This window comes from Psychrobacter sp. NPDC078501 (assembly GCF_044900935.1).
Classification (GTDB): domain Bacteria; phylum Pseudomonadota; class Gammaproteobacteria; order Pseudomonadales; family Moraxellaceae; genus Psychrobacter.
This window is the reverse complement of record NZ_JBJDOS010000003.1, coordinates 519,043-576,713: the sequence shown is the minus strand read 5'-3', so window position 1 is coordinate 576,713 and position 57,671 is coordinate 519,043. Positions and strand designations below refer to the sequence as shown.

The following is a 57,671-nucleotide window of genomic DNA, read 5'->3' as shown; positions in this document are numbered from 1 at the left end:
ATACTAGTGTGCAATAAGGTTTAATTCACCCACTTTTAATAAAGATAAGCTTATTTGAACCTCATAACTGGGCTTATTCATCCTGTCATTCTTGAGTGTTTTTCCTAAGCAGACTACTTCTCATATTTTTGAATGTTGATATTCATATAATTAACACTATATACAAGCTAAGTTATTCGGGGTTATATGATGCTTTCAATATATCGTCCTATATAGTGCAGTATTTGATACTACCTGTATCATAAGATATGGCTCTTATATCAGTTATGGCTTAATCCCTTGATATCTAGTGTTGAGAGACGGTTTTTGCTATAATAGGTATTTTGCTGCATTACTTATATATGTTGGCTGTTGTATTATTCATATAGCGAAATGCATTTTGCTGTAATGCTATTGATTAACTGGCTTTAAGCCTTACATTGGTCCTAGCATATATAGTCATAGTAAGACTCTAGGTAATGCGTCCCTTTCACAACATATCACGATGATTAGATATAATTGATGTGGTCTCACGGTTATATGATTGATGGTTGCAGTCATCACTGCCAACGGACCCAATAATAGGCGAATAGATTATGGTAGCGATTACTTTACCCGATGGTAGTGTAAAAGACTTTGAAGGTCATACAACAGTCATGGAAGTGGCGCAAAGTATTGGGACAGGACTCGCTAAAGCGACAGTTGCTGGACGTGTAAATGGTCATCTAGTAGATGCACATGATCCTATCGTCGCTGATGCCAATGTTGAAATCGTAACGCCAAAAGACGACGACGGTGTCGATATTATCCGTCACTCATGTGCTCACCTATTAGGTCATGCGGTTAAGCAGCTCTACCCTGATGTAAAGATGGTCATTGGTCCTGTTATTGATGATGGTTTTTATTACGATATCTTTAGTGAAACGCCATTTACGCCTGAGCATATGGAAGCGATTGAAAAACGCATGATGGAGCTGATCAAGCAAGATTATGACGTTATCAAAAAAATGACGCCACGCGCCGAAGCGATTGAAATATTTGAATCACGTAATGAAGACTATAAGCTAAAACTTATTAATGATATGCCAGGTGAAGAAGCGTTTGGCTTGTATCATCATCAAGAATACGTCGATATGTGCCGTGGCCCGCATGTGCCAAACACGCGCTTTTTGAAAGTATTCAAACTGACCAAAATGTCAGGTGCTTATTGGCGCGGCGATGCGAAAAATGAGCAGTTACAGCGTATCTATGGTACTGCGTGGGCTGATAAGAAACAGTTAAAAGCTTATATTCAGCGTATTGAAGAAGCAGAAAAACGTGATCATCGTAAAATTGGCAAAGCGCTGAACCTATTTCATATGCAAGAGCAGGCGCCAGGTATGGTGTTCTGGCATGCTAATGGTTGGACGATTTATCAAGTACTTGAACAGTATATGCGTAAAGTACAATATGATAATGGCTACGAAGAGATCAAGACACCTCAAATCGTTGATCGCAGCTTGTGGGAGCGTTCAGGACATTGGGGCAACTATGCAACCAATATGTTCACAACCTCTAGTGAAAACCGTGATTACGCGGTAAAACCGATGAACTGCCCTTGTCATGTGCAAGTATTTAACCAAGGCCTAAAGTCTTACCGTGATTTGCCACTACGTATGGCTGAATTTGGTTCTTGTCATCGTAATGAGCCGTCAGGTTCATTGCATGGTTTGATGCGTGTACGTGGTTTTACTCAAGATGATGCGCATATCTTCTGTACGCAGGCACAGATTCAACAAGAAGTCGCTGACTTTATTAAGCTAACGCTTGCGGTCTATGAAGATTTTGGCTTTGATAATATTATTATGAAGCTTTCTACCCGCCCTGAAAAACGCGTTGGTAGTGATGAGTCTTGGGACTTTGCAGAAAAAGCGCTAGCAGATGCGCTTGATAGCTCAGGGCTAGACTGGGATTACTTACCTGGCGAAGGTGCATTCTACGGTCCAAAGATTGAGTTTAGTCTAAAGGATTCATTAGGACGTATTTGGCAGTGCGGTACTATTCAGGTTGATCCAAACATGCCTGAGCGTCTCGATGCAGAGTTCGTCAATGAGCAAAACGATCGTGAAGTACCTATTATGTTGCACCGTGCAATCTTAGGTTCGTTTGAGCGTTTCATCGGTATTTTGATCGAAAACTATGCCGGTTGGATGCCAGTATGGCTAGCACCGCAGCAAGTTGTGGTCATGAACATCACTGACAAACAAGCTGATGCATGTGAAAACGTGGTTAGCGAGCTCAAAAATGCAGGTTTGCGTGCTATTAGCGACTTGCGTAACGAAAAGATTGGATTTAAGATACGAGAGAAAACATTAGAACGTATTCCCTATATGCTAGTATTAGGGGATAAAGAAGTCGAATCGGGCAGTGTTAACGTCCGAACTCGCGAAGGTGAGAACCTTGGCGTGATGAGTGTTTCTGAATTTATTACATTAGTACAGACCGCTGTCAGTAAAAAAGGCCGACAGACCCCAAAAACAGATGAGGAGTAATACCTATTAAACAGTCCAACCGTTTGAACATCAACGAAGATATCAATGTCAAAGAAGTCCGTCTCGTTAAAGAAGATGGCGAGCAAATGGGCGTGGTTGATATCGCAACCGCGATGAAAGCGGCACGTGATGAAAATCTAGATTTGGTTGAATTAGTTCCTGAAGCTAAGCCGCCAGTATGTAAGATCATGGATTATAAGCACTTCCTCTATGATCAAAAGCAAAAGGCTAAAGAAGCTAAGAAAAACCAAAAGCAGACTCAGCTTAAAGAGATGAAGCTACGTCCTAGTACCGAAGAGGCCGATTATCAGGTTAAACTGAGAAAAATCGTGAGCTTCTTGGAAGATCAAGACAAAGTTAAAATTAGCATCCGTTTCCGCGGACGTGAAATGGCGCACCAAGATATCGGTCGCAAACAACTTGATCGTATCATTGAAGATACTGCTGATATCTCAAACGTCGAACAGTACCCTAAGATGGAAGGTCGTCAGATGGGTATGCTGCTTGGACCCACTAAGAAAAAGTAATCTGTCTATTGGATTGCTTTGAGTGGTGGCTGTTAGTCTATATAGCTATTTATAACTCTAACCATCAATATGCTGCGGGATATTGATGGTTTTCTATTATGTGGACTCAAAAACTGCTGTAATAAACATAGCTATATTGAACATAAATAGCCTAGCATCATTGACTGATGCTATTTTACAAAACCTACCTTCTCAACTTTCTGATTACACGGTAATCTAAAGGTCTAGTTATATTTACTAGTTAGTATTTAGCAGTCACTAGTGATCATTTGATAAAAATTAGTATGAGCTGAAGACAATTTATAAGTGTAAAAAAGCTAAGTGTATAAATAAAAACAACGTATATCACGACTGCCAGAGTCGTTGACAAAAAACACTCCCTTCTCCGATATCAGAGGATATTTCATGCAAGAATTGACGCCACCAGAAAACGCTACAACTCCCAGTATCTCTCTAACAGCGCCTGAACCTGTCAAAGAAATACAGAAAAGTGAAGCAGATCAGATGGTCAAATTGGATGAAAGCCAAATTCCTGAGCTCGATGCCAAGGTTGATGCTTTTGTTGATCATGTGCTTACCAACTCTGTGCATAGTGATGAATTTCGACAGAATGTGCAGTCTATTCATAATCTAGGTACAAAAGAGATTCGTGAATCTGCGCAAGTCTCTAATCGAATGTTAGATTTGCCCGCAAAAAGTCTCAATGACAGTTTATTCGACAACTCTCCTATCGCCAAATCATTGACGGAACTACGCGGGATTGTCGAAGACTTAGATCCGAGCAAAAAAGAACTGACCAGCTCGCGCAAGTTGTTCGGTCTCATTCCGTTCGGTAATAAAGTACAAGATTATTTTCGTCAGTATGAGTCAGCCCAGTCGCACATCAATGCCGTTGTGACTAGTCTCTATAATGGTAAAGACGAATTGCTCAAAGACAATGCGATGATTGAGCAAGAAAAAGTCAATATGTGGGAGCTGATGCAGTCTATTCGCCAATATGTCTACGTTGGCAAAAAGATTGATGAGCAACTTGAGCAAAAGGTCTATGCGATAGAAGCAACAGATCCAGAAAAAGCGCGCATCATTAAAGAAGAAATGCTGTTTTATGTCCGTCAAAAAAACACTGATTTTTTAACTCAGTTAGCAGTGAATGTACAAGGCTATTTGGCGCTTGATACTATTCGCCGTAATAACTTAGAGCTGATTAAAGGGGTCGATCGTGCAACCACAACTACCGTGTCTGCATTACGCACGGCTGTGGTCGTTGCTCAAGCAATGACCAATCAAAAACTGGTATTAGATCAAATCACTGCATTGAATAAAACCACCAGTAGTTTGATTGAATCAACTTCAGCGATGCTCAAGCGTCAGTCAGGTGAGATTCACGAACAGGCGACTAGCAGTAGTATTGAGCTTGATAAACTGCAAAATGCCTTCAATAATGTCTATGACACTATGGATATGATTAGCAATTATAAAATTGAAGCGCTAGAGAATATGAAGCAAACGGTCAATACACTGACCACGGAAGTAGATAAAGCACAAAAATACTTGAATAAATCAAATCAGACTACGGTATTAGAAGTCTCAAAAGAGTTGGATAGTAAAAAAATCACTAACCAATCGAGCAATGTCGATATCGATATTTGATTTATTCCTATAGCGGTCGTTAGAAAACTGACCGCTTCCTGCTACCGAATACACATAAGACAATTGACGCAAGATATTGCAGCGTCGTTCGTGTTAAGATAGCCACTATTAATAATTTTAAAAATAGATACGGTAATTTATGAGTTGGAATGATCCAAACGCCTCAAGTGAGGCAAAAAAATATGACAACCCGATTCCTAGTCGTGAGCTGATACTCAGCACGATTAATGAGCATGGGGAAGTCACGCATCAACAATTGGCAAAGGCCTTTAACATTGATGACCCTGATCAGTTTGATGCTTTGGGCAATCGCCTAAAAGCAATGGCACGTGACGGCCAAGTAAACCGTGATGGTCGTCCTTATCGCTATCGCACGGTGACTAAGCAAGATATCGTCTCAGGTACAGTTTCTGCACATCCAAAAGGTTTTGGTTTTGTGGTGCTAAGTGATATGCCAGATTTGTTTTTACATGAAAAACAAATGCGCTGGGTATTCAATGGCGACACGGTAGCAGCCGTCGGCACTTCGACAGACAATCGTGGACGTACCGAAGGGCGTATCGTCGATGTTGTCGAACGTCGCCAAAACAACTTTATTGGTACACTTGCTCGTGATGAAGACGGCTATTGTGTTGAGCTTGGTAGCCCGAACAATCATCAACCGATTACGGTTACTGATGACAATGTTCAGGCGCTAAATATTAAGCAAGGCGCTCCTGTTAAAGTCGATATCATTGACTGGCCAAACCAGCATGAATTTGCCACTGGCAAAATCACTGAAGTGCTGTCTGATGACAACGATCGTGAATTGATTATTGAGACTACCCTGCTCAACTATGATATTCCATCAGATTTTAGCGAAGCTGCGCTTAAGCAAGCTGATGACTATCAAGAGCCAACTGAGAAAGACATAAAAGGCCGTACAGATATACGTCATCTACCGCTTGTCACTATCGATGGCGAAGATGCTCGTGACTTTGATGATGCTGTATTTGCTGAAAAGCGTTCTGGTGGTAACTACCGTGTCGTGGTTGCGATTGCGGATGTCAGCTATTATGTGACACCGAATTCACCACTTGACCAAGATGCCTATGAGCGTGGTACTTCAGTATACTTCCCGCATCGCGTGATTCCGATGCTGCCTGAAGTGTTATCTAACGGTCTATGCTCATTGAACCCTAATCTAGATCGCTTATGTATGGTTGCTGATATCAAGATATCGCGCGCTGGTAAAGTGACTGGATATGAGTTTTATCCGTCAGTGATGCACTCACAAGCACGTCTCACTTATAATCAAGTAAATGATTATCTTGTGAACCCGAATGATAAGAGATTACCTAAATCACTAACAGGTAATAAAGACGTTAAAAAGTCTGTTGATACCTTACATCAATTGTATGAGCTACTGCTTAAAAAGCGTGAAGAACGTCATGCAATGGAATTTGAAACGGTTGAAACGTATATCAAGTTCAATGAGAAAGGCGGAATCGAAGCGATTTTACCACGTACTCGTGGCGACTCTCAGAAGCTAATCGAAGAGTGTATGCTCCTTGCCAATACTTGTGCTGCAAACTTCGCGCTTAAGCATGAGTTACCAGTTTTGTATCGTAACCATGATAAGCCTGATAATGAGAAGTCGATGCGTATTCATGAATATGCGAAAAACTTTGGCTTACCATTCCCAGAAGAAAATCCAACGCAAGCGGATTATCAGCGCATTATCGAAGCGACTAAAGATAGACCAGATGCCATCAGTATTCATAGCATGCTGCTGCGTTCAATGATGCAAGCAAACTATGCACCTGACAATATTGGTCACTTTGGCTTAGCATATGACGAATATAGCCACTTTACCTCGCCAATTCGCCGTTATCCAGATTTGATGCTGCATCGCGCGATTAAAGCGAAAGTCACTAATAGCCCACAGCCTGTTATGGACTTTTCTCTTGAAGGTGCTGGTACACAAACGTCAGATACAGAACGCCGTGCAGAAAAAGCATCACGTTATGTAGAATCTTGGCTCAAGTGTCACTATATGACCGATCATGTCGGTGAAGAGTTCGAAGGTGTTGTGACTACGGTTACTAGCTTTGGTCTATTCGTCACACTGACTGACTTATATATCGATGGTTTGGTTCATATTTCAAACGTTGGCGATGACTTCTTTGTCTACGATGAGCAGCAACAGCAGCTTATCGGTAAAGATAAAGGTACGCTATTTGGACTGGGCGATTCAGTTAAAGTGAAGGTTGCGGGTGTCAACATGGATCTGCTACAAATTGACTTTGATTTGAAGGCTAAATTGCAATCTAGCGCAATGAACCAAAGCAAAAAAGGTCAACCGAAGAAAGCGCAGCCTAAGAAAGCTCCGGCGAAAAGAAGCAGTAACCGCAGAGGTGCTGCCAAAAAAAGCTAAGTTTAGACTGATACTTAGATACTGGTGTTGTAATACAATAAAAAAGGCTAACGTAATCGTTAGCCTTTTTTATGCGTTGTACTTTTCAGTTATAGATGATATAGCTATTTATTGTGCCTATTGCGCATCGTCCAATTGCTCTACACGGTCTTGCTCGGCTTGCTGCGCTTGATCAATTTTGCTAGTAGCACTATCTACGATCGCTTTCGGCTGTTGACTAAGTGGTTGGCTAGTAATATCTGTATCAGAGGTAGCTACTGTAGAATCAGGCTGTTCAGCCGCTACACTACTGGTTGCAATCTCTCTATTTAGTTCGCGACTATTGCCATTGATAATGTTAAAGCCAAGCAATGCCACAATACCAATTATTGCAAAGATAATAACGTGTTTCATTTCCATAAAAAGCCCCGTATTTGAATAACCACCAAATATAGATTCTGTTGCACTTTTTATGCCTAAACCTTATTTAACATCTAATACCTATTCTTGCGGGCTATTATTATTCAATAAATCAGTCTTATCTGAGCTTTGAGCAATCTCTTGCTCAACCTTTTCCATCAGCTTATCGTCAGGACGGGCATCGAGAACATCATTAGCACTGCGACCTTGTAAAATGGTTTTGGCTCGAGCTTTGGCTTGTTTTTTATCTTGGTCATCTATGTGACTCCCGCTGACCTGATTTGTTTCAGCAGGTTTAGGAATCGTCGGCGTAATCGTTATATCAGATTGAACATTATTAGCATTGTTGGCACTGCTTTGCATGTGCTCAAAGGCTTTTTCTAACTTATTGTTGAAGCGCAGACGATAGATAGGCTCAGGTAAGCTAAAGCCTTTATCTTCTAGTGCATGCTTGGTCTCACGAATGGCGATACTGCGTGCTTTGGCAAAGTCAGTCTCTGATTGATCTACCCAAATCTGAAATTCCAAAACAATATTAGAATCACCCACATTGGTAATGACCGCAATCGCCTTTGGTTCATCCAAAACAAATACCAGTGTATGTATCGCATCCAATCCGACTTTGATTGCTGCTAATGGATCATCATTAGCATCAACGCCCAATTCAAAAGTAAATCGGCGCTCAGGGTTCTTGGTATAGTTTAGAATGGTACCTTTAAAAACTTCAGCATTAGGAATGCGTAGCTGATTACCATCTAATGTCATCAGTATCGTCGCGCGCGAGGTCAAACGAACCACGATGCCCTCTTGCCCATTAATTACGATATGGTCACGAGCACGAAAAGGTTGGCGAATACTCAGCATTAGTGAAGCGATATAATTCTCAATGGTGTCTTTGACTGCGAAACCAACCGCAATACCAATGACACCTGCACCACCAAGCAATGTACCTAAAATAGTCTCTGCACCTATCAGACTTAGCCCTAGAATCAGACCAAAGATAATAAAGATGACTTTGACCGTTTGTGACAGCAGCTCAGCGACAAAAGGATTGGGAGTCAGACGTTGCCACATCTTTTTGCGATTAGATAACCAACTGCCAAACCATGCTACCAAGGCAAATATAACGATGCCGACCAATAGTAGTGGTAGCGCCTTCACTAGATTGGTCACCTGCGCTTTTAAACCTTGATAGACCGTTGAGACATTCTCTTGAACATCTAGCGTGCGGTTAATTCTGTCTTCTACAGTGACGACATCTGTTAGTCGGTTGGTTAAGTTAATCGCTTGCTGTGCTTTTTTTTCGTTGGCTGTTTCTCCCGTTAGGGTAACGACCCCTTGGGTGACACTAACATTGACGGCTTGTAAGCCTTCGATTTCAGAGAAAATACCGCTGATGCGTTGACGAATATCGTTGTCTTTTTGCGGAGTGGGTGTGGTCTCGATTTGAGCATTATTAGTGCTTTCGCCACTGATTACTGGCGGAGGAGCAGGCGTTGGCAATGAGCTGGCAGGTTCTGTAGTTTCACCTGTTGATGTCTCATTTTCTGATGTGGCAGAATTATCGTTAGATACGCTTTCCTCTGCCGTCTCTACACCTTCAGTTGTCTCTATACCTAGTGCTGCTGAGATACCAGAAATTTCTTCACTGGCAGCATGCGCTGAAAACGCAAAAAGGATGCTTAGTAGCAACACTATTTGACCCCACGCTTTTATAGAACTGCGTATTATTGGACGGTCAATGTAAGTGGCCATAAGCATCCTTTATTTTTACGGATTTTTCTCGCTTAGCTGATTGCTGATAATTAGCTGCCTGATTTTAGCCAACTAATTTTGGCAGTCTTTAGCTATCTAAGTAAAGCTGTGCTTCGCTTAAGTTCAACGTGCCTTCATAGATAGCACGACCAGTGATGATACCTTCGATACAATCACCATACGGCTTCAACAGCTCGATATCTTTCATATCGGTAACACCACCTGATGCAATCACAGGTAATCCGCCTTCGCGCGCCAGATTAACAGTTTGTTCAACGTTGACGCCTTGCATCATGCCATCGCGGGCGATGTCAGTATAAACGATTGATGACACACCGACGTCTGCAAAGCGCTTAGCAAGCTCGGTCGCCTTGGTGTCTGTCACGTTTGCCCAGCCATGAGTGGCTACCATACCGTCTTTGGCATCGATACCGACGATGATGTGCCCTGCAAATTCGCGACAAGCCTCTGCAACAAAATCAGGATCTTCAACAGCTTTTGTACCGATAATGATATACGTCAAACCTGCGGTAATATACTGCTCGATAGTGTTCATGTTACGTACACCGCCGCCCAGCTGAATAGGCAGGTTCGGATAGGCTTTGGTGATATCATTGACCACTTGTCTATGTACTGGCACGCCATCAAAGGCACCATTCAAATCGACCAAATGTAAGCGACGCGCGCCTTCATCTACCCAACGCGCTGCCATAGCAACCGGATCATCAGAGAACACCGTATCATCTTCCATACGGCCTTGTTTTAAACGTACACACTTACCATCTTTTAAATCAATAGCCGGGATAATGACAGGCACAGCACACATATAGCATTCCTTATAAAGCACAAGATTGGCAATAAATTTAGTAAATTAAAATTTTGAGAATAAAACGTTATTGAAGAATCAAATAACGAGAGAAAACGCTGCTTAAAAGTAGCATAAATTATGTACAGATCGAAAACCAAGACATCGCTAAGTTAGCAATCTGTTTGAATATAAATAAGAAAGACAGAAACTAGACAATCATAACCATAAGTTTTAGTACGTAGAATCACTACCAACAATCGTTAAATTCTATTACTGACTGGCAATTTTAGGTCAATTTAGCGTATAATCCTAGGTAAATTTTTATTTGTTTCTATGTGATAGTAACCATGTGTTACGCTTTTTGTTGAGTTGTTACAACTCATTAATACAGCATGGTGATCAGGATGGATCGAGCAATCGTTCAATACGTCAATAAAATATTGGCCAAGAAATTGCTAAAAAAGGCTATCTGAAAAATCTCAACCAATAGTCTCTAAACCATCGATTCTGCGGTATTTAACCTTAATTAGATGTCTTGCAAGTCCCTATCACTAGCTAACTATATTAAAACCGTTACGATTAAAACTATAGCAGCTTATAATAAGTGAGGTTTGCTTATCAGTTGCTTAGCTAGTTTGTCTTTTAACCAGTATATCATCTACCTTAATAGATCGTTATTTGGCCACACTCTTATTCTATCGAATATCTTTAGACGATATTAGTGAACGAGAGATGGTCAAACATACTGGTGTTACAAGTTTTAAATTTCAATGAAACGTGTGATAAAGCCATTTATATTTAAACCAGTCTCTTTTAGCCATGTGCTGTAGCGATTGATTTCGATGAAGCGGTTTTAGCATACACCTTGGTAGCCAGTCGCCACTTTGGTAATTCGAATAAGACATTAACGTGTTGTTAAGGAGTCTAAGGTCAGCGTTAATACTCTTACTAGTAGTTATGATCATGTATTGTCTTCACAGAGCTTTCATCCCTATTTCACTATAAAGGAAATAGACGATTGAAGGCTTTGTTGAGTGATACAAATGTTCATGCTACCGATATACCAAACAGGACGTCTGGTATCGTTTTAGACTATGGACTAAGTTTTCGCTTATGATTACCATCAAAAAAGGTTTGGATTTGCCCATCACTGGTGAACCCTCCCGCGAGATATCTGAGCACCAACCGACACATGTAGCACTTGTTGGCTATGATTATGTGGGTATGAAACCCACTATGAATGTCAAAGAAGGTGACATTGTAGCCAAAGGTCAGCCCGTTTATGAAGACAAAAAACGTGTTGGCGTGATCTACACTGCCCCTGCTGCCGGTAAGGTCGTCGCTGTTAAACGTGGCGAACGTCGAGTGTTTGAGAGTCTTGTGATTGCGGTCGACCCCAATGGTGAAGAAGTAGACTTTGAGCGCTATGACTCACAGCAGCTTGCTGACCTAGACTCTGAAGTCGTTGAAACCCAACTGATTGCCTCTGGCGAATGGACGGCGTTCCGTACGCGTCCTTATAGCCGCGCACCCGAAATCGGCGCTCGTCCACATGCCATCTTTGTCACAGCAATGGATACCAATCCACTTGCCTTTGACCCGATGCTTGTGATCAATGAGCAGCTACAAGCGTTCAATGATGGACTTGCTGTATTATCTACGCTTAGTCCAAAGACCTTTGTCTGCCATCATGGCGATACCCAACTGACACCAGTTGCAAAAACTGCAGCGAATAACGTCACTGAGTATCATGGTTTTGCTGGTAAGCATCCAGCTGGTCTTGCTGGTACGCACATTCATTTCTTGCACCCTATCAGCCGCGGTGTAACCGTATGGACGATTGGTTATCAAGACGTAATTGCCATCGGTAAATTGTTCACGACAGGTCGTCTATATACGCGCCGCATGGTGAGCTTAGCAGGGCCTGCTGTCACTAACCCGCAGTTGGTTATGACTGAACGTGGTGCTGATATCACTGCATTAACCAAAGGTAAACTGGCTGCTGGCGAGAACCGTATCATTTCAGGTTCAGTATTGTCTGGTCGCAAAGTATTTGAAAACATCGCCTATCTGGGTCGTTTTCACAATCAGATCAGCGTCTTGACTGAAGGCCGTGAACGTCCTGCGTTCCATTTCTTTACTCCAGGTAAAAACCGCTTCTCAAAACTTCCTATCTATATTTCGCAGTTCTTTGGTGGCAAAAAATACGACTTTACTACGACAAGTAACGGCTCACCACGAGCGATGGTACCAATCGGTGTCTATGAAGAAGTCATGCCACAAGACTACCTACCAACTCAATTACTACGTGCATTGATCGTCGAAGACATCATTAGCGCCGTAGATTTGGGTGTGCTTGAACTGGACGAAGAAGATTTGGCACTATGCACCTTTGTATCTCCTGGCAAATATGAATTCGGTGATATTTTGCGTGATAACTTAACGCGCATTGAGCTGGAGGGCTAACCACGATGAAATTTTTACACAATATGTTCGATCGTATGGAGCCATCTTTCACCAAAGGCGGCAAACACGAAAAGTACTACGCTATTTTTGAGATGTTTGATACGTTCTTACGTCAACCAAGCTCAACCACTTATGCGTCATCACATGTACGTGACGGGATTGACCTAAAACGTATTATGATTACTGTATGGCTATGTACGTTCCCAGCGATGTTTTGGGGTATGTACAACATTGGTCATCAAGCACTAACCGCTATCGCTCAGCTTGGCTTGCAGCCTGAAGGCTGGCGTACTGTGATCACTAGCATGGCAGGCTATAACCCAGACAGTATCTGGGCAAGCTTCGTCTATGGTGCGATGCAGTTTTTGCCTATTTATATCGTGACGTTTGCAGTAGGTATTCTCTGTGAGATTATCTTTGCTGTCGTCCGTGGACACGAAGTCAACGAAGGTTTCTTTGTGACTTCAGTTCTATTTGCATTGTGTCTACCACCTGATATTCCTTTATGGCAAGTTGCCCTAGGTATTATCTTTGGTGTAGTCGTCGCAAAAGAAGTATTCGGTGGTACTGGTAAGAACTTCCTTAACCCTGCCCTATCGGGTCGTGCATTCTTATACTTTGCTTATCCAGCCTATATGTCTGGTGACTCAGTATGGACAGCAGTAGATGGTTTCTCAGGTGCGACGCCGCTTGGCCTTGCAGCCCTTGGTGTGGTTCCTCAGGACTTCGTCGACGTCTATGGTAATGCCATCACGTGGAGTGATGCATTCTTAGGTAACATGCAAGGTAGTATCGGTGAAGTATCGACGCTAGCTATCCTAATGGGTGCTGCAGTGTTGCTATGGACGCGTATTGCTTCTTGGCGCATTATGGCAGGTTGTGTGGTCGGTCTGATTGCGACGTCTCTTGTGTTCAACATGATTGGTTCTGAAGACAACATGATGATGAGCTTACCGTTCTACTGGCACTTAGTTATCGGTGGCTTTGCTTTCGGTGCTGTATTTATGGCAACGGATCCAGTATCAGCTGCACATACAAACAAAGGCCGCTGGGCTTACGGTATCTTGATTGGTTTTATGACCGTATTGATTCGCGTCATCAACCCTGCTTTCCCAGAAGGCATCATGCTGGCCATTCTATTCGCCAACTTATTTGCTCCATTGTTTGATTACTTTGTGACTCAAGCAAATATCAAACGCCAAACCGCTCGGAGGGTTCGCTATGTCCAAGCCCAAAAGTAATAACGCGAAAACCATCAGTGTGGCTTTGACGCTATGCTTGGTATGTTCAGTGTTGGTCTCAGCAGTGGCTGTTGGTCTAAAGCCTGCGCAAGTTGAAAATGCACGTTTAGACCGTAACAAAAACATCTTAGTCGCGGCTGACATGTATGACGCTGAGTCTGATACAGCAGACGATGTTGCCGAACGTTTTAAAGACTTTGAAGTAAAAATCATTGATTTAAACGAAGGTACTTATCTCGATGACGATGCGCTAAAAACTGCTGGCATCCCTGATCGTAATGCTTATGACGCCAGTCAAGCAACAAAAAACCAAGCTCTAAGTGAAGACTTGGGTGACAACGATCCTGCTGGTATTGGTCGTAAGCCAAAATATGCCAAAGTCTATGTCAAAAATGATGACGCAGGTCAGCCAGAAACGGTTGTATTGCCAATTCAGGGCTACGGTCTATGGGGCACTATCTATGGTTTCTTAACGCTCGAAAGTGACATGAATACCATCAAAGGTATCAGTTTCTACGAGCATAAAGAAACCCCAGGTCTTGGCGCTCGTATCGAAGAGCCAGAATGGCGTGCAAAGTGGAGCGGTATCGAGTCTTATGACGAGAATGGTAACGTTGCCACTGGTGTAACCAAAGCTGGTAACCCAAAAGAAAACTGGGTTGATGGCATCAGCGGTGCAACATTGACTAGCCGCGGCGTCAGCAACATGATTCAGTTTTGGTTAGGCGAGCAAGGTTATAAGCCTTATCTAGATACGCTACGCGAAAAGAGCGGCCAAACGGTTGAAGGTGCAGACACGCAAGCAAATCAATCAAAGCCGGCAGCTCAACCTAAAACCGAATTGGCAGCCAAGCTACCAGTAGCAAACGGCAAGGAGGCATAACATGGCTGACACTAAAAGCATTTTAACCACGCCTATCTTTGATAATAACCCTATTGCCCTACAGATCCTTGGTATCTGTTCGGCATTGGCTGTCACCACCAGCATGGCTAACGCTATGGTCATGTGTGTGGCATTGACCTTGGTAACGGCATTTTCAAGCTTCTTTATCTCGATTATCCGTAAGCAGATTCCATCAAGCATTCGTATCATCGTACAGATGACGATTATTGCTTCGTTGGTTATCTTGGTTGATCAGGTACTAAAAGCAGTGGCTTATGACGTCAGTAAAGGTTTGTCAGTTTTCGTTGGTCTGATTATCACTAACTGTATCGTTATGGGCCGTGCTGAAGCATTTGCTATGAGCAACCCACCAATCCCAAGCTTTTTAGATGGTATTGGTAACGGTCTTGGTTACTCAGCAGTATTACTATTCGTTGCAACTATCCGTGAGCTATTGGGTGCTGGTACTTGGTTCGGTATTACGATTCTACAGCCAGTCACTGATGGCGGTTGGTACATACCAAACGGTCTGTTACTGTTACCACCATCAGCGTTCTTTATCATTGGTTTGTTCATTGCTGTTGTCCGTATCTGGAAACCAGAACAAGTTGAAGAAGCTGAGTTTGTAATGAAGCCGCAGTCTAAAGGCATGGCACATGGAGGCGGTCACTAATGGGACATTATGTTAGTTTATTTATAACCTCAGTCTTTATTGAGAACATGGCGCTTGCCTACTTCTTAGGCATGTGTACTTTTTTGGCCGTATCCAAAAAAGTCTCTACAGCGATTGGTCTAGGTGTTGCGGTTATTGTCGTGATGGCAATTACCGTTCCACTAAACAATCTACTATTCCAGTTCATCCTAAAAGATGGTGCGCTGGCATGGGCAGGTTTCCCTGATATCGACTTGAGCTTCTTAGGATTGCTAAGTTATATCGGTTTGATTGCAGCCACCGTACAGATCCTAGAGATGTTCTTGGACAAGTTTGTACCGAGTCTATATAACGCACTTGGGGTATTCTTACCACTAATCACCGTAAACTGTGCCATCTTGGGTGGTGTACTATTTATGGTTGAGCGTGACTATAACTTTGGTGAATCTGTTGTCTATGGTGTGGGTGCAGGCTTCGGTTGGGCACTTGCTATTACAGCATTGGCGGGTATCCGTGAAAAGCTAAAATACTCAGATATTCCAGCACCGCTGCGTGGTCTTGGTATTACTTTTATCACGGTTGGTCTTATGTCGCTCGGCTTTATGTCGTTCGGTGGTATGTCCATCTAAACCGCTAAGCTCAAAGCTTTCATTAGCTATTTGACTTATTTAATTCATTTATTCGGTAGAGGTTTGGGTACAGCATAGATTATGCCTCCACACCCCTACCCCATAGATTAAGGATACCTACCATGGATTACGCTACGGCGATTGGTGGCGTTGCTATGTTTACCTTGATCATCATGGGCCTCGTCGCTATTATTTTGGCGGCACGCTCAAGACTGGTCAGTTCAGGCGATGTCACTATCCATATTAATGATAATCCCGATAATGATGTGGTGACACCAGCTGGCGGCAAACTACTACAAACGCTAGCGGGCGAAGGTATATTTTTATCTTCAGCTTGTGGTGGTGGTGGTACTTGTGCGCAGTGTCGTTGCCGCGTTATTGAAGGTGGTGGTTCTATTTTGCCCACCGAAGAAGGCTACTTTACTCAAGGTGAAATCCGCAATCACATGCGCTTAGCTTGTCAGGTAGCTGTTAAGCAAGACATGAAAATTGAGATTGATCCTGAGTTCTTTGATGTACAGAAATGGGAATGTGAAGTTATCTCTAACGATAACGTTGCCACTTTCATTAAAGAGCTGGTACTAAAAATTCCAGAAGGCGAAGAAGTAAACTTCCGCGCTGGTGGTTATGTACAGTTGGAAGCGCCACCGCATGAAGTGCACTACAAAGACTTTGTGGTTGATGAAGAATATAGAGAAGACTGGGAAAAATTCGGTATCTTCAACTATGTCTCAAAAGTTGATGAGCCTGTTATCCGTGCTTACTCAATGGCTAACTACCCTGAAGAGAAAGGTCTCATCAAATTCAACATCCGTATCGCAAGTCCACCGCCACGTGGTCCTGACGGTATTCCACCAGGCAAAATGTCTTCATGGGTATTTAGCTTAGTACCTGGTGACAAAGTGACAGTTTCAGGTCCTTATGGTGAATTCTTTGCCAAGAAGACCGAAGCTGAAATGATCTTTGTTGGTGGTGGTGCTGGTATGGCTCCAATGCGCTCACATATCTTTGATCAGCTCAAACGTTTGAATACTGATCGTAAGATTAGTTTCTGGTATGGTGCTCGTTCTATTCGTGAGATGTTCTACGTTGAAGACTATGATCAGCTAGAAGAAGAGTTTGATAACTTTGAGTGGCATGTTGCACTGTCTGACCCATTACCAGAAGATAACTGGGAAGGTCCAACAGGCTTTATCCATAACGTATTGCTCGAAAACTATCTGAAAGATCATCCAAACCCAGAAGACTGTGAATACTACATGTGTGGGCCACCGATGATGAACGCTGCTGTAATCGACATGCTACATAGCATGGGCGTAGAAGACGAAAACATCATGCTTGATGATTTCGGTGGTTAAGTTAGATACTTTATCTAACAGCAGAAATGTAAGAATAAAAAAAAGAGTCTCAATTGAGGCTCTTTTTTTGTGCGATCTTTATACATAGACGTGGCTTTGTAGGCTACAAATCTAGCTAGTAGAGTCGCTTTATTATCCTATATCATGGACTATCTAAACATTGAGAAAGGATTCTTATGAAAACGAAATACAAAGATTTGACCATTTGGATTACCGGTGCCTCTAGCGGTATCGGGCAAGCATTAGCCGTTGCCTTCGCCAAACGCGGCGCTAGGATTATTCTAAGTGGACGTGACAGTGATAAGTTAGAGGTTGTCAAAAACAGCTGCAAACGCGCTAACAAGCATATTGTCGTTCCTTTTGATATTAGCGATGCCAATCAAGCCAAAGAAGCTTATGACACTGCTAAAGCTCAGGCAGGGAAAATTGACTGGCTCATCAATAATGCTGGTATCAGTCAGCGTTCGCTCATCATGGACACGGCTGAAGAAGTTGAGCGTCAAATCATGGAAATAGATTACTTTGCTCAGACGCGTCTTACCAGACTTGCGTTGCATGATATGATCGCACAAGGCGGCGGCAAAGTAGTAATGGTCTCGAGTGTAGCAGGCCTATTGGGTACACAATATCGCGGCGCTTATGGGGCAGCCAAAGCAGCGCTGCATATGTGGGCAAATAGTTTGCGTGCAGAGCTACACGACCAAGGTATCGAAGTAGCCACGATATTCCCCGGGTTTATTCAGACTAATATTTCTATCAATGCGTTGACTGGCGACGGTAGCGCACAGGGTACGATGGATGAAGCAACCAATAATGGTCTAACTACGACTGAGTTTGCTAAACAAGTCGTGAAAGCGCTCACTAAGGGAGAGGAATATATTATCGTCGCTGGTCGCAAAGAAAAACTGGCCACACGAGTCAACCGCGTCTCTCCGCCAAAACTCTATAAGCTCATACGTGAATCACAAGTGAAGTAAGCTACTCAACCGAACGAATTGTCGCTGAATGGTGCCTACATTGGTATTTTTGGGTTCAAGGGGTGTAAAATAAGCGAGGCTTGTTTTACACCCTACTCATTTCTACGCCATACCGAAAATATTATGAAAAACACTATATCCAGCTTATCTTCCAAAAAACCTCTGCACCTTACCTTAGTAAGCGTCGTCAGTCTTGCTAGTACTTTAGGTCTCAGCGCTTGCCAGCAAACCCCAGACTATAACTATCTGATCGGTGAGACGATGGGGACGAGCTACCATATTAGCTATCAGTTGCCTGATGATGCGGACGAAGCTGCCATACAAGCTGCGGTAGACGAGCGCCTAAAACAAATTAACGATAGCATGTCTACTTATCAAAACGACTCGACCATATCTACATTCAATCGTTTGGGCAAAGACAAACCTATCACTATCGATGCTGACTTTAGTCGTGTGCTCGATGTCTCACAAATTGTCTATCAGCAGTCTGGCGGTGCTTTTGACCCTACCGTTATGCCACTCGTAAATACATGGGGCTTTGGAAGTACCATGACAGTCGAGCGCCTACAAAGTCCACCGACCGCCGTTGAGATTGCGCAAGCCAAGGCATTGGTCGATTTTGAGAGTATCATAAAGAAAGACGATACCATCTATAAGACCAAAGATGGCGTTGGTTTAGACTTTTCTGCTGTTGCCAAAGGTTATGGCGTCGATGTTATCGCTGACGTACTGAGAGATGATTATCAAATTCGTAATTATATGGTTGAGATCGGCGGTGAAATTGCCACCTCTGGTGTGAATAACCAACAGCAGCCATGGCAAATTGCGATTGACGCCCCTATTGAAGGCAGTACTGTCAGCGAACGTCAGACCATATCTGCTATTCGCCAACCAAAAAACACGGCTAGCCAAATGCATCTAGCGACCTCTGGCAACTATCGCAACTCTGTCATATTCGATGGCAAACGCTATAGCCATACTATCGATCCGACAACGGGCAACCCTATTGCAGGCGGTGCACCTTCAGTCACTGTCGCAGCTGATTCGGTTGCATTGGCGGATGCGTGGGCAACTGCTCTTACCGCGATGCCCTATCACAAAGCACTAGACCTCGCTAAAACACAAAATCTAGCAGCCATGTTTGTGGTACTAGCTGACGATGTAAAGGCAAAAGGTTCTGACGATATGTCTAACGAAGCTGCTGACGATAACATTGACGATTGGCAAGTGGTACAGACACCAGCGATGAAAGCGTTACGTGCTGATAAAAAGCTCTAAACATACTTCAAATTCTAGATGGTACACTCTAAAAGCCACTGGTAAGTGATAGAGGTGAAACAAGAGAATACGTTAACGCACAACGAGCCGCACTAAAATTTGCTATACTATTATACAGTTGTTATTAACGGTGCTTAGCTGTCATGAACTTAGGTAACACCACTAATAACTGCCCTATTTTTTGAAATGAGGTTTCCTCTATGCTTAGCCAACTGCTTCCTATGCTTGCCATTACTTTCACCGTCTTTGTCCTATTTTTCATCTTTATGGGCATCGGTTATATGGTCAAAAAAAAGCCGCTTAGAGGATCTTGTGGCGGTGTCGCTAAACTGATGGGCGACGAAAATTGCTCGTTTTGTGGCAATGATCCCAATAAGTGCGATTCATTAATAACTGAACAGCAAGAGAATGCATTAAGAGCTGCTCAATTGGGTAAATCGGTTTAATAGCCTATTGGTTACCATACGCTGGTAGCATTTACCTGACATATGTTCTTATAATAGCGTCAAGTCATTCAAAAGTGACTTGACGCTATTTTTATTGTGCGATAAGACTATTTATTTAAGATTACTTATTATCGCCATCTCTTATTATCACTGTTCTATAGCCGTAACTCGAAGTAACCACAAATGCATTTTGACTAACCTGCCTGCCAATTTAGCAAAATCAGTGCAGCAAATTGTATGTCTTACGCGCTACATATATTTTTCGGTCTCATTTAAGATATCGATTACCGTTTAGGTACGTTTGGGTAAATGCTCTCTGGTGTTATTTTATAAGCGGCGATTTCTTGGCGCTGTCTAATAACGTGTTTTTTTTCGCTGTCATCGTTGTGCTGCTATGTCTACCTCGTCCAATCTATCTGCTTCATCTAGCCTGCCCTCCTCACGCTTTACCTTTTGGTTGGTACTGTGTGCCATGATTCTGCTAGCCACCAATATGCGTGCACCTATCGTCGCGCTAGGTTCTATCGCCCCAGTGGTAAAAGACGCGCTTGATATCTCTGAGTTTCAGATAGGCTGGCTAGGGGCAGTGCCTATGCTGAGCTTTGCCGTTGGTGCGCTGATTTCTCCAACCATTGGTAAGCGATTCGGGCTAGAAAACACACTGATTGCCATGATTGGGCTATTAACGGTAGGGATGGTTATCCGTACTGCTATCCCGACGTGGAATGGGTTTTTAATTGGTACTTTGTTGCTTACCCTCGCCATCGGCTTCGCTAATACTTTAGCAGCACCTGTTATTAAGCAGCGTACCCCGCAACATATTCCGCTAATTACAGGGTTGTTCAGTTTAACGATGACCACAGCAGCAGGTATCGTTGCAGGCGTCGTATTACCGCTATCGGAGCAAGTTGGTTGGCAGTGGGCATTAGGTGGTTGGACGATTTTAGGTGTTTTTGCCTTTGTTATCTGGCTGTTCTTACGTGTACGGTTGGGTTCATCTAACCATCAAGCGATCATCCCTGCGGCGTTAGGTTCTTCTGATATCTCTATGTGGCGCACTACCTTTGCGTGGCAGATTGCTATTTTTATGGGATTACAGTCATTATTATTTTATACCGTTGCCAGTTTTTTACCATCGATTTGGGTGAGTAAAGGGTTATCTGCCGTCAGTGCTGGACAAATGGGCTCTGTATTTCAGTTTATGGCACCGGTTTCTATATTAAGTTTAACTTGGCTAGTCAATCGCGGACGCCCTATTCAAGCGCTAGCGGTATTTGCCGCTGTGCTAAATGTCGTTGGCATATTGGGCGTTAGTTATCTATCGACTGACTTGGCATGGCTATGGTCAGGCATGATGGGCATGGGCTGTTCAGCAATTTTTACCTTGAGCATGATGCTGTTCTCTATGCGCACCTATACGACCAATCAGGCAAGTGAGCTGTCTGGTATGGCTCAAGCAGTGGGTTATGTCATTGCGTTTTTTGGACCATTGGGTACAGGCTGGCTGCATGAAATGACTGGTAGCTGGAGTATGCCGCTTTTTATTATGCTGATACTAATGATTGTCAACGTCGTGATTGCTTGGCTTGTTAGTCGTCCAGTAATGGTCGATGGTAAATATATTTGATTGCTATCAGCTTTCATTTCTATCAGTTTTTGTGGTCTACAAGGCTATGATTGCTAACGCGTAATAAAGCGGCCTTAAATTAACCTTAGGCCAATATAGGTCACTGTCTTATTTTGCTATAGTCAGTTCAATATAACTTAGATACTTAATATAATCTGGATACTCAATATAACCCGGATAAAAGGAAGGCGAGTGAAAGTACTACCAATAGTAGACTGAGCGAGCCTGACGATTTATCCGACTAATACTGTATCTGGTTTAGATAGGATTTGACTATACACTGGTTTGATTGCATATAGGACACAACACCCATGATGAAACTCCCCTCTCGTTTTGCTCAGCGCTTGTCTGCTATTGCCATGCTTGCAGCTGTAATGGCTATCAGTGGCTGTCAAAAAGAAGCCGAAAACACATCTGCTGATGATACGCAGAGTACCAGTACTGAAGCGACTAACAGTCAAGCCAGCACTGCTCCAGTAGCCACTGAAACCTCAGCAACAACTGATCAACAGGTCAAATCCTCATCACTTACTATTCTAGCGCTTGGTGACTCACTGACAGAAGGTCTGGGAGTGGACAAAGATGACAACTATCCTGCGCAGTTAGAAGATCGCCTGCAAGCGATGGGTTACGATAATGCCAAAGTCATCAACTCAGGCTTGAGCGGTGAAACCAGTACAGGATTGGTCAATCGACTGGACTGGGTATCGCAAACCAAACCTGATATCACCATATTGACCATCGGTGCTAACGATGCGATACGCGGTATCGATGTGGCGACCATTGAAGCTAACATCCGTACTGCGGTTAAGCATCTGCAAGACAATGGCAGTGTCGTCATCTTAGGCGGTATGTCGATCTATGACAATCTAGGCAGTGAATACGTGGCGGCATTTTCAGACATTTATCCTCGTATTGCGAAAGACATGAACCTGACGCTTATTCCGTTTTTCTTAGAGGGCGTCGGCGGTGACCGAGAGCTTAACCAAGCAGATGCGATTCATCCGACTAAAGAAGGCTACGAGATTATCGTTAACAACAATATTTTGCCTATTCTAGAGCCGAAATTAAATGAACTAGAAGAGCTGAAAGAGTTAAAAACAGCCGATACCGATAACACAGCTGCAACGGCTCAAGACAATACGACAAAAAATAAGACAAACGAGACTACTTAACGAGACCATTAAACGAGATACTGTAATGACATTATCACCTTCGACTGCCACAGCAACGACACAAGCAGACGCTAAGACACAAGCTCTACTGACCGCTTCACAATTAAATAAAACCGTGCAAGTCGGTGAGCAAAAACTGTCCATCATTAAAGACGTGGATATTTATGTCAACGCTGGCGAGTTTGTGGTCATTATGGGCAAATCAGGATCGGGTAAATCTACTTTGTTAGGGTTACTCGCAGCATTAGACTATCCCGATAGCGGTACCGTGTCGCTGGCAGGTCAGATGCTCAGTAGTCTGGACGAGGATGCGCTAGCCGTTATTCGTCAACAGGATATGGGCTTTGTCTTTCAGTCGTTTCATCTATTGCCTACACTGACCGTCGCTGAAAATATCGCCTTTCCACTTGATATTGCCAGACGTCCAAACCCAGCACGCGTAGACGAGCTGATAGATGCGGTCGACTTAGGGCATAGACGTAACAGCTTACCCAATCAGTTGTCAGGTGGTGAGCAGCAGCGTACAGCGGTGGCACGTGCGCTAGTATCGCATCCAAAGATTGTGTTTGCAGATGAGCCAACGGGTAACCTAGATGAGCAAAATGCCGATCAAGTTATGCAGCTGCTATTAGATCTACGCCAACAGGTTGGCTCGGCACTGGTGGTCGTGACTCATGACCCTGCACTTGCCGAGATGGCAGATCGCGTCATCACCATGCATGACGGCCGCATTGTACCTACATGAATAACTGGATTGTATCTTAATGAATAGTAAGCCCACAGACAACAAATCGCCTGATACAAAAAAGACTGATACCAGTATGCATCAAGAGTCCAGCTATCCTAGCGGCATCCTTAGTCAACTATTTACCCGTACCCTAGGTTTTCAAACCCTAGGCTCACAAGCACTCAGCCGTAGCTGGTGGCAGCGCTGGGTATATCCCGTGTTGTTTCTACTGACCTTGACCTTGTCGCTTGCAACCTACCTGACCCTCGACTCGGTGCAGCAGTCTGTCGATAGCTACATCAATGACAATCAGCGCGCGCTCGTTGGTGGGGATCTAATCCTAAACAGTAAGCAAGACTGGCCAAGCGAAGTATTGTCACAGGTAGAAACTATCCCTGATACACAGACCGTGTATGACTATCAGTTTAGCGCCATGCTGGTCAATGATGAGCAAACCTTGCTTGCCAGCGTCAAATCCGTCTCGCCGTCCTACCCCTTATACGGCACAGCGGAGCTTGCTTCAGGACAGCCGCTGTGGGATCAGCTAACATCTGACAGTGTGATCGTCGCGCCAGAAGTGCTCAGTAGTCTACAAGCCGATGTCGGCGACCGTATCACCATTGGCGATGCGCAGTTCACGATCAGTGATGTACTGACCAAAGAGCCTGACCGTCCGCTGACCACCTTTGGTTTTGGTGGGCGTGTGTTGATGAAACAAGATGCCTTAGAGGCAACCAATCTACTCGGTCAACGTAGCCGAATAAACTATCGTATCGAGATGGCAGGCGACCCAGAGCTAATAACCACGCAGCGTGAACAGCTCGCAGATATCCTGACCAATTATCCTGATATCGAACTATCTGACGCTGAGTCCGCAGACACCTCGGTATCGCGTATCTCTGACAATGTGCTGATGTTTTTAAAACTGCTAGTCATCGCGGTGTTACTACTATCTGCGGTCGCCATGTACGGCGTCATTAGTGCGTTTGTTAGCAAGCAGCAGTCCAATAACGCCATTCGATTGGCGCTCGGCGAACCGCTTGGCTCACTCAAACGTAGCTACTATCAGCTGCTTATCGTAACGACTGTCATTGCTTGTATCGCAGCGGTTGCCCTTAGTCTGGGCTTGCTTAAAATCGGTCAGCCGTATCTGGTGGCTATCTTGCCTGCTGATGTTGGTCTAGCCATCAATCCAACCAGTGCTATTAAAACCATTGTGATTGCTTTAGCCCTGACGCTACTGATTGCGCAGCGTGGTCTAAGCGCACTTAACACGACCAAACCCGCCACCCTACTCAATCAAGGAGCAAGTACGCAAACGCAAAACTTGCCTTGGTATCGACGCGTGCCGCTACTATGGTATGGCTTTGTGCTGGCAGGACTGTATGCTTTCTTTGCTTATGAAGTGGGCTCACTGTCATTAGGCGCACAGCTATTGGGCGGCTTGATTGGCTTTGTGGCGATTTTTTGGCTGCTGGCGCGTGGGTGGCTGTGGCTGCTTAATAAGTTGGCAAGCAATACCAAAGTTAGTTGGATGCAGCGTATCGCCATTCATAACCTCGCGCGTAAAGGCAACCAATCAGCGTTATTCTTTGTCACCTTATCACTATCGGTGGCGGTGCTAACGCTTATCACCACACTCAATCACAGTATCAATGCACAGTTTATCAACGCCTATCCTGAAGACGCGCCCAATCTGTTTTTGCTCGATGTGCAGAGCGATCAACATGACGATATTGATACCATCATTGAGGCGCCCGTCACTTATTATCCCGTCATTCGTGCGCGTGTGGAGACGGCTAATGATGTGGCGGCAAAAGATATCGAGCCTGCTGATGGGTTTGATGATCCTACGCGAGTGTTTAATTTAAGCTATGCAGATACGGTCATGGATACCGAATACATCACTGAATCGCTCACAGACGACGCGCTATATACGACTATCGATGCGACAAATGAACAAATCAAACCTTTGTCCATCTTGGACACTGCCGCCAGTATGCTTAATGTTGGTATGGGTGATCAGGTGCGTTTTAACATTCAAGGTATCGAAATCATCGGGCAAATTACCAGTATTCGCACGCGCTATGAGCGTGGCCCAAGCCCATATTTCTATTTCTTATTTGAGCCGTCGGTGCTGTCTGCTGCCCCGCAGATTCAGTTTGCTACTGCCCACGTGTCAGAAGATGCGATTCCAGAACTACAAGGCAAACTGGTACGCGAGTTCCCTGCTGTCACTACGATCGATGGTACGGCTATTGCGAAACAAATTCAAGAGCTGGTGGTACAAATGAGCCGCTTGGTCTATGTATTCACCTTGCTTGCCCTGCTCACTGGCGTCATGGTGCTGATCAGCTCGCTGTTGTCTACTTCGCAAGACCGCATGAAAGACAGCGCGTCATTTAGACTGCTCGGTATGCAAAAGCGTGACTTGTATATGCTCAATATCCTAGAATTGGGTGTACTTGGTATTAGCGCGGCGACCTTTGCCGTTGTCATCGCTAGCGTTGGCGCATGGGCGGCAATCACGCAATGGTTTAATCTACAGTTTAGTGTGCCGTGGACAAGCTTGGCTATTGGTGGTGCGGCGTTAGTCGTGTTGCTGTTTGCCATTGCTGTTATTTATGTGAGACTGGTGATTGGACGCGGGATTATGGCACGAGTACGGGCGATGATTTAGGCGTACTGTATTTTAGCTTGATACGAAAAAACCCCTTTATAGGGGGCTTTTCAATAAACATAACCTTAATTAGGACAAGAAAATGTTACAAAAAAAACTGTTTGAGCGTTATATGAATATTTCCGAAGAGCATAAGGATTTTTTGGATAAATCTTTATCTTATGAAGGCTTAGCAAAACTACTTTGGGGAAGTGTACCCGATGAATACGAACAAGCACCCAATAAAATACTGATTGTTGGTAGAGAAACTAGAGATTGGTTAGAAAGTTGGAATGACCTCCAATACAATGAAGATGGAATCAAGCGGTTAATGGCTAAAAGTAAAAGTTTTATAAGAAATCAATTAGAAGAGGAGAAAAAAAATACTCAAGGAAAATCATTCTTTAATTTTGTGCGTGATATTGCAAACAAGAGCGGTAAAAACGGTATCTTATGGGCTAATATCTATGCCTTTGACTATAAGGGTGGGCATATTAACCAAATAAAAGATAAGGAAACGATAAAAGAGATAGAAACTATTTCTAAAAAAATTATTGTCGCTCAAATTGAGGTGCTAAATCCTGATATAGTCATATTCGCTACAGGTAATCAGGGCATTAATGCAAGACGTAGATACTTCCCAAATTCAGAGTTGAGAGAATGTACAGCTATTGAGGGCTATCCCTCAAAGGATTTATGGGCTTTCAAATTACCTGAGTATAAAGCACAATGTTACCGCATACATCACCCTAGCTCACTTCATAGTGAGAAAAAGCACGCAAGAGAAAAATTGATTAACTTATTGCCAAGTCTGTAATTACATTGGAGCGAGTAATCATTCATTAATTTTGTGCTGGTTGTATAGGATATATGACGCTGATATAAGCATAGTTTAATGTGTTCGTCAGCGCCCTTCCGTATAAGAACATATCAGAATCATCAACTTTCCAATCAACCATTTCTACGATTTCACTAAACTGTTCTAGACTTGTAGATTTAATTGAATGAGTGTATAGCAATAAATTTTTAACATTCCTTATCGGTAGTTTATCTATAAATTCATCTATTTCTTGTTTATTTTGCTTGGTAAGGTCATCTGATAGATATAGTCTCGATTCAGCATATTGAGTATATGGGCATTGATTAAACAGATTGATTACGTCATTTAATTCCATAGCAGTATAGCTACCATGTACACTTAACATAGCTTGGAACTGATGCACAATCCTATCAACTTGCTCAACATTACAACAAATCGTACCGTCTATAACATTATTAGTTGCCATAAACTTATCACTGGTTTGTATGCCAATTAATAAATCTGCACCTGTCTGTTCTTTTAATGCTCTGAGATTATATTTTTCCCACTCATTATCAACTAAAAAGAAAGCACAGCAACAAGGTACGTTGAAGTCATCTTCAAGGTGATACAGTTTGAATTGCGTGTTGAGTTTCAATTTTTCAAAAACTACATTTGGTATAGCATACTTTGTTCCTGACGATTTGATTGGTTTAGTTTTGAGGTTAACTTCATCAAGTAAGTTGTGCATGCTATTCATTGTCATTCCTTTCATTATTTAAAACAAATCTACTCAAACCACAGCTGCCGTAGTGTTGCCTTCTGCTTTGCATACTTGCACTTTTATATCTTATAGTCAGTGTGATTAATTTACATCAGTAGAAAAACTTGGAATGCTAACTTTGCGTCGCTTTTATTACTGCCTTACTGATGTAATTTAAATACAGCTGAATTAACCGACTTTTCATAAGGCTGAAATTAACAATACCACGTTACCTGATAAAGCATTTTATAGGTTGCCATAAATGGTTCAGTACTCAAACACCTATATCTATCGAGCTACCTGATTACTTATATAATTGACACACCATTTGCTATACTAGCCCAACTTATAACACTCTCCCAAACAGCATGGTAGCCTTATGAAATTCTCAAAGTTCGGTCAAAAATTTACCCAGCCCACTGGCATCTCACAATTGATGGACGATTTGGGCGATGCGCTAAAAAGCGATCAGCCAGTCAACATGCTGGGCGGTGGTAACCCTGCCAAAATTGATGCCGTTAATGAGCTTTTTTTGGAGACCTATAAGGCGCTGGGCGTTGATAACGACGCTGGCGTACCCAATAGTAGCGCGATTATTAGCATGGCGAACTACTCTAATCCGCAAGGGGATGCAGGTTTTATCGACGCCTTGGTTGGCTTCTTTAACCGTCATTATGATTGGAATCTGACGTCAGAAAATATCGCCTTGACCAATGGCTCACAGAACGCGTTTTTCTATCTGTTTAATCTGTTTGGCGGTGCTTTCGTTGATGAAAACAGTCAAGATGAAAAGAACGAATCTGTCGACAAGTCTATTCTACTGCCATTGACCCCTGAGTATATTGGCTATAGCGATGTGCATGTGGAAGGTCAGCATTTCACCGCCGTATTACCACATATCGATGAAGTGACGCATGATGGTGAGGAAGGCTTCTTTAAATATCGTGTGGATTTTGAGGCATTAGAGAACTTGCCAGCGCTAAAAGAAGGCCGTATCGGCGCGATTTGCTGCTCACGTCCGACCAACCCGACTGGCAACGTGCTAACCGATGATGAAATGGCGCATTTGGCTGAGATTGCCAAACGCTATGACATACCGCTGATTATCGATAACGCCTACGGTATGCCTTTCCCCAATATCATCTACTCTGACGCGCATCTGAATTGGGATAACAATACGATTCTGTGCTTTAGTCTGTCGAAAATTGGTTTGCCTGGTATGCGTACAGGTATTATCGTGGCCGATGCCAAAGTAATCGAAGCGGTCAGCGCGATGAATGCAGTGGTCAATCTAGCACCGACACGCTTTGGTGCAGCGATTGCCACGCCATTGGTCGAAAACGATCGTATTAAGCAATTATCTGATAACGATATCAAGCCGTTTTATCAAAAGCAGGCGACCCTCGCGGTGAAGCTATTAAAAGAAGCCTTAGGTGATTATCCTTTAGTCATTCATAAGCCTGAGGGCGCAATATTCTTATGGTTATGGTTTAAAGACTTGCCAATTAGTACCCTTGAGCTATACGAGCGTCTAAAAGAAAAAGGCACGCTTATTGTACCAAGTGAGTACTTCTTCCCTGGTGTCGATGTTAGCGATTATCAGCATGCGCACGAGTGTATTCGTATGAGTATCGCGGCGGATGAGCAGACACTGACTGATGGTATCAAAGCCATTGGTGAAGTCGTACGTGAGCTGTATGATGAAGCCAAAAAATAAGATGAGCTACTAGAATCATAAATTCAAATAGCAAAACGAAAAAACGGACTTTAATAGTCCGTTTTTTTATGGCGTTTGGTCAGTGAAGTCGATTTATTGGTTGGTCGAAATATAGTCGTCCACTTATTCAGCGCAAAGAGCACATACGGCAGCATACAAGTATTAATCAAATCACGGATACTCGCGAGTATCTGATCACGGCTCAAGCCTGCCAAGCCAAGCGATTCAATCGTATCTCGATTGTCTAAATACTCACCCAACAGCGCAATACAAGTCACGACGATCAAAGCGATAAATGACCGAATACCTTGGCTTTTTATAATAGGACGCAGCGCAACCAGACACAGCAGATAAACACCGACACCGACATAGATATGTAAGGCATCTTTGGCAAGGCCAGTTGTTTCCACAACATTCATTTTAAAGGCAGTAAAATCCACTGAGATATTCCAAGTATAAGCGAGTAGAAAATAACTGAGCGTATCACTAAACCATAATGGCTAAACTATCATAGCTACAGAATAGTAGCTACAAAGTGATGGCTGAGCATAAAAAAGGCAGATTATACAATTGATAATCTACCTTCTACTAAATTAAATATTCACTTCACGTTTATCAACTACTTACACATTCCACTCTACAAAGTTCTTGAGCAGTTGCAAGCCAGCAGTATGGCTCTTTTCTGGATGGAACTGGGTGGCAAATAGATTGTCTTGGATCACACTGGCGCAGAACGGTTGACCATAGTCACATACCGCCGCCACTTGTGAGCTATCGGCAGGTTCACAGTAATAACTATGCACAAAGTAAAAATGCGCATTGTCTTCGATACCGTGCCAGAGCGGATGGTCAAAATCCATACCGCTAATGGTATTCCAGCCCATATGCGGTACTTTGATAGTCGCGCCTTGCTTGTCTTTCCACGTAGGGTCAAACGCTTCTACAGTGCCGTCTAAGATGCCCAAACAGTCCGTGCCACCATTTTCAGCTGACTGCTCAAACAACGCCTGCATGCCCACACAGATGGCCATAACGGGCTTGTTAAACACTGCATGGCGTATGACGTCATCAATGCCTGCATCACACATACCAGCGATACAGTCGCGCATCGCACCCACACCAGGGAAAACGATTTTATCAGCCGCCGCGACGACTTTTGGATCATTGGTGATAGAGACTTCTGCCCCGACTACCGATAAGGCTTTGCTAGCAGAGTGCAGGTTGCCCATACCATAATCTAATAGTGCTACTTTCGTCACTTTAGCCATTAAAACGCCTCTTTGGTCGATGGCAAGGTGTTCAACGCACGCTCATCGTACTCACAAGCCATACGTAATGCACGAGCAAAGGCTTTAAAGGTGGATTCGATCTGATGATGGCTGTTTTTGCCTTTGAGATTATCTAAATGTACGGTCATCCATGAGTGATTGACGAACCCGTAAAAGAACTCACTGAATAGGTCAACATCGAAACGGCCGACGTGCGAGCGTGTAAATGGGATATCCATATGCAAACCAGGACGCCCTGACAGATCGACGACAGCACGGGTCAATGACTCATCTAACGGCGCATAAAAATGCCCATAACGACGAATGCCTTTTTTGTCACCCAATGCTTTGTTAAATGCTTGGCCAAGCGTAATGCCAGTGTCTTCGACGCTATGATGGTCATCAATAAACGTATCACCGGTACATTTGATGTCTAGGTCAAACAAACCGTGACGCTTAATTTGATCAATCATATGATCCAAAAATGGTACGCCAGTGTCTACCGTACCTTTACCCGTACCATCTAAATTAACGGTACATGTGATTTGCGTTTCGGCAGTGATACGCTCAACGGTCGCGATACGTTCAGGGCGACCATATAGATTTACGTTTTTTGACTCAGTTTGCTCAGGTGTGGCAGCAGTCGTCGTTGCATTGGCTGTCATGGCTACTCTCTATCAGTTTTTATCAGTGAAAAGCGGTCAATAAATAAGGCAAAAACCTGCCCAAAATATTTTACTAGTGTCTGGGTCAGACCTCAGCAAAAAATGTATTAGAAAATGATATATACAAAAGATATCAACATATTAGGGTTTATACATACTAAATATTATATAGCCTCATCATAGCAAACCCTAACATTTACTGCCACGACCAAGCGGTAAACCACGCACAAAATCACCTCATTCTGCTAAAATAGTGTGTTCAGTATTATCAATCATGACTCGCGCTGACTTTGAAGACCCTTACTTATGGCACTGCACGCTATGACATTGTGCTGTCTCATACTGCTAATTTATACTATAGAAACCCTCTATTTATAGGAACTGCTATGCCTTTAGAAGCGATCGCCATTAATAGTTTGGATGCGCCACTTATCAAAAAACCTGCCCGCGACAATGAGCTAGCAGAGCGCTTGCAGGCGTTGTACGATAGTGATGATGCACAGCCTGACGGTCTCGAGGTATTAAATATCGTTGAGCAAGGGTTTAAACGTGGACAGTACCTCTATGTCGGGATGTTCAATGATAAGCCTATCGCTGCGGTCGCCTGCTTTGATGACGGGCAGACCAACGCTAAACGCCTGCAATATCTCACTGTACATCCAGAAAACCGTAAACGTGCTATCGATGCCAAGTTTATTAAACTGGTCTATGATTGCGAAGTTAGAAAAGGCGTACGTGAATTTGTCCCTGCTGACGCTGATATTCACCGTATCATGAGTGAGTACGAACTGTTGCGTGTAAAAGACTAAACTGAGCGCTAAAATGGTTAATTTTGCCAATATCTAATTATTTATCATCTTTTATCAGATATAATGCAAAAACAGCTTGACAGAAGCGCGTATATTTAGTTTAATAGCGACCTCAACGAAGACGGCTCGATAGCTCAGTAGGTAGAGCAACGGATTGAAAATCCGTGTGTCGGCAGTTCGATCCTGCCTCGAGCCACCATTCGTTAATAGAATTCTAAAAAGCCCTGAACAGCGATGTTCGGGGCTTTTTTTATGTTTAAATTTTACCGTATTCTTTAGCGTTCATTCTATTCATGTTTTGCTTTTATTCGTAGAGCCGACCACTATTCGTACAACCGACCACGTAGTAGTAAATTACAGCGCTCACGCGAATCCAAGTCGTATATAGTTGCGCGGTAATCAATACCGTGACGCCCCTCAAAAAATATCACTCGGTCGCCTACTGCTAAAAAACAAGACGTGCGTGCATCATAGATAAAGCCATCTATCACAAATGCCAAATCGCGATCTATCTCGCGTACCGTATAAGTCTCCCCTTGCGGAATCAAACGTTCAAACCACGCGCTATGGGCAGTCGTATTGGCTAGTACGCTTGTCGTTAGCAATAGCCATGCCACCATTACATTTTTGGGTAATCGCAAACGGCTCAGATCATTTACACTTATTTTATTTCTCAACATAGTATCTCTCGTGGCATTGTATTCATCATACTCATAGCCTTCATACCTCTCACAGCTGACTTTACCATAACCATTTCTACTTAACGCTCTTGATGTTAAATACCTACTGTCACGGTTGCATAACATTTTTGTGCTTTTTTCTAAACAGCGTGGCTAAGTATACTCAATAACCATATACGAGTAGATAAAAATAATAGGTCATAGATATGAGAGAGTTTGATTACGACTTGGATTATAAGAGTTTGGATTTGCGCGATCAGCCTGAGTTGTACCGTGTCGGTCGCGGTGAACAAGGCGTATTACTGGTAGAGCCTTATAAGTCTGAGATTTTACCCCATTGGCGCTTTGCGACTCCTGACATCGCCCACGAGAGTAGTGAGGCTATCTATCAGATGTTTTTAGATTACTTGGCTGACGATGACTTCGTAGGTGCAGATATGGCGCGCAAATTTATTCAAATGGGCTATACCCGTGCTCGTCGCTATGCCAATCATAAAGGTGGTAAAAAATATAAAGGCGCGGTACCTGATGATAAAAAAGGTCAAAGCGGCGCCCATGGCCGCGAAGAATTGCCACGACAAGAGGAAGACCCAGTCAAAGCAGAATCTGCACGGATCTTTAAAGTTAAATGGGATGAATGCCGTGAGAATGAAGACTATTTAAGAATGAAGAAAGAGCATCGTGAACGCTATAAAGATGTCGAATAGTTGCTAGTGCTCAAGACATTCAGCACAACAGGTAACTAAATTGACTGGCCTCAGAACGCTACTGTGCTAAGGTATGCTCAATATAATAAATATAACGATTTCCAATAGTGAGGAACAATGAATAAGCAGCTTTTAATTTTTGATTTTGATGGAACACTTATTGATAGCGTACCCGATTTGGCCGACGCAACCAACGCCATGCTAACCACATTGGGCAAAGACACCCATCCTATCGAGACAATACGTAACTGGATAGGAAATGGCTCACGCCTGCTCGTAGAGCGCGCTTTGGTTGGTAAAGTGGAAGTAGCAGAAGGTGAGCTAACGGTCGAGGAAGCCGATCATGCAGAGCAAATATTTTTTGAGGCTTATCAAAACCTCAGTGGTAGCAAAACCGTTGCCTATCCAGATGTCGATAGCGGACTCAAAAAGTTGCACGCAGCTGGCTATACGCTTGCTTTAGTCACCAACAAGCCCATTCGATTTGTACCAAAAATATTAGAGTCGTTTGGCTGGCAAAACTTATTTAGTGAAGTGATGGGCGGCGACAGCTTATCTGTTAAAAAACCAGACCCAACGCCCCTACTACACGTCTGTGAGACTCTTAATGTTAGTGTTGATCAAGCCGTGATGATTGGAGACTCTAGAAACGATATGTTGGCTGGACAGAACGCCAATATGGACACGCTCGGTCTGTCTTATGGTTATAACTACGGGCTAGATATTCGAGAGCTAAACCCAACCGAAGCCTTTGACCACTTTGCTGACTTGGTTGCTTGGATTATGAAAGATAGATTTTAGTCTATAAAGAATCTATCAAATCATCATAATGTAACTTACTCAAATATAGATTACGCTTTACTACGATAGCTCAGCGCCTCAGATACGTGGGCGCTATTGATATCAGTACTGTTAGCCAAATCAGCGATTGTACGAGCCACCCGTAATACTCGGTGGTAGCCACGCGCTGATAGATTTAGACGCTGCTGAGCAAGTTGCAATAACTGCTTTTCATTGTCGCCTAGCTGGATGTACTCATCGATTTCGCTAGGGCTAAGCTCATTATTAACCTTTTGCTGGCGCTGCATTTGATGCTGATGCGCGACCACTACACGAGCCCGTACTTGCTTAGAAGTTTCACCTATTTGACTATTTTGCAGATCGGCAATCGGTAACGCAGGCACGGTGATATGCAAATCAATACGATCTAAGAGAGGCCCAGATAGTTTATCTTGATAGCGTTTGATTTGCTCAGGTCGACAGCGACAACGTCCTGATGTATCGCCATCATAACCACATGGGCAAGGATTCATCGCAGCGACCAATTGAAAATTCGCTGGAAAGGTCATTTGAGAATTAGCGCGGCTAATCGTGATTTGTTTGGCTTCTAATGGTTGACGCAATACTTCCAGCACGCTTCGATCAAACTCCGGCAATTCATCTAAAAACAACACGCCTTTATTAGCTAGCGTAATCTCACCTGGTTTGGGACGTGAGCCACCACCGACTAATGCTACTGCCGAGATCGTATGATGCACTTGTCTGAACGGCCGCGTCCCATAGTCATAATCGCTGTCTGCCACCGAATAAGTACTGGCAACCTCTAGTGCGTCCTCATCACTCAAGTCTGGCAATATCGTTGGCAATCGTGATGCCATAAGCGTCTTGCCAGAACCTGGTGGTCCTGTAAATAACAATGAATGACCACCCGCAGCGGCAATTTCTAACGCGCGCCGAGCATGGTGCTGTCCTTTGACATCAGCTAAATCCACTTGATAGCCGACATGCTGCTGTGCAGGACTAGGCTGCACCACTGCTAAATTCTCATAGCTTGCACCTGGGTCAACGAGCGACTGCAGATGGTCACAAACTGCTTTTAGACTCTGAGCAGCTAGTATCGTTACACCATCAACGCGGCTGGCCTCATGACCATTATCAATCGGTACGATCAGTTGCGGAGTTGTCTGCGGCGAGTTATTTGAGTTATTTGAATTATTTTGTCCTTGGTCACTCGCTGCTACCTGAGACAACGCTATTGCTAATTTCTCAGCTTTAATCGCCCGTGCGACTGCCAAACTGCCAGTTACTTGTCGCAATTGACCATTGAGCGCTAACTCGCCAATAAACTCAAATCCTGATAGCACCTCTGGCTCAAGCTGTCCGCTTGCTGCCAGTATGCCGATAGCAATTGGTAAGTCTAAACGCGCGCCATCTTTAGGTAAATCAGCAGGGGCTAAATTGATCGTGAGGCGGCGGTTAGGAAACTGGAAACCTGAATTGAGAATGGCAGAGCGTACCCTATCTTTACTCTCACGCACGGCGGCTTCAGGCAGACCAACGATGGTCAATGCGGGCAGTCCTTGCGATAGATGCACCTCAATAATGACCTTGGGAGCATGCAGACCAACCACCGAACGGGTATAGACTTGGGCAAACGACATCAGTATCTTCCTAATACAGAGTGTCATTGATAATAAAGTATTATTTATCAACGCGCAAATGTCGTTTTTTATTGCTGGTGTAGATACTATTTACTGTTATATGATGAGCAAATGCTCTTATGCTTTGACTTATTTGACTTGAATTTACAGTTTATCTGAAGCTTTTTGGAAGTTTCAATTACAGCTAGATATTCCAATAAATTCAAACTCATCTCAGTCATCTAAGATCAGAAAGAGCATTGGCAATAAAAGGATTTTATTGATCATATAAAGCTCGGTGATTGCTGTTTTCTACGGCTTTATACACACCAACTAACCATGGATGGATAAGCTTATGAGCATTGATATGCTTAATCAGCGTGTGCCTAGGCTCGCGCTACTCACAGTGGCAGTCTCTCTCGGATTGTCTGGTTGTTTCGGAGACAACGATTCAACGTTCGACCCACCAACTTACTCAGCAGATATTCAGCGTACTGAGTTCGGTATACCACATATTACAGCCAATGATTATAAAGGTTTGGGTTACGGTGTAGGCTATGCTTTCGCCGAAGACAACATCTGCTCACTGGCGCGTGAAATCGTCGTGGCCAGTGGTCAAAGTATGCTATACCTAGGCGATGAAGGCGATGTGGCAAGCGACGTATTTTATACTTGGTATAACTCTCCAGAAAGACGTGCTAGTTTCTTAGCCGCTCAGGACCCCGAGACTATCGATGCTGTCACAGGTTACGCTGCTGGCTATAGCCGGTATCTACGCGACAAAGGTGTTGATAATATCAATCCTGACTGTGCTGGTGCCGAATGGGTACGTGAGATTACGATTGATGACTTGTTAACTGTCTACGGCAAAGCAAACCTGCGCGGCGGCTTGTCTAACTTTGTCAAACCGATCGTGGCAGCAGCCCCTCCTGCTCAGAATACGATTATGAACAGCAGTAGAATGCGTACTGTCAGCCCAGAGCCAGCAGTGGAGTTTGATGACTCTACAATCAATGCGATGAAAGGCGGTAGTAATGCTTATGCATTTGGCAGCGAGGTAACAGGTACGGAAAGTGGTATCTTGTATGGTAATCCACATGAACCATGGGAAGGTGTGCAGCGCTTTTATGAGTTTCATTTGACCTTACCAGGTGAGCTTGATGTAATGGGTTCTGCTCAACAAGGCCAACCATTTATTAATATCGGTTTCAACAAGGATGTGGCTTGGAGTCATACAGTCTCTACAGCCAAACGCTTTACCCTTTATCAGCTTAGCTTGGTAAATGGTAATCCTATGAAATACAACTATCAAAATAGTGAAGGTGTATTTGAGCAGCGTGATATTGAACAAGTTGATGTGACTATTCAATTACCAAATAATCAAACGTTGGTTCGTCCTATTTATTTGTCACAATATGGGCCTATGCTGAATGTAAAGGCGTTGAATGGTCAGCTACCTAACTGGGGTGATAATAACCTAGCTTACACCATTCGCGATGCTGCATCTGAGAATCCACGTGCTTTGAACCAATGGCGCAGCATGAATAAAGCAACCAGTGTTGAAGACTTGGTTGATAGAATGCAAGATACGCTTGGTCTGGGCTTCGTCAATACTATTGCCACTGATCGCTACGGCAAAGCTCTATATGCCGATATCTCAACCGTACCGCATGTCACTAAACAACAGCTGGAATCTTGTAGTGCCAATGCTGGCCCGTTCCTTGGCGCATTGATTGCATCAGACTTGCCAGCACTCAATGGTGCTACCGCTGCCTGTGAATGGGGCAATGATGAGGACTCACCACAAGCAGGTATTTTTGGACGCTCAAACCTACCTTTCTTAATCCGTGATGACTACGTCGCCAACTCAAATGACAGCTATTGGTTGAGCAATCCAAAACAACCACTGACTGGATTCTCACCGCTCCTACGTCGTCGCTTATCACCATTTTTGGGCGCTAATGCAGTAGATGGTGTGCCACTACTCATGCGTTCACGTATGGGTCTGACGCAGATTTCAGATCGCTTGAGCAATAAAGACCAACTTGGAGGCAATACCTTTAATTTAGATAATATGCAAGACGTCGTCTATGGCAACCGCAGCTATGTCGCTGAGCTTGTATTAGATGATGTATTAGCAGATTGCCGAGCCAACTCTACCTTGCCTTTGACGAGTGGTGGCACCATCGATGCCGCTCAAGCCTGTGATGTCTTAAGTAACTGGGACCGCCGGAACAACCTTGATAGTAAAGGCGCTCACGTATTTAGAGAGTTCTGGCGTAAGGTCAACTTTACGGAAACGACGGATGATGCATTTAGCGTAAAATTCGATATCAATGACCCTGTCAACACACCTCGTGGTCTTATCATCAATGATGGCACACGCAAAGCTTTAGGAGATGCTATTGCTTACTTTAATGGAAAGAACATAGCGCTTGATGCGTCTTTAGCAGACTTACAGTATGTCATCGATGCGGGTAATAACGATGAGAAGATTCCTATGCATGGTGGATTAGGACGCGAAGGTATCTTTAACGTTGCTCAAAGTCCTGGATTAAATGAAGATGGTACTTATCAGCCAATCACCAATGGTCCTACGTACATGCAGACGGTTACTTTTGACAGTAAAGGCCCAATCGTAGAGGCGCTATTGGCTTATTCTCAAGCTTCAGACAGCACTCGACCTTATCATCGTGATCAGACACGTCGTTACTCAGCTAAAGACTGGATACGCTTACCTTTTAGCAAAAATGAAGTCAGCGATCAGGCTGTTGGTAATACCATTCAGCTAAGAGAATAGCTTTAGTAGAGAATTAAATATAAAAACATAAATACAAAAAACCTCAGCGTCGTTCTGGGGTTTTTTATGTGTAAATGATAGCTCTATTTTAATATTTAAGAATACTCACCGACCACCCCACTGCTAACAAGGATTTGTTATACTATCTACTATACATTTAGCGATACATACTGCTGCCGATGACGTATTCGAATCTTATTATTAATCATTGATACAAGCGAAAAATAAACACCAAACCCAAAATCATTTTTAATCCAGAAACCAGCAGTATCTAGAGTAAAAACGAGGAATATCGCATGACAGACAATTCAGAACAGAACACTCAGCAGCCCTACAACCGTGCGGACGAGCCGCCCACGACTGTGCGCCCTGTTATGCAACCTGACAACCCTTATGCCAGTACACGCGGCAGCATTACTAGCAAGCAGCTACCAGCATTTGATGAGGCAATCATCAATAAGTACAATCGCTCAGGGCCACGTTATACCTCTTATCCGACTGCTTTAGAATTTACTCCAATACCGGATAGCTTTGAGGCTATCGGTCTTGAGACAAAAATCCTGCAAAATCGTGAAGCGCGTGCTCCCTTATCGCTATACTTTCATATTCCATTCTGTCGCCACCTTTGCTACTACTGTGCTTGTAATAAGATTATTACCAAAAAAAATAGTGATTCTGGTGATTACTTGCAGTATTTGATTGCTGAAATTACTCATAAGCGCCGCTTGTTATCTACGCCAGAAGGCAGCGACAACCCCTTAGTTAAACAACTACATTTGGGCGGTGGTACACCAACTTTTTTGCGTGACGAAGAGATGGTGCAGTTATGGGAGTTTTTACAAACTCAGTTTGAGTTTTTGCCAGAAGATGAAGGTGACTATTCTATCGAAATTGACCCTCGCGAGCTGAGTGAAAACACTCTAAAGATACTGCGTAATCTCGGTTTCAACCGTATTAGCTTAGGCGTGCAAGATTTAGACGAAACGGTCCAAATCGCCGTTAATCGTGTGCATTCAGCAGAGCTTATTGAAAGCGTGCTAACAGAAGCACGTGAGCTTGGTTTTCGCTCTATCAATATTGATTTGATTTATGGTTTACCGCATCAAACACCTGATACGTTGGACAAAACTGTAAATCGTATCATCGAGATGTCACCAGACCGCTTGTCAGTCTTTAACTATGCGCATTTGCCTGAGCGATTTAAAGCCCAGCGTCAGATAAAAGATGAAGACTTGCCCAGCCCAGCTGCCAAACTGACGATGCTCGGCAGTACTGTCAATACATTAACCGAAGCTGGCTATCAATATATCGGTATCGATCACTTTGCCAAACCTGATGACGAATTGGCTATCGCCCAGCGCGAAGGTAAATTACATCGTAACTTTCAGGGTTACACCATCATGGGAGATTGTGACTTATTAGGTTTTGGTGTCTCATCAATCAGTCAGATTTCTAATGCCAATACGCGCTATATTTTGCAAAACGATACTGATCTACAGAGCTATCAAGCCAAGATTGATATGGCGAAAATCAATCCGACTGTCATGCCTGCAATAAAGTACATTAAAACCTCTATTAAGGATCGCTTGCGTGAATATGTCATCATAAACCTACTATGTCATAACTATCTCGATTTTAAAGATGTGAATCAAAAATTTGGTATCGATGCCATCACCTATTTTATTAATGAGATTCAGCAGTTGGGCGCTATGCAAGACGACAGGCTGATAGATATGGATGCAGCAGGTATTCGCGTATTACCCAGAGGACGCTTGCTTGGCCGTAACGTCGCTATGGTATTTGATGAATATTTAGAAAAGAAACATCAAAACCGCTTTTCGAAAGTTATCTAAGTTAGCGAGCCATTCGTCCAATTATTAGACATGAAAAAGACCTCAAACGAGGTCTTTTTTTAATAGTGCTATGACTTTTTACACTTTTAGTTTATCACCCACCATACCTTTTACGGTACTTAAAATATCAGCAGGTAACACTACCATTTTGGAGTTATCAGATTCAGCCAGCTCTCGTATCGCTTTGATATATTGCTCACCAAGCAAGTATACGATCGGCATCTCTTCCTCACCCATCGCGCTAGTAATCAAACGAATTGACTCTTCAGAACCTCTGGCTAGTACCACCTGCGCTTCGGCATCACGGCGTGAGGCTTCCAAGCGACCATCCGCTTCTAAGATAGCAGCTTGCTTCTGACCATCAGCACGGGTCACAGTTGCACGGCGTAAACGCTCTGCCGCTGCCTGCTCTTCCATGGATGCTTGCATGGTCTGCGAAGGATTAATATCTTGAATCTCTACTGTCTTAAGGGTAATACCCCAATCTGCGATATCTTCTGAAATTGCATGTTTGAGCTTGGTTTTGATCTCGTCACGACTGGACAATGCACTATCAAGATCCATCTCACCAATGATTGAGCGCAATGACGTCTGTACCAGATTACGAATACCGTACTCATAATCTTCGATGCCATAGACCGCTTTATCAGGACGCACGATATTAATATAAGCAACAGCGTTTGCAATAATAACGACGTTGTCACGAGTAATGACTTCTTGTGACGGAATATCAAGTACGATGTCCTTGGTCGTTACTTTATAAGCCACATCATCTACATAAGGGATGATGAGGTTGAGTCCAGGCTCTAGCGTTTGGCTATACTTACCCAGTCGCTGCACTACCCATTTATAACCTTGCGGTACAATACGTACGCCTTTAAACACGGTGAATACCACCAGTGCAATCAATACCACCATGACAATACTAAAGCTTTCCATAACTCATCCCTTATTATTATACCTGCATACTTTTATGCATCGCTGCCTGCGCTTTTGTACTGCTGACAATCAGCTCATTACCCACGATATCTGTCACGACCACTCTATCGCCGATTGCCACCTGCTCACCTCTCGTACGGCACATCCATTCAGCCGCACCAACGATAGGAACACTAAATCTAACTGTGCCAGCTTTATCTGGCTGCGGTGACACGATAATCATCCCAACTTCACCAACTATGACACTACCGCCTAGCCCAGCTTTGGTACGATCTACTGACAACGGTTTAATAAACTTAAACCAAGCCAGCAAAAACACAGCAGAGAGCACTAACCAGACGATAATCTGAATAGAAACAGAAATAGGTAACAGCCATGATAGCGCTGCAACGATGATGGCAGCGGCACCAAACCACAGACTGGCAAACGTCGGTACAAACATCTCAACGATTAGTAATAAGAAGCCTAATACTAACCAATGCCAAGGTTCAATCATCCAAAGTATCTCCATCCTTGCCACCATTCCTATCTTTATCATTCCAGTTTTTAATGTAGCACATTTTTAAGGATAACAACGCTTTAACAGTAATGATATATTGCTTATTAGCTACTTATAAATTACCGTCCTAAAAGCTTCTGCATAAATTTTAAGCAAAAAAAAAACGACCACTTAAAGTGATCGTTTCTTTATTATAGCTGTTTAACTAAAAGCTTATTTTCTAAGCCATTAGAATTTTAGCTGTGCGCCAACAGTCATAAGGTCTGCATCGCTACCTAGCATGTCGTATTCAGCTTCAACACTGAAGTCAGAGTTTACTGCGTAACCAAGACCTACACCACCAGCGATGTTAGTGTCGTCGTCTGAGAAGTCAGAAGCGCCAGCAAAGTTAGTGTTGTTAGCTTCTACTTCAGTTTTTGCAACACCTAGCTTACCTTTCGCGTATAAGCCGCTATTTGGGAATGCATAACGGTAAGTACCATAAGCGCCGTATGTCTTAGCATCGATGTCGCCGCCTCTATAGTCAGCATCATCTGAACCTACATATTCTGCTTCGATACCGAAGTTAGGATCAAAGTTATAACCAGCAGTTACACCGTATGCAGTTGGGTCATCAGCGCCATCAACATCTAGATCGAACTGACCAACTTTAGCAGCAACGTATGGCTGACCTGTGTAGCCGTTGCCATAGTTAACAGCAGCTTGTGCACCTACAGAAAGTAAAGAACCAGTTGCTAGTGCAAGTATTGTTTTTTGTAGAGTTTTCATTATTAGCTCCTTGAAAGAAATTTGGACAAACAAGTTATTTATTTATATTGGCCTTGTGGCCCTATCGCCTTGTCTGCTAACGATGAATACATAGTAACAAACTATTTCAGACACTCTGTCAGTGTTTAATGGTATGAGAGTTAAGAATTGAAAGCGTTTATCAGTGTGTGGGTTACAAAGGCTTAGATATGAAACCTTTTGTTACATCCACCCAGTTTATGCAATAATTCGTACTCATTTCACAGTTTTCTTGCTAGACAAATCAGCTAAATATGGCTGATATAACAATAATTAGAGAGAGAAAATGCAAAATTCAATCACTGATCGTTTGCAAAGCGCACTTGCAGACTTAAAAGCAAAGCAGCAGTACCGTCAATTACCAAACCTGCAGCACGATGGCCGATACGTCGTTAGTGCAGGTAAAGCTTTACTTAATATCGCGAGTAATGATTATCTTGGCTTAGGCGGCGATACTAAGCTGCAAGCTGAATTTCTAACTCAAGTGGGACAGCTATCTGATACACACATTCCTAAAATGAGCGCCACCTCCTCACGCCTACTGACAGGTAACGATATACAGTTAGAAGTTCTAGAAGAAGAACTGCAAAATTGGTATCACAGTGCCATAGAGAAACAGAGTTTAACCGATTCAAAGTCAGTGTTGGTGTTAAACAGTGGCTATCACGCCAACTTAGGTATCTTGCCAGCATTGACAGCTTTGCCAGTCAAAACACTCATTTTGGCTGACAAGCTAGTACATGCCAGCATTATCGATGGGATGCGCCTGAGCCAAAGTAAACTTGTCACCTATCGTCGTTACCGTCACAACGATTACGAGCATTTGGCCAAGTTTATTGAACAAGCAGACGATACGGTTGAACGCATCATTATTGTCACCGAGAGTATATTTAGTATGGATGGTGACCGTGCTGACTTACCTCAACTAGTACAATTAAAATCCAAAGATGCTCGTATTGAGCTGTATGTCGATGAAGCACATGCTGTTGGAGTGCTTGGCGATACAGGTCTAGGATTGGCGGAAGAAACGCATACTTTGGCTGATATTGACTATTTGGTGGGTACCTTTGGTAAGGCATTTGCTTCAATGGGTGCTTATATAATGTGTGATGAAGTCGTCAAACAATGGCTGATCAATGCCATGCGTCCATTGATTTTTAGCACTGCACTCCCTCCGATAAATCACGCATGGACACGATTTATCTTAGCAAAAATGCCGACCTTAACTGACCAACGTGTGCATCTAGCACAGTTGTCTACCACGCTTAGCCAAGCCATTAACCCACGGCACCGTGTATCGCTAGCCTTGGAGGATATACACTATGAATCCCCTATCGTTCCTTATATATTAGGCGATAATGCGAGTACCCTTGCCAAAGCACAACAGTTGCAAGCCGCTGGATTTTACGCGCTACCTATCAGGCCGCCTACTGTGCCTGCAAACACTGCTCGTATTCGCTTAGTTATGAATGCCAAACTAACTAACGAAGACTGTGCGCGACTGATACAGCAGTTGTAACTTTATCGTTTGACACAAACTTTATTTCTACTATTGATAGATAACTGGTGCACTTGGATATAATGAAGCCTATGACAACATTCGACACAGCTGATGACCTCAGTGTTAGAAAACAAACCATCGCTCGCCACTTTGCCAATGCAAGTGACTATGACCAGCATGCCAGTATCCAGCAGACCGTTTGTCAGTATTTATTAGACAGTATTGCTCATACCAAGCAAAGTAGTGTGCTAGAAGTGGGTGCAGGTACAGGTCAAATGACACGCCTACTCGCTGAGCATATACAGAGCGAGCACTGGCTCATCAATGAGTTATGTACTGAACAGACTGCTACATTGCAATCAATACTGCCAACTGCTGAGATCATTATCGGTGATGCTGAAACGATAGATTTAGCAGAAAATCATAGCTTGATAGTTAGTGCCAATGCCGTGCAATGGTTTGATAATCCGTTGAGTTTCATCACGCAATCAGCGCAGCGTCTACAATCTAGAGGACAACTGGTCTTTAGTACTTTTACGCCAAATAACTTTTTACAAATTAAGACTCTAACTGGCCAAGGACTTCATTACCCAGATATTGACGAATGGCAATTAGCATTAGATAGTGCTGGCTTTGAGAATATCAAACTCTCAATTCAGGGCTTTGATTTACCATTTCCAACCCCCTACGCTATCTTAAAGCATATGAAACTCACTGGTGTATCGACCAATCAAACGCAAATACAAACAGACGATACCCAAACCTTTGTATGGACAAAATCGCGTTTACAGCAATTTGAGTCAGACTATTGGCAACAATTCTCAGAAAAGGATAGCACAGGACAGCTCGTGGTTAATTTAACCTATGAAGTGCTCACAGTGAGTGCGTTTAAACCATAAGCACGCATCTTATTAAGAAAAATAATAGCTAGCAGGAATAGTAGCTGATAGAAAAACAGCCATAAAAAAACGCACCCCGAAGGATGCGTTTTTTAATTTAACTAGTTATCGATTTGTGTCGACGATACCATTTTCAAAAACTTGAGTAGCAAGGAAAACGAGCGTAAGTGCTACATTGAGTAGACTAAGCAAGTTTGACGCAGCTAATCGCGTTTTTAGATTTGGTATTATTTTTTATCTTCGTCTACTTCAGTGAACTCAGCATCAACGACGTCGTCATCAGCTTTGTTGCTACCAGCATCGTCAGCACCTTGTTGGAACTGGCTTGGATCCATACCTTCTGCACCAGCGCCGCTATCAGCGTAGATTTTTTGGCTGATTGGCAAGAATGCATTGTCTAATGCTTCAAGCTTAGCTTTGATTTCGTCATGGTCATCTTCTTTCGCTGCAGCTTCAAGCTCAGTGATAGCAGATTCTACTGTTGATTTTTCTTCATCAGTGACTTTATCTTCTGCTTCTTTTAGCGCTTTTTGTACGGCATGAATACGACCATCTGCTTCGTTACGAACTTGCGCTAGGTTAGCGAACTTCTCATCTTCAGCAGCATTGGCTTCTGCATCGCGAACCATTTGTTCGACTTCTTCGTCCGACAAACCAGAATCCGCTTTGATTTGGATACTTTGCGCTTTACCAGTACCTTTATCGGTTGCAGAGATGTTCATGATTCCGTCAGCATTGATGTCAAAAGACACTTCGATTTGCGGTAGGCCACGTGGTGCTGGTGGAATATCTGTCAAGTCAAAACGACCAAGCATTTTGTTTTGGTTAGCGATTTTACGCTCACCTTGATATACCTGAATCGTTACCGCTGGCTGATTGTCTTCAGCAGTTGAGAATACCTGTGATTTCTTAGTAGGAATCATGGTGTTTTTCTCGATAACTGGCGTCATGACACCGCCCATTGTTTCGATACCTAGAGTCAATGGCGTTACATCAAGTAGCAATACGTCAGTTTTGTCACCAGACAATACGGCACCTTGAATCGCTGCACCAGCTGCAACTGCTTCATCAGGGTTCACGTCTTTACGTGGCTCTTGACCAAAGAAGTCTTGTACCTTTTGCTGTACTAGTGGCATACGAGTCTGACCACCAACCAAGATTACATCGTTGATGTCGCCAATTTTTAGGCCAGCATCTTCAAGTGCAGTCTTACAAGGACCCATTGTACGTTGTACTAATTCTTCAGTTAGGCTCTCTAGTTTCGAGCGGCTGATAGTTACAACCAAATGCTTAGGACCACTGCTATCAGCAGTGATGTATGGCAAGTTTACTTCAGTGCTTTGTGCACTTGATAGCTCAATCTTCGCTTTTTCAGCTGCTTCTTTTAGACGCTGCATCGCAAGAGAGTCACCTTTTAGGTTCACGTCTTGCTCTTTTTTGAATTCAGCCACTAAGAAGTCAATCAATGCTGAGTCAAAGTCTTCACCACCTAGGAAAGTATCACCGTTGGTCGCTAGTACTTCGAATTGTTGTTCGCCGTCTACGTCTGCGATTTCGATGATTGAGATATCGAAAGTACCACCGCCCAAGTCATATACAGCAACAGTGCTATCGCCCTGCTTCTTGTCCATACCATAAGCAAGTGCAGCAGCAGTTGGCTCATTGATGATACGTTTTACGTCAAGACCAGCGATTTTACCCGCATCTTTAGTTGCTTGACGCTGTGAGTCATTGAAGTAAGCAGGTACAGTTACAACTGCTTCAGTCACGCTCTCACCAAGATAATCTTCTGCTGTTTTTTTCATTTTTTTCAAGATTTCAGCAGAAACCTGTGGTGGCGCAAGTTTTTTACCGTTGATTTCTACCCACGCATCGCCGTTGTCTGCTTTAGCGATTTTGTAAGGAACCATGCCGATATCTTTTTGCACAACTTTGTCATCAAAACGACGACCGATCAAACGCTTGATCGCAAACAAAGTGTTGCTTGGATTAGTTACTGCTTGACGCTTAGCTGACTGACCAACAAGCGTTTCGTCATCTTTATAAGCGACGATTGATGGTGTTGTACGAGTACCTTCAGCATTTTCGATGACTTTAACTTTGTCACCTTCCATTACTGCTACACACGAGTTAGTAGTACCTAAATCAATACCAATTACTTTACCCATAATCAATTGCTCCTAATTTGTTTTTAACTATAAATACTTATTTATCCAGACCGTAGTCGGTCACTTGTTGCTATATATCGGTTTACCCGTCGTATTTTTCAAGGTGATAATCACGCAAAAACTGTGTTTCATGTCATTTTTTGTGAAAAACCTTCATATTAGTAGGGTTTAGCCCTAAAAATATTACTGACCAACACGAACCATAGCTGGACGTAATAGACGACCGTTTAGGCTATAGCCTTTTTGTAGGACCGTACCAACTGTATCTGCCGCTGCTTCTGGGTCAATACCCACTGCTTCATGGAAGTCAGCGTTGAATTTTTCGCCTTGTGGATCGACCACTTCTACGCCGTTTTTGGTCAATACTGCAACCAATGCTTTGTGCGTTAATTGCACACCCTCAGCAACTGGATCATTGGCATCGGCATTTTCGATAGCGCGCTCTAAGTTGTCAACGATGTCTAACAATTCTTTAGCAAATTTCTGTAGTGCGAATTTTTTGCTTTTATCCGCTTCTTGCTCCATGCGTTTTTGCGCATTGTAAGCTTCAGCATTAGCGCGTGCAGTACCTTCTTTGGCTTGCTTTACTTCGCCTTCTAGCTCAGCAATACGCGCTTTGAAAGTATCAAGGTTGATTTCGTTTTCGATAGTCGTTTCTTCACCTGAATTATTCTGTGGATCAAACTCTTTCATGGTTTCTTCTAAGATACTGTCATTGTGATCAATATTCTCATGTGCCACATTTTGGTCAAGATTTTCGTGGTTCGGGTTTTGCTCGCTCATGATAGCTCCTTGGAATTTCAATAATGAAGATTAAGAGACGGCACAGTAGACCGAATAATTACTGGTCCTACTATGCCATTATTAAATGCTCGATGATTCTGACTCATTGTTTTTTTTAATACGCTTCAATAGCTGCTTGATAAAGGTGATAAGGACAAATTTCAAGCCTAGAGCAAAGGAATTTTTACCATTTATGACAAATATTCGTGAAGTCTGATTAAAGAGATGCGTCAAACATTTTTGTTCCATGTCAATAAATCTCAATATTTACTCACAAAAAGAACAAAAAACCGCTATTTATTCCAATTGCTTTACGCTTATTAATCAAGCTATTACCAAACGATACGCTATTATTCTGCTAGCTATTTTATCATTGCTATAAATATTATCGCCTACACTCAAATGCACGCTAAAAATCATTTACGAGAGCTGTTATGTCTAATTCAAAAAATTTATCTATCAATACTTTGCTCAATAAAGCATTGATGACATTGCACTTAGCGTCAAAAGAACATCCAACGTCAAAAAAGTCATCAAATCAAGATACACAAGCATATGACTCATTAGAAAAACGTCTGAGCGTTAAAGAGAAAATACTCGCTTATAACCCTGTGACAAACTACCAGCCGCATACATTGCACTATGCAATGAAAAGTCTCGGCTACTTACCAGACCCTATTTTAGAAGGGGTGATTGGTTACCTTAAAGGCCCTAATTCAAAACAGTATCTGCATGCAAACGCTCATCTGCGTCTCATCCTTGCAGTAAATAGCTACCTCAAAACACCGTTAGAACTAACCCCAATGCCGGAATTGCGTGAGAGATTTACTGCTGATGCGGTAGCCATGCAATCACCTAAAGTATGGCAGCAAGCCAATACGACTATGCTAGGCAATATAAAGCCCTTCACTAAAAAAAGTGATTCACCTGTTAGCTGGAAAGATGAAACGATTACCAATGCTGATGATGGCGACATGACTGTCCGTTGTTATAAAGCCAGCGGCAAAAAACCTAGTTTTAGAAGAAAACGTATCCATAATCCCGATGAAACAGTCATGCTGTTCTTTCATGGCGGCGGGTTCTGTATTGGTGATGTCGATACACATCATGAGTTCTGTCATGCGGTCTGTGAGCAGACTGGCTGGTCTGTGGTTAGTGTCGATTATCGCTTAGCGCCTGAATGTCCTGCTCCCGCAGCATTAAAAGACTGTATCACTGCATATGCTTGGTTGGTTGAACACTGCCACACATTGGGCGCATTACCCTCTCGTATCGTCTTGGCTGGTGATAGTGCAGGTGGTGGTCTATCAACTTTGATTGCGCAGCAGCTGACCGCACCAAGCAAAAACGCATGGGCAGACCTAGGTCTAGATGGTCAAAAAATGTTTAATCTATTAGAAAAACTACCCGAACCTCTAGCGCAGATGCCTTTGTATCCAGTCACTGATATTGAGACAGATTATCCTAGTTGGGAGCTATATGGCGAGGGTCTACTATTAGATCATGCTGATGTAGCAGTATTTGATGCTGCTTGCTTGGAAAATAGCCCACTGCCTCGCCTACATATACTGAACTCACCTATGCTGGGTGATAATAGTAAAGTTTGCCCAACTTACATTGTAGCTTCCGAGCTCGATGTATTACGTGATGAGGCATTTGCTTATGCAAAGCAGCTGAAAGGTTACGGCGTTGCTGTAGAGACCTATACTGTGCTTGGTGCACCGCATGGCTTTATTCACTTTATGAGTGTCCATCAAGGTCTTGGACAAGAGACAAACAATATTATTCATGGTTTTAGCAGCTTTGTACGTGAGATCATCAGTACACAATCGCGGTTAGCTGCATAGACCGTTAGTTAGTTAGCCAATTATTGATTTGTATAACTAACTAATTTGTATCGCCAGATAGTGTAATTAACCAAATCTCTGAGCGCGAGCCCAATCGAAAGGGAATGCCCCAAAAACCATAACCAGAGGACACGACGAAGTGTCCTTTACCAATCTGCTCATAGCCATAGCCTAATCTATTAATAGCATTCACGATGAAATTAGCGGGGAATACTTGACCGTTGTGAGTATGTCCTGAGACTTGTAAATCTATAGGTAATTGACTGTGATTATCTATATCACTCGGTCTATGGTCTAACAATATCACTGGCTGCGACGTATCTATTTGCGCAAGCAGCTCGGTAGTTGCTACACGTTGACGTTTATGATTATCAAAACGTCCAACTAACCATACTGGTTGACCCTCGTGCTCGATACAGAGCACCTCATCGTTCAACAGTTGTATCCCTGCATTTTGCAGCGCTTCGCTAATAGGTCGCTCATGACCATACAAATCATGATTACCCAATGTCGCATAGACACCATGTGGCAGACTACGGCACAATTCTGCTAGGTTTCGCTCCATATGATATTCATTAAAGGCATCTGTATTATCATCCATAATATCCCCTGGCATCAGCAGCATATCTGCGCCAGAGCGAATCATAAGTTCATGCAATCTATCTATGGCTTTTACACCAAATAATCGCCCGATATGCAAGTCACTAGCGACTGCAATGCGTAATGGCTTGGTTAAAGGTTTATCTATATTAATAGACAACTTGCGTATAACAGGGGCATAGGCACTATATAACGAATAAATAAATAGTCCTATAAATAGGAATAGCGCTAGTACTCTTAACCCTATAGCCATCTCATTCGATTGGTGCAACGTACTACCTGACAAAGCAATGACCAGCAGATACCCTCCGTAAAATAGACTCACTGCCAACGCCGTCAGTATCATAAAGTGCATGATTAGCATCCACCCACTAACCCAGCGATAACTGTTAGCAAATGCTCTTTTTACGCTCAATACTAATAGGCCATTAGTAATAATGAATACACCGGCCCATATCATTGTCTGTAATGTTGGCGTTATCCAAGGCTGGAGCCACCACTGTATGCTCAATACTGTACCTAAGCTAAACAACTGTAATAGCAAAAAGATGGTGAAGAAGAATGCGTAACGCATGGACTGCCCTTAGACATAAATATGGTTATATAAGCGATTATCAGAAGATGGTTTGTAATGTTTCACATGAAACAACACCCATATAACTATTTTTGGTTTTCTAATGCTTGCTGCAGTGTTGAGTGTTTGAACGAATAACCTGCATCCAATAGCGCTTGTGGCAGCACTTTTTGACCATCGATAAGTAATGTCGACATTTCGCCAAACATTAGCTTGAGCAAAAACTCTGGTAAAGTAAAAAATGTGGGACGATGTAGCCACGAACCAAGTGCTTTGGTAAAAGTATGATTGGTCACAGGATTCGGAGCAGTAAGGTTATATACGACTATATGTGTATCATTTACGGTACCGCTTGCAGTCTTGATAGTGCTGTCACTAATAGGTGCATTATCTTGGGCTAAGCTTTCGATGTGATTAACGTCTGAGTCGTTAGTAAGTTTAAGCTGCTGCTCAATAATAAAGATAACCGCATTGACCCAATCTTCACGGCTGATCCAGCTCATGATTTGCTGTCCATTACCCAACTGACCACCGACACCAAATTTAAAGGGTAGTAATAATTTAGCCACCATACCACCTTCAGGATGGATGACTACACCTGTTCTGACGATAGCTACAGGAACATCGTGATCAGTTGCTTTAAGTGCTAATTGCTCCCATTCATCACATAATGTATGAGCAAAGTCTGTCTCATAATCGCTGTTTTCAGTCAGTAGCTTGTCACCTTGCGTACCATACCAGCCGATTGCTGATCCGCTCACCAATAACTTGGGTTTTGTGCTAGCACGTGCGATAAAATCCAATATCGACTGAGTAGATTTGATACGGCTCGCCATCAACTGTTCTTTGCGCTCATCGCTCCAACGAGAGTCAGCAATCCCAGCACCTGCTAAATTTAGTATGACATCAAAGCTTATATCAGACATCGCAAACTCATCATAAGTCATCATATTGATATCATCAGGATGTGATTGACCGCTATTACGAGTTAGCCAAGTAATCGTCACGTCTTTATTTTGCGCGCGAGACCGTGCTAGTAGCTCTCGACTAAATGCACTGCCCAAAAACCCTGAACCGCCACTAATCAAAACATTCATACCCTACTCCCTATATGCCTCAAATATCACCACTATGACTTATCTTTGAGTTACTTATTGCTGAAGTACTTATCTTTCAATAAAAACCAGACCGTTATAACCATCGTCTGCTTTTTTGTAGTTTTTATCAAAACGACTTTTACATGCTTTTGGTAAAGGAAGGTGAGCAAATAGGCAAGCTAGCAAATGGTTAATCTATAAACGCTCACGTAAATAAGGCACAGCGACACTTATCACTTTACATTGCAAGCAATCGTTTCTGAGAAATTTAAGAGTTTGTATAGAGAGCGCTATCGAACGACGAAACCTGTCGTTGCATCACGAATTTGGCTAGGCAAGGTATAACCTAAAGTATCGCCCTGCAAATAACCAATTTGCTCATCAAAATAAGCATAGGCGGTATCAAAAGTGCTAGCAGGCGTTTGTCCTGATGGGTTGCAGCTTGTAGAAACCAATAGCCCAAATGGGTTCTGCTCACTGACCATCTGCTGGCAAAGCTTACGAACTGTAGGATGCGAGATAACTCGAACAGCAATAGTCTGATGCTGACCGGTAATCCAAGTGGGCACAGTACTCGCAAGCGGCTGAGGAATCGGTAATAACCAAGTATGTGCTTGGCGATTGTGCTGTTCATCTCTACTATCGTCTGTCTGCCAGCTATCAATAATCTGCTGGCGCTGAACATCATCTAAAGAGGCTAGTAAGGGGGCTAAGCGAGACACACTATCAGTGACGACTATCATGCCTTTGGCTTGTGGACGTTGTTTGATATCCAAGATACGCTGAACAGCTGCTTGGTCATAAGGGTCGCAACCAATACCCCAAACGCTTTCTGTAGGATACGCGAGCAGTTGCCCTTCTTTTAGCCACTTAGCAGCTTGGATGGCAGAATCGGTAATAAGAGGTGTAGGTTCGCTCATGACTTAAATGGTTCGTAGAAGTAAATTCTAATAATACCACAAGAAAGTTATTGTCTAGGAGAGTCTATAATTAAGTGCTATCTATGCCAGTGTCCAATAAGGAATATTTACGATACTTTAAACGCGTAAATATCGTCCACCTTGTTCGCTGATGAGACCCATTAGTTCAAGCTCCATTAGCTGACCAATCAACTGCGGCGGTGCAAGCTTGGTTGCACTAATAAGCGCATCTAGATCTTGCCCATGCCAGTCAAGCTGCTCGTAGAGTACAGTTAAATGCTCAGGCACAACGACTGTGCTGCGCGCAGGCTTTATCTCAGAGGATGGTTGCTGGCTAGTAGATTTAATTGAATTTATCTCTATCGCATCAGAAGTCTGAGTAACATTCGAGTGATTGCTATTAGAGTGATTACTATTGAAAGTAGTAGCGGTTGCTATTCTATAAGCGCCTTTATTATAATCAAGCTGACCATTGACATCTTCTAGTACTTGCTGAGGATGATAAATCAAGGTCGCGCCTTCACGTATCAAATGATGACAGCCCTCTGCATTGCTATTGTCAATATGACTGGGAATAGCAAAGACCTGTTTACCTTGTTCAGACGTGAGACGTGCTGTAATAAGCGAACCGCTTTTGATTGTCGCTTCCGTTACGATGGTCGCGAGACTCAGCCCAGCTACCAAACGATTGCGACGCGGAAAAGTATGTTTATGCGGCTGAGTGTGTGGTAATAGCTCACTGATAATGCAGCCACCTTGCTCAACAATTTGAATAAATAACTGATCCCGATGATTGGGATAGTTCACATCGATCCCTGTACCCATGACACCAACCGTCCGTCCCTGATAGTCAGGGTCTGCTTGTGCTAGCGCGCCTAAATGTGCGCGTTTATCTACACCCATAGCCAGACCGCTAGTAACAATATAACCTGCTTGCGCTAAGTACTGCGCCATATCAAACGTGATTTTTTGCGCATGCGCGGTGGGTTTGCGGCTACCTACTATAGCTATTTGTGCTTGATGTAGGCGCGCGCTATTCCCACGATAGAATAATAAGGGCGGCGGGTCGTAGATTTGTGAGAGTTGAGCAGGATAATCGGCGTCATCAGCGAATAGCAAGCCATAACGCCCCTCTATCAATGCTTGCTGAATCTTATCGATATTGGCGAGTGTTTGCTCTAGCTGTTCATGACGTTTGAGATGGGTGTGGTGAATACCGAGCTGCTTCCATGCCTCTACTTTGGCTTGCCAAGCAAGCTGCGGATAACCGAAAGAAGTGATCAGTTTGTGATAAGCAGATAATGACGCATTCACCTCGTACCACAGCGCTAAGATAGCGCGCTGATCGTCGGATAAAGAAGAGGTGACTGCCGTCATTGTCATCTGTCTCGTATAGGCAAGCTTAGATTAGTATTTAGTTTAATATATTGCTTAATACAGCCTTATAGCTATTTATAAATAAGGAGGTGGTAACAACTGATCACCAATATTAAGTGGCAGCTCAGAATCAAGTACGTAAGCATAGCTGATGTGATCAAAGGTATTGAAAACCATCACCATACCACTTGGCTCGTTTGGTAGACGTACCGGTGTGTCATTATCCTTAGTATCACGTACCAAAGGCCCTTTTTGATAAACCGTCAGCACATCACCTGGCTTAGCACCTTGTAAGCTACCCAAATTGATGGCGACCACACTACCCTTCGCAGCTGAGCTGATAGAGTCCATCACACGTACGATCATACCGCCGCGACTAACACTTGCAGGTGTTGGATAAAAGACAGGAGGAATAGCGTTGTCTAACTCTACAAATACACGATCCCCTTCACGCACTTCTTTGCCATAGCTATCGATAAGCTGCAAGCTAGTCACACCATTACTTTCTGTAGAAGTAACAAGACCAGTCGCTACCTGCGTAACTTCTAAACCGATCACTTCTTGAGTTTTGGGGTCTACATATAGCTCACCCTCACGGTAAACGCCGTAACGCTGGCCTACGATAAGCGGTACGCCTTTAGCATAGACTTTATCACCGCGCGCAGTAATTAAGTTACGGTTTTTAGAAGCTAAAATATAAGGCGTGGTATTAAAGTCTTGGGGATTAACAATAAGCGTTTTATCAAGCCAATGCTGAATAGCCGACCACGGAATAGGAGGGATACTATTGGCCGTCGAGGTAATCGCGACCGTACTTGTACTTACACTTCCAGTAAGCTGCTTTTCAACGCCAGCACAGCCTTCACCAGTATCGACGCCAATCAGCGTTTTACCTTGAATCACACAAAGGATGAGAACATCATTAGGGTAAATAAGATTTGGATTTTTGATTTGCTTATTGGTGGCCCAAATTTCTTTCCAGCGCCATGGACTGTCTAGATAGCGACCTGAAATATCCCATAAGGTATCGCCTTTTTTGACGATATAACGATTGGGCGCATCAGCTTTGATAGTTGGCGGCGGATTGTTAGCTTGAGCCGTGCTCATCAACATGGCACTACTAAACATCGTAATTAACAGTGCTTTTGCTATCTTTTTTAAGCTCATCTTCATCGTTATATCCACAATATGTACCACTGTGTTCGACATAAAGAACTGTACCTAACTTATCACTGCAAAAACCTCTAAAATTAATAAAAGTTTAATTATATCAGCAACTTATCAGTAAGATCCTTATGGCAATTATAGGGTAACTGTTCAGTGTAATTGGCTAGAATAATTCCTAAAAAAGCGCCTAGCACGATGATGACTTGCTGACGCCGTTTCTAATATTACAATTATATCTACCATAACACAATCATAAACACTTTATTACAATGGTGTAACTTTTACACGGATACTTTTCCTTGTTGATAATAAGCCTAAAGGCCGTAATTACTTAAGCAGGATTCGGCGTGACATGTTGGCGGATTTGTTCAGCGACCAGTTCAGCCTTGTTATCCAGTACCACTACGTGTTGCGGTAAATCTTCTAGACCTTTGGTATGCGCTGGACGCTCAATGTCTATTTGACCGATAGCCTCAACGATGGTATCCGCAAACTTAACAGGTAGCGCCGTCTCTGCACAAACAATGATTTCGCCATCTAACTGTAGCTCTTTAGCGACCTTGATACCATCAGCGGTATGTGGATCAACCAATTCACCATGTTGCTCATAAAGCGCTTTGATAGTCTGCAAGCGGTCGCTATGAGTAGATTTACCAGCAGCAAAGCCATAACGGGTATTAACCGCTTCCATCAAGTTAGACAAGTCAAACCCTCGACCTGATTTTACGCCGTCAAATAACTCATGAACGCGCGCACTGTCTTTTTCTAATAGTAAATAAACAAAACGCTCAAAGTTAGATGCTTTTGAAATATCCATAGACGGACTAGAGGTTACGTAGGTTTTTTCAGTCGGACGTGGCTGATAAGCGCCTTGATTGAAGAAGTCATTCAATACGTCGTTTTCATTGGTTGCGACAATCAGACGTTCAATTGGCAGTCCCATTTCGCGAGCGATGTGACCGGCACAAATATTACCGAAGTTACCTGATGGTACGCTAAAGCTGACTTTTTCATCATTGCTCGTCGTGACCGCAAAGTAAGCTTTAAAGTAATAAACAATCTGCGCTAGGATACGACCCCAGTTGATAGAGTTTACCGTGCCTAGGTTATAAGCGGCTTTAAACTCAGCATCTTGCTGTAGCGCTTTAACGATGTCTTGGCAATCATCAAACATACCATCGATCGCAATGTTATGAATATTAGTATCCTTCAAGCTATACATCTGCGCACGCTGGAATTCACTCATTTTGCCATGCGGTGACAGCATAAAGACTTCGATATTTTCTTTGCCACGCAATGCATACTCTGCTGCACTACCCGTGTCACCACTGGTCGCACCAATGATCGTAATACGTGCGTCTTTTTTCTTAAGCACATATTCAAAGGCATTGCCCAAAAACTGCATGGCAACATCTTTAAATGCCAATGTCGGACCGTTTGATAATCCTAGAATATATAAGTTATCTTCGAGCTTACGGACAGGAACAATCTCTTCAGAGCCAAAAACATCAGCAGTGTAAGTACGCTCAATGACATCTTGCAAATCAGCCATAGGAATATCAGTGGCAAAACGCTGCATAATCGCCATCGCAAGCTGTGGATAGCTGAGCGTACGCCATTCATCAAGGGTTGCACTATCGATATTTGGATAATGCTCAGGCAACATCAAACCACCGTCTGGGGCAAGACCCATCAAAAGCACATCACTAAAATCCATCGGCGCTGTCTGACCACGGGTACTGATATATTTCATTAGATTGTCCTGTCTACAATAATGTTATTCAATGTTTAAAAACGGTTTATTCAGCAGTTTTTTGTAGCAACGCATAATAGAAACCATCGCCACTCGC

At 43.2% G+C, this 57,671-nt stretch carries 48 protein-coding genes and 1 tRNA gene (1 of these 49 running past the window's edge); 28 read left to right on the top strand and 21 right to left on the bottom strand.

Annotated features, from left to right (window positions below):
- Window positions 1-575: 575 nt before the first annotated feature.
- The 4 genes from thrS (at window position 576) to rnr (ending at window position 7,103) form a co-directional block, all read left to right on the top strand.
- Window positions 576-2,510 (top strand): threonine--tRNA ligase, encoded by a 1,935-nt coding sequence (gene thrS, locus ACI2IW_RS08205; protein ID WP_102091060.1) that lies wholly within the window; start codon window positions 576-578, stop codon window positions 2,508-2,510.
- Between the two features lie 23 nt (window positions 2,511-2,533).
- The gene (gene infC / locus ACI2IW_RS08200; protein ID WP_057762155.1) at window positions 2,534-3,037 is read left to right on the top strand and encodes a translation initiation factor IF-3; all 504 of its coding nucleotides are present in this window, start codon (window positions 2,534-2,536) and stop codon (window positions 3,035-3,037) included.
- 405 nt (window positions 3,038-3,442) lie between these two features.
- Window positions 3,443-4,687, top strand: a complete 1,245-nt coding sequence (locus ACI2IW_RS08195) for a toxic anion resistance protein (protein ID WP_404693315.1) — start codon at window positions 3,443-3,445, stop codon at window positions 4,685-4,687.
- Between the two features lie 139 nt (window positions 4,688-4,826).
- Window positions 4,827-7,103 (top strand): ribonuclease R, encoded by a 2,277-nt coding sequence (gene rnr, locus ACI2IW_RS08190; protein WP_404693314.1) that lies wholly within the window; start codon window positions 4,827-4,829, stop codon window positions 7,101-7,103.
- 117 nt (window positions 7,104-7,220) lie between these two features.
- Here rnr and ACI2IW_RS08185 read toward each other — a convergent pair whose 3' ends face one another.
- The 3 genes from ACI2IW_RS08185 to hisA all read right to left on the bottom strand — a co-directional run bounded on the left by ACI2IW_RS08185 (window position 7,221) and on the right by hisA (window position 10,083).
- Window positions 7,221-7,502 carry a hypothetical protein gene (locus ACI2IW_RS08185; RefSeq protein WP_404693313.1) on the bottom strand — a complete coding sequence of 94 codons (282 nt, stop codon included), beginning with the start codon at window positions 7,500-7,502 and terminating at the stop codon, window positions 7,221-7,223.
- Window positions 7,503-7,583: 81 nt separating this feature from the next.
- Complete coding sequence (locus ACI2IW_RS08180; RefSeq protein ID WP_404693312.1) at window positions 7,584-9,257, bottom strand: mechanosensitive ion channel domain-containing protein; 1,674 nt, start codon at window positions 9,255-9,257, stop codon at window positions 7,584-7,586.
- 88 nt (window positions 9,258-9,345) lie between these two features.
- Window positions 9,346-10,083, bottom strand: coding sequence for a 1-(5-phosphoribosyl)-5-[(5-phosphoribosylamino)methylideneamino]imidazole-4-carboxamide isomerase (gene hisA, locus ACI2IW_RS08175; RefSeq protein WP_102091064.1), 738 nt, complete (start codon window positions 10,081-10,083; stop codon window positions 9,346-9,348).
- A 1,095-nt stretch (window positions 10,084-11,178) separates the two neighbouring features.
- Between hisA and ACI2IW_RS08170 the strand changes: the two genes are divergently transcribed.
- From ACI2IW_RS08170 to ACI2IW_RS08105, 14 genes are all read left to right on the top strand, one after another.
- The gene (locus ACI2IW_RS08170; protein ID WP_101204726.1) at window positions 11,179-12,531 is read left to right on the top strand and encodes a Na(+)-translocating NADH-quinone reductase subunit A; all 1,353 of its coding nucleotides are present in this window, start codon (window positions 11,179-11,181) and stop codon (window positions 12,529-12,531) included.
- Between the two features lie 5 nt (window positions 12,532-12,536).
- The gene (locus ACI2IW_RS08165) at window positions 12,537-13,772 is read left to right on the top strand and encodes an NADH:ubiquinone reductase (Na(+)-transporting) subunit B (RefSeq protein WP_057762164.1); all 1,236 of its coding nucleotides are present in this window, start codon (window positions 12,537-12,539) and stop codon (window positions 13,770-13,772) included.
- Window positions 13,753-14,655, top strand: a complete 903-nt coding sequence (locus tag ACI2IW_RS08160; protein WP_057762167.1) for a Na(+)-translocating NADH-quinone reductase subunit C — start codon at window positions 13,753-13,755, stop codon at window positions 14,653-14,655. Before ACI2IW_RS08165 ends, ACI2IW_RS08160 begins: the two co-directional genes overlap by 20 nt.
- A gap of 1 nt (window position 14,656) precedes the next feature.
- Complete coding sequence (locus tag ACI2IW_RS08155) at window positions 14,657-15,328, top strand: NADH:ubiquinone reductase (Na(+)-transporting) subunit D (protein WP_057762168.1); 672 nt, start codon at window positions 14,657-14,659, stop codon at window positions 15,326-15,328.
- Window positions 15,328-15,936, top strand: coding sequence for an NADH:ubiquinone reductase (Na(+)-transporting) subunit E (nqrE, locus tag ACI2IW_RS08150; protein ID WP_057762170.1), 609 nt, complete (start codon window positions 15,328-15,330; stop codon window positions 15,934-15,936). Before ACI2IW_RS08155 ends, nqrE begins: the two co-directional genes overlap by 1 nt.
- A gap of 122 nt (window positions 15,937-16,058) precedes the next feature.
- Window positions 16,059-17,294: an NADH:ubiquinone reductase (Na(+)-transporting) subunit F gene (gene nqrF / locus ACI2IW_RS08145; protein WP_102078341.1), complete on the top strand. Its 1,236-nt coding sequence runs from the start codon at window positions 16,059-16,061 to the stop codon at window positions 17,292-17,294.
- A 176-nt stretch (window positions 17,295-17,470) separates the two neighbouring features.
- Complete coding sequence (locus ACI2IW_RS08140) at window positions 17,471-18,271, top strand: SDR family NAD(P)-dependent oxidoreductase (protein WP_404693311.1); 801 nt, start codon at window positions 17,471-17,473, stop codon at window positions 18,269-18,271.
- Window positions 18,272-18,394: 123 nt separating this feature from the next.
- On the top strand, window positions 18,395-19,549 hold the full coding sequence (locus tag ACI2IW_RS08135; RefSeq protein ID WP_404693310.1) for an FAD:protein FMN transferase: 1,155 nt from the start codon (window positions 18,395-18,397) through the stop codon (window positions 19,547-19,549).
- Window positions 19,550-19,749: 200 nt separating this feature from the next.
- Window positions 19,750-19,995, top strand: a complete 246-nt coding sequence (gene nqrM / locus ACI2IW_RS08130) for a (Na+)-NQR maturation NqrM (protein WP_404693309.1) — start codon at window positions 19,750-19,752, stop codon at window positions 19,993-19,995.
- A 394-nt stretch (window positions 19,996-20,389) separates the two neighbouring features.
- Window positions 20,390-21,622: a CynX/NimT family MFS transporter gene (locus ACI2IW_RS08125; RefSeq protein ID WP_404693308.1), complete on the top strand. Its 1,233-nt coding sequence runs from the start codon at window positions 20,390-20,392 to the stop codon at window positions 21,620-21,622.
- A gap of 311 nt (window positions 21,623-21,933) precedes the next feature.
- Window positions 21,934-22,797 (top strand): arylesterase, encoded by an 864-nt coding sequence (locus ACI2IW_RS08120; RefSeq protein ID WP_404693307.1) that lies wholly within the window; start codon window positions 21,934-21,936, stop codon window positions 22,795-22,797.
- A 25-nt stretch (window positions 22,798-22,822) separates the two neighbouring features.
- Window positions 22,823-23,542, top strand: a complete 720-nt coding sequence (locus ACI2IW_RS08115) for an ABC transporter ATP-binding protein (protein ID WP_404693306.1) — start codon at window positions 22,823-22,825, stop codon at window positions 23,540-23,542.
- A 19-nt stretch (window positions 23,543-23,561) separates the two neighbouring features.
- Window positions 23,562-26,204, top strand: coding sequence for an ABC transporter permease (locus ACI2IW_RS08110; RefSeq protein WP_404693305.1), 2,643 nt, complete (start codon window positions 23,562-23,564; stop codon window positions 26,202-26,204).
- Window positions 26,205-26,286: 82 nt separating this feature from the next.
- Window positions 26,287-27,000, top strand: a complete 714-nt coding sequence (locus ACI2IW_RS08105) for a hypothetical protein (protein WP_404693304.1) — start codon at window positions 26,287-26,289, stop codon at window positions 26,998-27,000.
- Window positions 27,001-27,025: 25 nt separating this feature from the next.
- Here ACI2IW_RS08105 and ACI2IW_RS08100 read toward each other — a convergent pair whose 3' ends face one another.
- Window positions 27,026-27,742 (bottom strand): hypothetical protein, encoded by a 717-nt coding sequence (locus ACI2IW_RS08100; RefSeq protein ID WP_404693303.1) that lies wholly within the window; start codon window positions 27,740-27,742, stop codon window positions 27,026-27,028.
- 382 nt (window positions 27,743-28,124) lie between these two features.
- Between ACI2IW_RS08100 and ACI2IW_RS08095 the strand changes: the two genes are divergently transcribed.
- On the top strand, window positions 28,125-29,462 hold the full coding sequence (locus ACI2IW_RS08095; protein WP_404693302.1) for a valine--pyruvate transaminase: 1,338 nt from the start codon (window positions 28,125-28,127) through the stop codon (window positions 29,460-29,462).
- A 50-nt stretch (window positions 29,463-29,512) separates the two neighbouring features.
- On the opposite strand, the gene ACI2IW_RS08090 is transcribed toward ACI2IW_RS08095, so the two are convergent.
- The 3 genes from ACI2IW_RS08090 to hisB form a co-directional block, all read right to left on the bottom strand.
- Window positions 29,513-29,881, bottom strand: a complete 369-nt coding sequence (locus ACI2IW_RS08090) for a hypothetical protein (protein WP_224738026.1) — start codon at window positions 29,879-29,881, stop codon at window positions 29,513-29,515.
- A 204-nt stretch (window positions 29,882-30,085) separates the two neighbouring features.
- Window positions 30,086-30,721 carry an imidazole glycerol phosphate synthase subunit HisH gene (gene hisH / locus ACI2IW_RS08085; RefSeq protein WP_404693331.1) on the bottom strand — a complete coding sequence of 212 codons (636 nt, stop codon included), beginning with the start codon at window positions 30,719-30,721 and terminating at the stop codon, window positions 30,086-30,088.
- A gap of 8 nt (window positions 30,722-30,729) precedes the next feature.
- Window positions 30,730-31,395, bottom strand: coding sequence for an imidazoleglycerol-phosphate dehydratase HisB (gene hisB, locus ACI2IW_RS08080; protein ID WP_220455963.1), 666 nt, complete (start codon window positions 31,393-31,395; stop codon window positions 30,730-30,732).
- Between the two features lie 386 nt (window positions 31,396-31,781).
- Here hisB and ACI2IW_RS08075 point away from each other — a divergent pair, with 386 nt between their 5' ends.
- Together ACI2IW_RS08075 and ACI2IW_RS08070 are read left to right on the top strand one after the other, a co-directional pair.
- Window positions 31,782-32,204 (top strand): hypothetical protein, encoded by a 423-nt coding sequence (locus tag ACI2IW_RS08075; protein ID WP_102091078.1) that lies wholly within the window; start codon window positions 31,782-31,784, stop codon window positions 32,202-32,204.
- Between the two features lie 123 nt (window positions 32,205-32,327).
- A tRNA-Phe gene (locus tag ACI2IW_RS08070) sits at window positions 32,328-32,403 on the top strand.
- A 124-nt stretch (window positions 32,404-32,527) separates the two neighbouring features.
- On the opposite strand, the gene ACI2IW_RS08065 is transcribed toward ACI2IW_RS08070, so the two are convergent.
- Window positions 32,528-32,884 (bottom strand): hypothetical protein, encoded by a 357-nt coding sequence (locus ACI2IW_RS08065; RefSeq protein ID WP_404693301.1) that lies wholly within the window; start codon window positions 32,882-32,884, stop codon window positions 32,528-32,530.
- Window positions 32,885-33,090: 206 nt separating this feature from the next.
- Between ACI2IW_RS08065 and ACI2IW_RS08060 the strand changes: the two genes are divergently transcribed.
- Complete coding sequence (locus ACI2IW_RS08060; RefSeq protein WP_404693300.1) at window positions 33,091-33,591, top strand: DUF4385 domain-containing protein; 501 nt, start codon at window positions 33,091-33,093, stop codon at window positions 33,589-33,591.
- A gap of 117 nt (window positions 33,592-33,708) precedes the next feature.
- Window positions 33,709-34,392 carry a phosphoglycolate phosphatase gene (locus tag ACI2IW_RS08055; protein WP_404693299.1) on the top strand — a complete coding sequence of 228 codons (684 nt, stop codon included), beginning with the start codon at window positions 33,709-33,711 and terminating at the stop codon, window positions 34,390-34,392.
- A 50-nt stretch (window positions 34,393-34,442) separates the two neighbouring features.
- Here the strand turns inward: ACI2IW_RS08055 and ACI2IW_RS08050 are convergent, their stop codons facing one another.
- Window positions 34,443-36,032 (bottom strand): YifB family Mg chelatase-like AAA ATPase, encoded by a 1,590-nt coding sequence (locus ACI2IW_RS08050; RefSeq protein ID WP_404693298.1) that lies wholly within the window; start codon window positions 36,030-36,032, stop codon window positions 34,443-34,445.
- Between the two features lie 334 nt (window positions 36,033-36,366).
- Here ACI2IW_RS08050 and ACI2IW_RS08045 point away from each other — a divergent pair, with 334 nt between their 5' ends.
- Both ACI2IW_RS08045 and hemN read left to right on the top strand, forming a co-directional pair.
- Entirely contained in the window at window positions 36,367-38,811 is a 2,445-nt protein-coding gene (locus tag ACI2IW_RS08045; RefSeq protein ID WP_404693297.1) for a penicillin acylase family protein, read from the top strand.
- A gap of 374 nt (window positions 38,812-39,185) precedes the next feature.
- On the top strand, window positions 39,186-40,664 hold the full coding sequence (hemN, locus tag ACI2IW_RS08040) for an oxygen-independent coproporphyrinogen III oxidase (RefSeq protein ID WP_404693330.1): 1,479 nt from the start codon (window positions 39,186-39,188) through the stop codon (window positions 40,662-40,664).
- Between the two features lie 78 nt (window positions 40,665-40,742).
- Here the strand turns inward: hemN and ACI2IW_RS08035 are convergent, their stop codons facing one another.
- The 3 genes from ACI2IW_RS08035 to ACI2IW_RS08025 form a co-directional block, all read right to left on the bottom strand.
- Window positions 40,743-41,603 (bottom strand): SPFH domain-containing protein, encoded by an 861-nt coding sequence (locus tag ACI2IW_RS08035; RefSeq protein WP_057762202.1) that lies wholly within the window; start codon window positions 41,601-41,603, stop codon window positions 40,743-40,745.
- Between the two features lie 16 nt (window positions 41,604-41,619).
- Entirely contained in the window at window positions 41,620-42,099 is a 480-nt protein-coding gene (locus tag ACI2IW_RS08030) for an NfeD family protein (protein WP_404693296.1), read from the bottom strand.
- Window positions 42,100-42,330: 231 nt separating this feature from the next.
- A complete protein-coding gene (locus ACI2IW_RS08025) occupies window positions 42,331-42,870 on the bottom strand; it encodes a porin family protein (RefSeq protein WP_201547565.1) in 540 nt (179 codons plus the stop codon).
- A gap of 304 nt (window positions 42,871-43,174) precedes the next feature.
- Between ACI2IW_RS08025 and ACI2IW_RS08020 the strand changes: the two genes are divergently transcribed.
- Both ACI2IW_RS08020 and ACI2IW_RS08015 read left to right on the top strand, forming a co-directional pair.
- Window positions 43,175-44,407 carry an 8-amino-7-oxononanoate synthase gene (locus ACI2IW_RS08020; protein WP_404693295.1) on the top strand — a complete coding sequence of 411 codons (1,233 nt, stop codon included), beginning with the start codon at window positions 43,175-43,177 and terminating at the stop codon, window positions 44,405-44,407.
- A 71-nt stretch (window positions 44,408-44,478) separates the two neighbouring features.
- Window positions 44,479-45,288: a methyltransferase domain-containing protein gene (locus ACI2IW_RS08015; protein ID WP_404693294.1), complete on the top strand. Its 810-nt coding sequence runs from the start codon at window positions 44,479-44,481 to the stop codon at window positions 45,286-45,288.
- A 227-nt stretch (window positions 45,289-45,515) separates the two neighbouring features.
- Here ACI2IW_RS08015 and dnaK read toward each other — a convergent pair whose 3' ends face one another.
- Together dnaK and grpE are read right to left on the bottom strand one after the other, a co-directional pair.
- Window positions 45,516-47,456, bottom strand: coding sequence for a molecular chaperone DnaK (dnaK, locus tag ACI2IW_RS08010; RefSeq protein WP_057762214.1), 1,941 nt, complete (start codon window positions 47,454-47,456; stop codon window positions 45,516-45,518).
- A 183-nt stretch (window positions 47,457-47,639) separates the two neighbouring features.
- Window positions 47,640-48,239: a nucleotide exchange factor GrpE gene (gene grpE / locus ACI2IW_RS08005; RefSeq protein WP_057762215.1), complete on the bottom strand. Its 600-nt coding sequence runs from the start codon at window positions 48,237-48,239 to the stop codon at window positions 47,640-47,642.
- 434 nt (window positions 48,240-48,673) lie between these two features.
- Between grpE and ACI2IW_RS08000 the strand changes: the two genes are divergently transcribed.
- Window positions 48,674-50,086 carry an alpha/beta hydrolase gene (locus ACI2IW_RS08000; RefSeq protein ID WP_404693293.1) on the top strand — a complete coding sequence of 471 codons (1,413 nt, stop codon included), beginning with the start codon at window positions 48,674-48,676 and terminating at the stop codon, window positions 50,084-50,086.
- A 40-nt stretch (window positions 50,087-50,126) separates the two neighbouring features.
- Here ACI2IW_RS08000 and ACI2IW_RS07995 read toward each other — a convergent pair whose 3' ends face one another.
- The 7 genes from ACI2IW_RS07995 to ACI2IW_RS07965 all read right to left on the bottom strand — a co-directional run.
- Window positions 50,127-51,260: a metallophosphoesterase gene (locus ACI2IW_RS07995; protein WP_404693292.1), complete on the bottom strand. Its 1,134-nt coding sequence runs from the start codon at window positions 51,258-51,260 to the stop codon at window positions 50,127-50,129.
- 86 nt (window positions 51,261-51,346) lie between these two features.
- Entirely contained in the window at window positions 51,347-52,357 is a 1,011-nt protein-coding gene (locus ACI2IW_RS07990; RefSeq protein ID WP_404693291.1) for a TIGR01777 family oxidoreductase, read from the bottom strand.
- 290 nt (window positions 52,358-52,647) lie between these two features.
- Window positions 52,648-53,277 carry an L-threonylcarbamoyladenylate synthase gene (locus tag ACI2IW_RS07985; RefSeq protein ID WP_404693290.1) on the bottom strand — a complete coding sequence of 210 codons (630 nt, stop codon included), beginning with the start codon at window positions 53,275-53,277 and terminating at the stop codon, window positions 52,648-52,650.
- A 117-nt stretch (window positions 53,278-53,394) separates the two neighbouring features.
- Window positions 53,395-54,654, bottom strand: coding sequence for a DNA-processing protein DprA (gene dprA, locus ACI2IW_RS07980; RefSeq protein WP_404693329.1), 1,260 nt, complete (start codon window positions 54,652-54,654; stop codon window positions 53,395-53,397).
- Between the two features lie 75 nt (window positions 54,655-54,729).
- Window positions 54,730-55,863 (bottom strand): LysM peptidoglycan-binding domain-containing protein, encoded by a 1,134-nt coding sequence (locus ACI2IW_RS07975; protein ID WP_404693289.1) that lies wholly within the window; start codon window positions 55,861-55,863, stop codon window positions 54,730-54,732.
- A gap of 289 nt (window positions 55,864-56,152) precedes the next feature.
- Window positions 56,153-57,574, bottom strand: coding sequence for a threonine synthase (thrC, locus tag ACI2IW_RS07970; protein WP_404693288.1), 1,422 nt, complete (start codon window positions 57,572-57,574; stop codon window positions 56,153-56,155).
- A gap of 46 nt (window positions 57,575-57,620) precedes the next feature.
- Window positions 57,621-57,671: the 3' end of a transcription antitermination factor NusB gene (locus ACI2IW_RS07965; RefSeq protein ID WP_404693287.1), read on the bottom strand. It continues 1,536 nt past the right edge of the window; only the last 51 of its 1,587 coding nucleotides appear in the window; its start codon lies off the right edge, out of view; it ends in the stop codon at window positions 57,621-57,623.

Excerpts from the sequence above, each read along its gene's own strand:
- nqrM (WP_404693309.1), top strand. The coding sequence starts at position 19,750 with ATGCTTAGCCAACTGCTTCCTATGCTTGCCATTACTTTCACCGTCTTT.
- ACI2IW_RS08025 (WP_201547565.1), bottom strand. The coding sequence starts at position 42,870 with ATGAAAACTCTACAAAAAACAATACTTGCACTAGCAACTGGTTCTTTA.
- ACI2IW_RS08075 (WP_102091078.1), top strand. The coding sequence starts at position 31,782 with ATGCCTTTAGAAGCGATCGCCATTAATAGTTTGGATGCGCCACTTATC.
- grpE (WP_057762215.1), bottom strand. The coding sequence starts at position 48,239 with ATGAGCGAGCAAAACCCGAACCACGAAAATCTTGACCAAAATGTGGCA.
- ACI2IW_RS08090 (WP_224738026.1), bottom strand. The coding sequence starts at position 29,881 with ATGAATGTTGTGGAAACAACTGGCCTTGCCAAAGATGCCTTACATATC.
- hemN (WP_404693330.1), top strand. The coding sequence starts at position 39,186 with ATGCAACCTGACAACCCTTATGCCAGTACACGCGGCAGCATTACTAGC.
- ACI2IW_RS08155 (WP_057762168.1), top strand. The coding sequence starts at position 14,657 with ATGGCTGACACTAAAAGCATTTTAACCACGCCTATCTTTGATAATAAC.
- ACI2IW_RS08055 (WP_404693299.1), top strand. The coding sequence starts at position 33,709 with ATGAATAAGCAGCTTTTAATTTTTGATTTTGATGGAACACTTATTGAT.
- ACI2IW_RS07975 (WP_404693289.1), bottom strand. The coding sequence starts at position 55,863 with ATGTCGAACACAGTGGTACATATTGTGGATATAACGATGAAGATGAGC.
- ACI2IW_RS08140 (WP_404693311.1), top strand. The coding sequence starts at position 17,471 with ATGAAAACGAAATACAAAGATTTGACCATTTGGATTACCGGTGCCTCT.
- ACI2IW_RS08050 (WP_404693298.1), bottom strand. The coding sequence starts at position 36,032 with ATGTCGTTTGCCCAAGTCTATACCCGTTCGGTGGTTGGTCTGCATGCT.
- ACI2IW_RS08015 (WP_404693294.1), top strand. The coding sequence starts at position 44,479 with ATGACAACATTCGACACAGCTGATGACCTCAGTGTTAGAAAACAAACC.
- ACI2IW_RS08115 (WP_404693306.1), top strand. The coding sequence starts at position 22,823 with ATGACATTATCACCTTCGACTGCCACAGCAACGACACAAGCAGACGCT.
- ACI2IW_RS08095 (WP_404693302.1), top strand. The coding sequence starts at position 28,125 with ATGAAATTCTCAAAGTTCGGTCAAAAATTTACCCAGCCCACTGGCATC.
- rnr (WP_404693314.1), top strand. The coding sequence starts at position 4,827 with ATGAGTTGGAATGATCCAAACGCCTCAAGTGAGGCAAAAAAATATGAC.
- ACI2IW_RS08035 (WP_057762202.1), bottom strand. The coding sequence starts at position 41,603 with ATGGAAAGCTTTAGTATTGTCATGGTGGTATTGATTGCACTGGTGGTA.
- ACI2IW_RS08120 (WP_404693307.1), top strand. The coding sequence starts at position 21,934 with ATGATGAAACTCCCCTCTCGTTTTGCTCAGCGCTTGTCTGCTATTGCC.
- nqrF (WP_102078341.1), top strand. The coding sequence starts at position 16,059 with ATGGATTACGCTACGGCGATTGGTGGCGTTGCTATGTTTACCTTGATC.
- ACI2IW_RS08170 (WP_101204726.1), top strand. The coding sequence starts at position 11,179 with ATGATTACCATCAAAAAAGGTTTGGATTTGCCCATCACTGGTGAACCC.
- ACI2IW_RS08110 (WP_404693305.1), top strand. The coding sequence starts at position 23,562 with ATGAATAGTAAGCCCACAGACAACAAATCGCCTGATACAAAAAAGACT.
- hisB (WP_220455963.1), bottom strand. The coding sequence starts at position 31,395 with ATGACAGCCAATGCAACGACGACTGCTGCCACACCTGAGCAAACTGAG.
- ACI2IW_RS07985 (WP_404693290.1), bottom strand. The coding sequence starts at position 53,277 with ATGAGCGAACCTACACCTCTTATTACCGATTCTGCCATCCAAGCTGCT.
- nqrE (WP_057762170.1), top strand. The coding sequence starts at position 15,328 with ATGGGACATTATGTTAGTTTATTTATAACCTCAGTCTTTATTGAGAAC.
- ACI2IW_RS08135 (WP_404693310.1), top strand. The coding sequence starts at position 18,395 with ATGAAAAACACTATATCCAGCTTATCTTCCAAAAAACCTCTGCACCTT.
- ACI2IW_RS08060 (WP_404693300.1), top strand. The coding sequence starts at position 33,091 with ATGAGAGAGTTTGATTACGACTTGGATTATAAGAGTTTGGATTTGCGC.
- ACI2IW_RS08160 (WP_057762167.1), top strand. The coding sequence starts at position 13,753 with ATGTCCAAGCCCAAAAGTAATAACGCGAAAACCATCAGTGTGGCTTTG.
- ACI2IW_RS08195 (WP_404693315.1), top strand. The coding sequence starts at position 3,443 with ATGCAAGAATTGACGCCACCAGAAAACGCTACAACTCCCAGTATCTCT.
- ACI2IW_RS08100 (WP_404693303.1), bottom strand. The coding sequence starts at position 27,742 with ATGAATAGCATGCACAACTTACTTGATGAAGTTAACCTCAAAACTAAA.
- ACI2IW_RS08065 (WP_404693301.1), bottom strand. The coding sequence starts at position 32,884 with ATGTTGAGAAATAAAATAAGTGTAAATGATCTGAGCCGTTTGCGATTA.
- ACI2IW_RS08185 (WP_404693313.1), bottom strand. The coding sequence starts at position 7,502 with ATGGAAATGAAACACGTTATTATCTTTGCAATAATTGGTATTGTGGCA.
- dprA (WP_404693329.1), bottom strand. The coding sequence starts at position 54,654 with ATGACGGCAGTCACCTCTTCTTTATCCGACGATCAGCGCGCTATCTTA.
- ACI2IW_RS08105 (WP_404693304.1), top strand. The coding sequence starts at position 26,287 with ATGTTACAAAAAAAACTGTTTGAGCGTTATATGAATATTTCCGAAGAG.
- dnaK (WP_057762214.1), bottom strand. The coding sequence starts at position 47,456 with ATGGGTAAAGTAATTGGTATTGATTTAGGTACTACTAACTCGTGTGTA.
- ACI2IW_RS08045 (WP_404693297.1), top strand. The coding sequence starts at position 36,367 with ATGAGCATTGATATGCTTAATCAGCGTGTGCCTAGGCTCGCGCTACTC.
- ACI2IW_RS08000 (WP_404693293.1), top strand. The coding sequence starts at position 48,674 with ATGTCTAATTCAAAAAATTTATCTATCAATACTTTGCTCAATAAAGCA.
- ACI2IW_RS08020 (WP_404693295.1), top strand. The coding sequence starts at position 43,175 with ATGCAAAATTCAATCACTGATCGTTTGCAAAGCGCACTTGCAGACTTA.
- ACI2IW_RS08180 (WP_404693312.1), bottom strand. The coding sequence starts at position 9,257 with ATGGCCACTTACATTGACCGTCCAATAATACGCAGTTCTATAAAAGCG.
- ACI2IW_RS07995 (WP_404693292.1), bottom strand. The coding sequence starts at position 51,260 with ATGCGTTACGCATTCTTCTTCACCATCTTTTTGCTATTACAGTTGTTT.
- ACI2IW_RS08030 (WP_404693296.1), bottom strand. The coding sequence starts at position 42,099 with ATGATTGAACCTTGGCATTGGTTAGTATTAGGCTTCTTATTACTAATC.
- hisA (WP_102091064.1), bottom strand. The coding sequence starts at position 10,083 with ATGTGTGCTGTGCCTGTCATTATCCCGGCTATTGATTTAAAAGATGGT.
- ACI2IW_RS07990 (WP_404693291.1), bottom strand. The coding sequence starts at position 52,357 with ATGAATGTTTTGATTAGTGGCGGTTCAGGGTTTTTGGGCAGTGCATTT.
- thrC (WP_404693288.1), bottom strand. The coding sequence starts at position 57,574 with ATGAAATATATCAGTACCCGTGGTCAGACAGCGCCGATGGATTTTAGT.
- ACI2IW_RS08125 (WP_404693308.1), top strand. The coding sequence starts at position 20,390 with ATGTCTACCTCGTCCAATCTATCTGCTTCATCTAGCCTGCCCTCCTCA.
- thrS (WP_102091060.1), top strand. The coding sequence starts at position 576 with ATGGTAGCGATTACTTTACCCGATGGTAGTGTAAAAGACTTTGAAGGT.
- ACI2IW_RS08165 (WP_057762164.1), top strand. The coding sequence starts at position 12,537 with ATGAAATTTTTACACAATATGTTCGATCGTATGGAGCCATCTTTCACC.